Here is a 57,671-nt window from a genome sequence, read left to right on the forward strand (position 1 = left end):
GCAGCACCTCGGCCGGCAGCGTGGCGGACGGCTTGAAGTCCGCGTCGGCGCGCAGCGCAAAGACGCCGCGTTTCGTCGGTTGCGCACACGCTGCCGCGCAGAACATCAGCAGCACCGGCGATTGCGCGGCGATGCGCAGCGCCGTGCCGCAGCCGATGACGGCGCCCTGTCCCGGGCCGACCACGAGCGGCGCGGCCCCGGCCGCTTCGAGCGTCAGCTCGCCCTGGACGACGACGAGGGTTTCGATGTGCGGAAAATTCGCCACGTCCAGTTCGCCCGCGAAGCCGATGCGCCCCGCGGCCATCGCGTCGGGGCCTTCCCACGCGATCTCGCGATGCGACGCGAACGGATCGCTCGCGCCGAACGCCTGCTGGCGGCACGGGGTGGAACAAGGTGCGCCGTCGGCCCGGTGCAACACGAAAACTGCGGTCATTTCTGCTCCTGTGCGGTGCGTGACGGATTCGTTCGAAAGCTGTCACGCGATATCGGAAATCGTCGTTGGCCGGCGCGCCTGCCGGACCTCCTCAGCGGGGCACGTCGTCCATGTCCATGCCCGTGCTCAAGCCGCGTGATACGACGCATCGCGGCGTTCGCTGCGCACGCGCGTCGACGGCGCTCGCACCGGCGCGCCGCCCGTGCGGGCGACCACGTAGTCGCGCGGCGTGATCCCGAGCACGCGCCGGAAATGCCGGCACAGATGGCTCTGATCGAAGAAGCCGACGTCGGTCGCGACGACCGACGGCGCAAGACCGGCGCGCAACAGGTCCTGCGCCCGCCGTACCCGCACGAGACACAGATACCGGTGCGGCGACAGCCCGGTTTCGCTGCGAAAGCGCGCGGTGAAACGCGACACGCTCAACCCGGCGACCGCCGCGAGCGTATCGAGGTTCAGCGGCTGCGCGAACGACGCGTCGATCGTGCGCAGCACGTCGCCGATCGCCGGCGAGACGGGCCGCGCGACACGCGGCGAGCCAACGAATTGCACTGTCATGTCGAATTCTCCCGGCGCTCGCTTCAATGCAGGAAATCCTGCATCCGGTAATACGCGCCGACGAGCGGCAGGAACCACGCGTGCCCGAAATGGCCCGGTATCGCCGGCCATTCGAGCTCGCGCCACGGGTTCGACGCGGCCGCGCCATACAGCACGTCGGCCATCACGCGGCCCATGTGCACCGACATCTGCACGCCGTGGCCGCTGTAGCCCATCGAGTAATAGAGCCCGTCGTGCTGGCCTGCGCGCGGCAGCCGGTCGGCGGTGATGTCGACGAGGCCGCCCCAGCAGTAGTCGAGCCGCACGCCGGCCAGTTCCGGGAAGTAACCGGCCATGCCGGCGCGCAGGACGTCGCCGCTCTTCGCGTCGGAACGCGGGCTCGACATCGCGAAACGCGCGCGGCCCCCGAACAGCAGCCGGTTGTCGGGCGTCACGCGGAAGTAGTTGCCGATCTGGCGCGACGTCACGTACGCGCGGCGATGCGGAAACAGCCGGTTCAACTGCGCGTCGGGCAGCGGCTCGGTCACGACGATGAAGCTGCCGACCGGCGCGATACGCCGCCGGAACCACGCGAACGGCCCGTGCTGCGACGCGCCGGTCGCGACCAGCACGCGATCGGCGACGAGCGTGCCGCGGGTGCAGGTGACCCGGTGGCGCTCGCCGTCGAGCCGGTCGAGCTGCGTGACGGCCGCGTGCTCGTACACGCGTGCGCCGGCACGCACGGCCGCTTGCGCGAGCCCGACGCCGAACTTGCCCATGTGCATCTGCGCGCCGTTGCGCTGCAGGAGCCCGCCGTAAAAACCGTCGGATGCGATTTCATCGCGGATCCGCGACGGCTCGATCAGTTCGATGTCCGGATCGACGTCGCGCCGCAACGCGTCGAAGGTCTTTTCGAGTCCCGCGAAATGCTGCGGCTTCGCGGCGAGCTTCAGCTTGCCGGCGCGCCGGAAATCGCAGTCGATCGCCTGTTCGGTCACGATCGCCTCGACGCTCTTCACCGCGCTTTCGTACGCGAGATAAAACTGCTTGGCCTGTGCGGCGCCGATGCGCGCGGCGAGCGACGCGTAGTCCTGCGCGACGCCCGTGTTGCACTGGCCGCCGTTGCGGCCGGACGCTTCGCCCGCGACCTGCGCGGCTTCGAGCACGACCACCGAGACGCCGCGCTGCGCGAGCGCGAGCGCCGCCGACAAGCCGGTGAAGCCGCCGCCGATCACGACCACGTCGGCGCGCCCTTCGACGGGGCCGACGCTGCCGGCGCGAAACGCGGGGCGAGTATCCAGCCAGTACGATTCCAGTTTCATCGAGTCCTTCTTGTGCATGCCGGCAACGACGATCGGCAACCATTCAATGCGAATCATTTAACCACTGGCAAAAACCGCAGTTGCCGCGTAATCGCGCGCGGCACGCGTACAAATTGCCGTTTTGCGCGACCGCCGCGGCACACTATGCGGCGCGCCGTCCACCGCGCCGCGCGATGAACGGTTCGCGCGCCGCGCACTACAGCTGCACCGGCGTGACGCCGGCGGAAACCGGCTCCGCCTGGAAACGCGCGAGATCTTCCTCGCTGCGATGGCACAGCACCTGCGCGCCGTTGCCGAGCGTGCGCAGCGACGGGGCCGTCCGGTTGCACACGCCGTCCACGCGCATCGCGCAGCGCGCCAGGAACGGACACAGCTCGGCCTCGTTCTCGCGCGCGCCGATCGGCACCAGCGGCCGGTGACAACGCTCGCCCGCATCGTCGAGCCAGCCCGCGCGCAACTCCGGCGCGGACGACACCAGCAAGTGCGAATACGGGTGATAAGGCGGCGCGCACAGCGCGTCGCGGCTGCCCGTCTCCACGCGGCGGCCCGCATACAGCACGACGATGTCGTCGCTGATCGCGCGCACCTTCGCGATATCGTGCGTGATGAACACGTACGACACGCCGAGCTTCGCCTGCAGGTCGCGCAGCAGCTCGATGATCGCGGCGCCGACCACCGTGTCGAGCGCCGACGTGACCTCGTCGCACAGGATCAAGTCGGGCTCGGCCGCGAGCGCGCGCGCGAGGTTCACGCGCTGCTTCTGCCCGCCCGACAGCTCGCCGGTACGCCGCGCGGCCACTGCCGGCGGCAGCCGCACGAGTTCGAGCAGCTCGGCGACGCGCTGGCGTGCCCGCGCGCCCTTGATCCCGTGGTAGAACGCGAGCGGCCGTGCGAGCGTGCGCTCGACGGTATGCACCGGGTTGAGCGCGGTATCGGCGTTCTGGAACACGATCTGCACGCGCCGATGCTGTTCCTTGGTGCGCTTGCCGATATCGCGCGCGAGCGGCACGCCGTCGAGCAGGATCTCGCCGCCGGTCGCCGGCACGAGGCCCGCGATCACTTTCGCGAGCGTCGTCTTGCCGGAGCCCGATTCGCCGATCACGCCGACCGTCTGCCCGCGCCCGATGCGCAGGTCGACTTCATGCAGGATCACCTTCGCGGGCCAGCCGTTCGCGGTGCGGCCGCCGTAGCCCGCGATCGCGCCGCGCACGTCGAGCAGCGGCGCCGGCGCGGCCGGCTCGGGTGCGCGCACCTGCGCGCCGCGTTCGGCATCGTTCGGCGTGACCGCCGCGATCAGGCTCTGCGTGTACGGGTGCGTCGGCGCATGCAGGATCTGTTCGGTGTCGCCCGCCTCGCGGATCACGCCGTCGCTCAGCACGACGATCCGGTCGGCCATCTGCGCGACCACGGCCAGGTCGTGCGACACGTACACCGCACTCATCCCGTAGCGCCGGATCACGCGCCTGAACGCCTGCAGCACGTCGATCTGCGTGGTCACGTCGAGCGCGGTGGTCGGTTCGTCGAGGATCACCAGCTCCGGATCGGTGATCAGCGCCATCGCGGCCATCAGCCGCTGCAGCTGCCCGCCCGATACCTGGTGCGGATAGCGCTTGCCGATCGTCTCCGGCTCCGGCAGCGCGAGCGCGCGAAACAGCTCGATCGCCTTCGCCTGCGCGTCGCGCTTCGTCATCGTCTTGTGGATCAGCGCGCTCTCGATCACCTGGTCGAGAATCGTGCGCGACGGGTTGAACGCGGCAGCCGCGCTCTGCGCGATATACGCGACCTTGCGGCCGCGCAGCGCGGTCAGCGCTTGCGCCGACAGCTTGCACACGTCGGTGCCGTCGAGCTTCACCGAGCCGCCGGCGATCCGGCATCCGGCGCGCGCATGGCCCATCAGCGACAGCGCGATCGTCGTCTTGCCGGAGCCCGATTCGCCGATCAGCGCGAGCACCTCGCCGCGCCCGATCTCGAAGTCGACGCCGTGGACGATCGTCGTTTCGTCGCCGCCCGGCCGGCCGCCGACCACGCGCAGCCCGCGCACCTCGACGAGCGGATTCGATTCGTGTCGCATCAGTGTCCTCCGGCGGCGCCGGCCGCGCCCTTGCGGCGGCCGCGATGCGGCAGACCGTCGATCATCAGGTTGACGCCCACCGTCAGGATCGCGATCGCGACCGCGGGCATGATCGCGACGGCCGAGCCGTCGCCGAGGCTCGCGATGTTTTCGCGCACGAGCGAGCCGAGGTCCGCATACGGCGGCTGCACGCCGAGCCCGAGAAAGCTCAGGCCGCTCAGCAGCAGCACGACGAACGTGAAGCGCAGCCCGGTGTCCGCCAGCATCGGATGGATCATGTTCGGCAGCATCTCGACGCACGCGATGTACAGCGCGCTTTCGCCGCGCGCCCTGGCCACCTGCACGAATTCGAGCGTGCTGATGTTGACGGCCAGCGCGCGCGCGATCCGGTACGAGCCGGGCATGTAGCTGACCGCGGCGGTGAGGACCAGCAGCGGCAGCGACGAGCCGAACGCGGCGACGAACATCAGCGCGAACATCTTCGACGGAATCGACGTGAGCGCGTCGAGCAGCCGGCTCATCGTCTCGTCGACCGCGCGGCCCGACACGGTCGCGAGCAGCCCGAGCGTCGTGCCGGTCACCGCGGCGAGCAGCACCGCGGCCAGCGCGAGCAGCACGGTCAGCCGCGTGCCGTACAGGATCCGGCTCAGCATGTCGCGGCCGAGGAAGTCGGAGCCGAACGGCAGCTTCGCGCTGAACGGCGCGAACACGTCGGGCGTGACGATCGCGCCGACGTCGTGCGGCGCGAGCAGCGGCGCGAACACCGCGACGAACAGCATCAGGCCGGCCATCGACAGGCCGACGCGGCCGCCGGCGGTCAGTCCGAGGCGTGCGCCGCGGCGCTTGCGCGGCTGGTCGGGGGACGGCGCGGCGGGCGGCGTCGCGCCTCCCCACGGCGAGCGCGGCTCGCCTGACGGCGGCAGCGCGCTGCTGCGATGAACGGGTTCGGTCGGGTGCATGGGCGGCATCTCGGAAGGTGGACGGGGGCGCTCAGGTCCGCAGTCGCGGGTTCGACACGATCGAGCACAGGTCGGCGAACAGCACGAGCGTCAGGTAAGCGACGCAGAAGATCAGCGTGCACGCCTGGACCAGCGGGAAATCGCGGTTGCTGACGGCGTCGACCATCAGGCTCGCGAGGCCCGGATAGTTGAAGATCGTCTCGACGACGATCACGCCGCCGAGCAGATACGACAGGCTCAACGCGATCGCGTTGGCGATCGGGCCGATCGCGTTCGGCAGCGCATGGCGCAGCACGACGCGCGCGGGGCTCGCGCCCTTGAGCACGGCCATCTCGACGTACGACGCGCTCAACTGCTCGATCACCGCGGCGCGCGTCATGCGCGCCATCTGCGCGATCACGACCGCGCACAGCGTCAGCACCGGCATCGCATACGCACGCAGGAAATCGTGCAGGCTGTCGATCGGGCCGCCGTACGACAGCGCGGACAACCAGCGCAGCTTCACCGCGAACACGAGCACGGCGACCGTCGCGATCAGGAATTCCGGCGTCGCGACGAGCGACAGCGTGCCGAGGCTGATCACGCGGTCGATCGCCGATTCGCGCTTGACCGCCGCGAGGATCCCGAGCAGCAGCGCGATCGGCACCGACACGGCGGTCGTGATCGCCGCGAGCGCGAGCGACTTCGGCAGGCGCCCGCCGATCAGCTCCGACACCGGCATGTCGCCGGACAGCGACCGGCCGAAATCGCCGTGCAACAGCCCGGCGAGCCAGTGCGCGTAACGCACGTGCGCCGGCATGTCGAGACCGAACTGCTGGCGCAGCGCGGCGACCGTCTCCGGCGTCGCCGACTGGCCGAGCGCGGCCTGCGCGGCGTCGCCCGGCAGCAGGTTCGTGATCGTGAAGATGATCGCGGACACGATCAGCAGCGTCAGCGCGGTGACCGCGATGCGCCGGCCGATCAGGCCGATGAGAATTCGGTTCATGGAGCGGCCCTCCCGAAAAAACCGCGCGTGGCCGGCGCGGTGGCCCGCACCGGCCGCGCGACGGCGGCCAGCGACAACGTCATGCGTTCCACCACACGTTCTCGGCGAACATGAAGCCCATCATCCCGCCGGTCGGAATCGAACCGAGGCCCGCGAGCCGCTTGTCGTATCCGTCGAGGAAGCTGATGAACGCCGGAATGCCGACCCGGCCCTGCTGCGACACGATCACCTGCATGTCGCCGTACATCTGCTTGCGCTTCGCGTCGTCGGTTTCCGAGCGCGCGGCGAGCAGCAGCTGGTCGAACTTCGCGTTCTTCCAGCCCGACTCGTTCCACGGCGCATCCGACTTGAAGAACTGCGTGAACAGCACGTCGGCGCTCGAGCGCGGGTTGATGTTGCCGAACGTGAGCGGGTGCTTCATCCAGTGGTTCGACCAGTAGCCGTCGGGCGACGCGCGGTTGACCTGCAGGTTCAGCCCGATCTTCTGGCCGGCCTGCTGCAGCAGCACGGCCATTTCGATCGACCCGTTCGCGTCGGAGGTCGCATAGAGCGGCGGCAGCGTGGCGCCGAGCGCGCCGGCCTTCTGGAGCAGGAATTTCGCCTTGTCCGGATCGTGCGGCCGCTGCGGCAGCGAGGCGTTGAAGTAGCGATGGCCCGGCGGAATCGGCTGGTCGTTGCCGATCACCGAGTAGCCGCGGAACACCGCCGAGCGGATCTGCTCGCGATCGAACAGGTACTTCATCCCTTCGACGAAATCGGGATTCGCGACGATCGGGTTGTCGGTGCGCGCGATCAGGTCGGTATAGAGGCCCGACTTGGTTTCCTTCAGCGCGTAGCCCGGCGTCGACGAGACCCGCTGCGTCGAACGCGGATCGATCGCGTTGATCAGGTGCACGTCGCCCGACAGCAGCGCGTTCAGGCGCGCGGCGCTGTCGCTGATGCCGATCAGCTCGATCTCGTCGAGATACGGCCTGCCCGGCTTGAAGTAGCTGTCGTTGCGCACGCCGACGGTCGATACGCCCGGCTTGAACGATTTCAGCTTGTACGGGCCGCAACCGATGCCGGTCGAGAAATCGGTCGTGCCGTCCTTGACGATCACGAGCTGCGGCGTCGCGAGGATCACCGGCAGATCGGCGTTCGCGCTCGCGAGCGTCAGCGTGACTTCGTCGGGGCCGGTCGCCTTCGCGTCGGCGAACTGCTCGGCGAGCGGCTTGACCTTCGACGCGGTGGCCGGGTTCTTGTGGCGCATCAGCGAATACACCACGTCGGCCGGGCCGACCGGCTTGCCGTCGTGGAACGTCACGCCCTTGCGCAGCTTGATGATCCAGGTCTTCGCATCGGTCGTCTGCAGCGACTCGGCGAGGTTCATCTGCGGCGTCAGGCTCGCATCGAGCTGCGTGAGGCCGCTGTAGAACATGAAGAAGCGCGTGTAGTCCGCGCCCGTCGAGCCCTTGGCCGGGTCGAGCGTATCGGCCGTCGAGCCGGATTCGTTCGCGACCCGGATCTTGCCGCCGCGCTTCGGCGCGGGCGCGGCGAATGCCGCGTCGGGGGTCATCAGCAGTCCGCCGGCACCGGCAGCCATCATGCCGCCCGCCGCCATGACCTTCATCATGTCGCGGCGCGTGAAGCCGCCCTTGCCGTCATTGTCGATATCGTCGTTCATCCGAACTGCTCCTGACTGTGGGAAGTGGGTCCAAGGGTCCAGCGTGGTTGTTCAAGCGCGCCGCGCCCGCTTGCTGGTGGCGGGCGCGGCGTCGTTCACATGCAATTCATTTAAGCATCGCCAAAATGCCGGTTGTCCCGATTCGAGGCGCCCTCACGATACGAATCGACCGTTTTGGGTAGCCTGCGCAGCATGATTTGCTGCATGCGCCGGGGGACCGCCGGCGCGTGCCGGCCGCATGCCGACGCGCGTGAAAGTTCAGAGGATTGTTCGCCGGCATCGCCTCGCTCATCCTGAGCGCGCGGCGCGAATGCGCGCAGGCCGGCGCGACGTGGCGACGCCGGCAGCCTGCCGCCTGCGCGGAATTTCCCCGGGATCGCGACGGGCGGCGGCATGGTGTGCGCGACACCGCACCGGGGAAACGCGTCCGCTTACAGCCCGAGCTGCGTCGCGAGCTGGCCGATGTCCGACACTTCGTAATAGTTGTAGAACGGCGTACCCGGCTCGTGGCCGCGGTTCACGAACGCCTTGTGCTTGATGCCGAGATCCTCGGCCGTCATCAGGTCGTAGCGCAGGCTCGACGACACGTGCAGCACGTCCTCCGGCTTGCAGCCGAGCTTGTCGAACATGTATTCGAAGCCCTGCATCCGCGGCTTGTACGATTGCGCCTGCTGCGCGGTGAACACGGCGTGGAACGGCGCGCCGAGCTTGTCGACGTTGCTCATGATCTGATCGTCCATCGCGTTCGACAGGATCACCAGCTTGTACTTCGACGCCAGCCGCGACAGCCCGGCCGGCACGTCCGGGTGCGGGCCCCAGGTCGGCACCGCATGATAGAAAAGCTCGGCCTCGGCTTCGTCGAACTTCACGCCGAGCCGCGCGCAGGTGCGACGGACCGCGTTGACCACGACGTCGCGGTACGGCTTCCACGCGCCGAGCACCTCGTCGAGCCGATAGGCGGCGAACGCGGGCACGAATGCCTCCATCGCGGCCGGCGACAGCCGGTCCGCATAGTTTTCCCGCGCCGTCTCGGCCATCCGGAAATGGGTCAGCGTGCCGTAGCAGTCGAAGGTGATGTACTTCGGTTCAAACTGGATCATGGTGACGTCCTGTCGGTGTGAAGCCCCGGCAGGGCCGGGGATGGCTGGGTTCAACGAAATTGAATCAGGGCAAAAAGTCGTTCGCGCATCGTTCGGCGCCGCTCAAAACGCAGAATCGCCGCGTGTTGCCCGCCACATGCAGCACGATCTGCGGCGCGATCGGGCACGGCGCGGCCGGCCGATCGGCGCCTCGCTACCGCAGCGGGCCCGCCTGCCGGTGCGGCGCTTCGGCGGGCAGCGGCAGCGGCGGCGGCGGCGGCGGCGGCGGCGGCGGCGTGCATTCATCGTAGTGGCATTCCACAGCACGCGTGGCCGGATCGACGTGCCCGCGCCGGCACGATCCACGCGTTCGTTCGCGCCGATCGCGCCGGTTTGCATCGATCTCGCGAGCGCGCGCGCCGCCGCCGGAAAACAGGCGAATCGTCCTATCCGTGCCGCGACCGCGCTGGCAGAGTGAACGGATCGTTCCCACCCATCCGGAGTCCGGCGTGTCCGACCTCAATCCTTCCCGCACGCTCATCTATCGCCCGTTCGCCGAAGCCGACCTGCCCGCCGCCCATCGCCTGTCGGAGGCGGTCAAGTGGCCGCACCGGCTCGACGACTGGCGCTTCGCGTTCCAGCTCGGCGGCGGCTTCGTCGCCGAAGACGAAACCGGCGTCGTCGGTACCGCGCTCGGCTGGCGCTTCGGCGAATCGCACGCGTCGCTCGGCATGGTCATCGTGTCGCCCGAACGCCAGGGCTGCGGCATCGGGCGCGAGCTGATGACCCGCGTGGTCGACAGCCTCGGCACGCGCACCATTTTTCTGCATGCGACGCCGGCGGGCGAGCCGCTGTACGCGAAATTCGGCTTCGACGCGATCGATACGATCGATCAGCATCAGGGCGCGGCGTTCCAGCCTCCGCTGATCTCGCTGCCGCCCGGCGAGCGCCTGCGCCCGCTCGGCACCAACGACGGGCCGCGCCTCGCCGCGCTCGCGTCGCGCGCGGCCGGCTACGAACGCGGCGCGGTGATCGACGCGCTGCTCGACGTCGCGAACGGGATCGCGCTCGATCGCGACGGCGAGCTGCTCGGCTTCGCGCTGTTCCGCCGGTTCGGCCGCGGCCACGTGATCGGCCCGGTAATCGCGCCGGATGCGCTGCGCGCGCAAGCGCTGATCAGCCACTGGCTCGCGCTGCACGAAGGCATGTTCGTGCGGCTCGACGTACCGGGCGACAGCGGGCTGTCCGACTGGCTGCAGGGGCTCGGGCTGCCGCGCGTCGACACCGTCGTCGCGATGGCGCGCGGCGCGACGCCCGAACGCGACCCGGCGCTGCGCGCGTTCGCGATCGTGAACCAGGCGCTCGGCTGAGCGGAGCGCACGATGAGCTTTCTCTACAAGGCCGACCCGGTGCGCGGCGCGCAGTGGGCGGCGCGCTTCGCGCAACAGGCGCCGGACCTGCCGTTCCGGATCTGGCCGGACCTCGGCGACGCCGAAGCCGTCCGCTATCTCGCCGCATGGCAGCCGCCGGACGATCCGGTCGCGCTGCTGCCGAATCTCGAAGTCGTGTTCTCGGTCGGCGCCGGCATCGACCAGTTCGACCTGTCGCGCGTGCCTGCGCACATCCCCGTCGTGCGGATGATCGAACCGGGCATCGTCGAAGGGATGGTCGAATACGTGACGCAGGCCGTGCTGACGATCCATCGCGACCTGTTCGACTACGCGGCCCAGCAGCGCGACCAGGTGTGGCGCGAGCATCCGGTGCGCGCGGCCGCGTCGCGGCGCATCGGCGTGCTCGGGCTGGGCACGCTCGGCCAGGCCGTGCTCGACACGCTGCGGCGCTTCGGTTTCCCGTGCGCCGGCTGGAGCCGCACGCCGCGCACGCTCGACGGCGTCGACTGTCATGCATGCGATGCGGCGCTCGACGCGTTCCTCGCCCGCACCGACATCCTGATCTGCCTGCTGCCGCTCACCGACAGCACGCGCGGGCTGCTCGGCGCGCGCGTGTTCGACGCGCTGCCGGCCGGCGCGTCGCTCGTGCAGGTCGGGCGCGGGCCGCAACTGGATTCGGCGGCGCTGCTCGCGGCGCTCGCGAGCGGCCGCCTCGACAGCGCGATCCTCGACGTGACGGATCCCGAACCGCTGCCGGCAGGCCATCCGTTCTGGACGCATCCGCGCATTCGCATCACGCCGCACATCGCCAGCGCGACGCGGCCCGACACCGCGGTCGACGCCGTGCTCGCGAACCTCGCCCGCCATCGCGCGGGCCAGCCGATGATCGGCGTCGTCGATCGCACGCGCGGCTACTGACGGGCACGCCCGGCCCGTCGGGCGCGCAGCAGAAAATGCCGAAGCGCCCCGCCCAAACGCCGCGCGCATACGTTTCGGGCCGCAAATTGAAGACGCAGGCGGATTTCTCGCCCGGTAGCATGAACTCACCGCTGACACCTGACGAGAGTCCCGCCTTCCCATGAACCAAGCCGCGCTGATCGAAGCCGATCGTCAACACCTGATCCATCCCGTCGTCAACTACCGTGCGCACGAGGCGCGCGGCGTCACCGTGCTGGAGTCCGCGGACGGCGTGTTCCTGCGCGACGCCGCGGGCCACACGCTGCTCGACGCGTTCTCGGGCCTGTGGTGCGTGAACGTCGGCTACGGCCGCGACAGCATCGTGAAAGCCGCCGCCGACCAGATGGCGAAGCTGCCGTACGCGACCGGTTATTTCCATTTCGGCTCGCAGCCGGCGATCGAACTCGCCGAACGGCTCGCCGCGCTCGCGCCGCCGTCGCTGAACCGCGTGTACTTCACGCTCGGCGGCTCGGACGCGATCGACTCGGCGGTGCGTTTCATCACGCATTATTTCAACGCGACCGGCCGCCCGTCGAAGAAGCAGATGATCGCGCTGGAACGCGGCTATCACGGCTCGTCATCGATCGGCGCCGGCCTCACCGCGCTGCCGGCGTTCCACCGCCACTTCGACCTGCCGCGCGCGGACCAGCACCATATTCCGTCGCCGTACCCGTACCGCCATCCGCTCGGCGACGACCCGCAGGCGCTGATCGCCGCGTCGGTCGCCGCGCTCGAAGCGAAGGTCGCCGAACTCGGCGCGGACAACGTCGCCGCATTCTTCTGCGAGCCGGTGCAGGGTTCCGGCGGCGTGATCGTGCCGCCGGCCGGCTGGCTGAAGGCGATGCGCGACGCGTGCCGGCGCCTCGGCATCCTGTTCGTCGCCGACGAGGTGATCACCGGCTTCGGCCGCACGGGCCCGCTGTTCGCATGCGAAGCCGAACAGGTCGACCCGGACCTGATGACCGTCGCGAAGGGTCTGACCGCCGGCTATGCGCCGATGGGCGCGGTGCTGATGTCCGACGAAATCTACGAAGGGATCGCAGGCGAGCGCGCCGATTCGCCCGTGGTCGGCCACGGCCATACGTATTCCGCGCATCCGGTCAGCGCGGCGATCGGCCTCGAGGTGCTGAAGCTCTATCACGAAGGCGGGCTGCTCGCGAACGGCCAGGCGATGGTGCCGCGCTTCGCCGCGGGGCTCGACGCGCTGCGCGCGCATCCGCTCGTCGGCGACGCACGCTCGGTCGGCCTGCTCGGCGCACTCGAACTGGTGACCGACAAGGCCCGCAAGACGCGCTTCGACGCGGCGCTGAACGTGCCGGACAAGATCGCGGCCGCCGCGTACGCGAACGGCGTGGTGTTTCGCGCGTTCGGCGACGGCGTGCTCGGCTTCGCGCCGGCACTGAGTTTCACCGCGGGCGAGTTCGATCTGCTGTTCGAGCGCGTGCGCAAGACGCTCGACGACGTGCTGGCCGACGCGGGCGTGCAGCGCGCGCTCGACGCCGCGCACGCGCTGCCGGCCTGACGCGCCAAGGGAAAGCCGGGCTTGTGGCCGCCATCGTTCGACTCTAAAGTAACCGGACATTCCATTTTTGCCCTTTCACGTGAACATGACGGACAGCAAGCTGGATCGCATCGACCTGCGCATCCTCTCCCAGTTGCAGAAGCGCGGCCGCATGACCAACGTCGAGCTGGCCGATGCGGTCGGGCTGTCGCCCAGTCCATGCCTGATCCGCGTGAAGCGGCTCGAGAAGGCCGGCTACATCGGCGGCTACGGCGCGCACATCCAGCTCGAGAAACTCGGCGACGTGCAGGTCGTGTTTACCGAGGTCACGCTGGCCGACCATCGGCGCGAGGATTTCGACCGCTTCGTCGCGGCGATCCGCAACGTCGACGAGATCGTCGAATGCCACCTCGCGAGCGGCGGCTACGACTATCTGCTGAAGTTCATCACGCGCAGCGTGAGCCATTACCAGACGATCGTCGAAGGGCTGCTCGAGCAGAACATCGGCATCGAGAAGTATTTCAGTTACGTGATCATCAAGTCGCCGTTCGTCAAACGGCACTACCCGCTCGAATCGCTGTTCGGCGAACGTCACTGACACTCGGCGTGCGTCGCCCCGTCACGCGGCAGCCGGCTGTCCGCGCGGGCGGAGTCGCGCCCGCCGCGCGCAGCCAGCGTCGCCGAACCGCTTCATTCAAGGATCTGTCATGCCGCTTACGCTGTCCCGAACCGAACTCGTTCGCACCGCCAACCTGATCGACGGCGCCTGGCGCGATGCGCTCGACGGCCGCCGCTTCGCCGTCACCGATCCGGCCACGCTGGAGACCGTTGCCCACGCACCCGACAGCGGCGCCGCCGACGCCCGCGCGGCGACCGACGCCGCGGCGCGCGCGCTGCCCGCGTGGCGCGCGACGCCCGCGCGCGAACGGGCCGCGATCCTGCGCGCCTGGCATGCGGCGATCGTCGCGCACACCGACGATCTCGCGAAGCTGATATCGCGCGAACAGGGCAAGCCGCTTGCCGAAGCGCGCGGCGAAGTCGCGTACGGCGCGTCGTACGTGCTGTGGTTCGCGGAGGAAGCGACGCGCACGTACGGCGACCTGATCCCGCAGCAGCAGCGCGGCAAGCGGCTCAGCGCGGTGAAGGAGCCGATCGGCGTCGTCGCCGCGATCACGCCGTGGAATTTCCCGCTCGCGATGATCGCGCGCAAGATCGCGCCCGCGCTCGCGGCCGGCTGCACGGTCGTCGCGAAGCCGGCGGAGGACACGCCGCTGACCGCGCTCGCCCTCGCGTTTCTCGCGCAGGAAGCCGGCGTGCCGCCCGGCGTGCTGAACCTGATCGCGGCGTCGCGCGAACGCGGCATCGACGCCGCGGCCGACTGGCTCGCCGACGCCCGCGTGCGCAAGATCACGTTCACCGGCTCGACGGCCGTGGGCAAGCTGCTCGCGCGCGAATCCGCGGCGACGTTGAAGAAGCTGTCGCTGGAACTCGGCGGCAATGCGCCGTTCATCGTGTTCGACGACGCCGAGCTCGATGCCGCGGTCGACGGACTGATGGCCGCCAAGTTCCGCAACGGCGGGCAAACGTGCGTGTCGCCGAATCGCGTGTACGTGCAGGCCGGCGTCTACGACGCGTTCGCCGCGAAGCTCGCCGCGCGCGTCGCCGCGCTGAAGGTCGCGCCGGCGACCGATCCGGCCGCGCAGATCGGCCCGATGATCAACGCGCGTGCGGTCGACAAGATCGCGCGTCACGTCGGCGACGCCGTCGAGCGGGGCGCACGCGTGCTGACGGGCGGCCAGCGCCTGAGCGAGCTCGGCGCGAACTATTACACGCCGACGGTGCTCGCCGACGCCACCGCCGACATGCAGCTGACCTGCGAGGAAACCTTCGGCCCGGTCGCCGCGCTGTTTCGCTTCGCGTCCGAGGACGAAGCCGTCGACGCCGCGAACGACACGCCGTTCGGGCTCGCCGCGTATTTCTACACGCAGGACGTGCGGCGCATCGCGCGCGTGTCGGCGCGGCTCGAGACGGGCATCGTCGGGATCAACGAAGGCGCGCTCGCGAGCGAGGCCGCGCCGTTCGGCGGCGTGAAGGAATCGGGCTATGGTCGCGAAGGCTCGCGCTATGGGCTCGACGATTATCTGTCGATCAAGTATCTGTGTCAGGGCGGGCTCGACTGAACCGGCGTCGCCGCGCGTCCGATTTCCCGTTGCGCTTTCCGCACCCGCTGGCCTGTCCTTGCGGGTGCGGGCGCCGCGAAGCGGTCGGCGCGGGCGTCATGTCGAATCATGCGTGCCCGACGCGCCGTCCCGTCGCCCGCGGCGGCCCCGCATTCGCTGCCCCGTGTAAAAACGCATTGCCCACCGGAATTTGTGTGCGCATCGTCGGCGGACGCTTCGTCCATCGCCCCACTCGCCATGCATTCCGCTCCGCTGCCGACAATGTCGCGCCACGGGTCGCCTTCGCCGTGCTTGCGGTCAAGACCATTACATTTTTTCCTTCATACCCGAATTGATCAGCCACCAGTTAACGGGATAGCTGGTGGCGAACCCTGCCAGCATCGCGAGCTGCATCGCGAACCAGAATTCGGGGCTCGCAACTTGCGCGATACCCCCGTACGCCGGCTTGAACCACAGGAACTGGATGATGGCCATCAAGCCGTACATGCCTACCTGCCAGGCAGTAATCGACGCGATATCGGCTCTGACGGCGGCAATCAAACCTGCACCTACCGAAAGCCCGCGCATCGGTTTGATCGTGAAGTACTGAAAAACGATGCCGAACAGAAAGGCGGCGATGAAATCGGGGATCCAGACGGCAAACGTTTTTTCATTGAATACCGTGTGCCACCCGAACCAGACTGCCAAGGCGGGGAAGGCAAAAGCCGACCATTCGACAATGATGTCTCCGAGCGTACAGCCCGCGCCGCAGTGACTCGTACCCTTCATCACCATCGCGACGAACGGCTGTTCGTCGGCGTCGTGTCCCGCGTCCGTAACATTCCGTCCCCACACGTAGTAGGCGGCAACCCATAAGACCGTCCCGAACAACGCCGTCAGGGGCCAGACGACGTTCATGATCCACATCTTCTGAGGATGCCGAACTTCGTCAGCGACGATTGCAACGGCACAGACCGCACCCAAAATGATCCAGGTAACCGATAGCGTATGCAGCCAAGGTGGAAAGGTTCCGTAAATCATCGATATTCCTGCTGGCGAGCCAAATGCCGAACAGCCAGCAAGGCACGTTCCGTTTACAGGGGAAGTTTTCCGTCGTCAGGGCGGCCGATTCATTTGGCCGAGTGTCGTCTCTTGGCCGGCTGCAGTCGCACGTGTTCGGCTGTAGCCGACCCAGAACGGCCCTTCAGATTTATCCAAAGCGGCCAATCGTTGTGACCTGCGGCGGGGTTTTATCGCCACGCTCGATGAGTATCTTGGCCTCGGCGCGACTGCGGAATCATTCCCGATTAAATCGCTTCTCCCGCAGCGTGCCGTTGGAACCTTCAACGGAGTCGTTCTGCCAAGGGCGGCAAGAACGGACACAGCGTGTACGATCTGGTCTTCAAGAAAACCATCCAAGGAGAGAGGAATGAATCCGGAACAGGCCCGAGCCGAAGAAACCCAGGCGATGGAGCGCATCGTGGCCGCCACGCTGCGCGTGCAGAGTACGTTCGCCTCGATGCAGAAGCAATTTCCGCCGCAAGGCAGCGGCGAGCCTTCGCCGTTCGCGCTGCAAACCTTTGATGCCGCCCTGCAGGAACTTGAAGACGCACAGGCCGCGTTCGATGCGCTGCTGAACGATCTGATCGACGGTAACCGCTAAAGGCTACGCCCTTATCCGCACCGATTGTCGACGATCTAAAAAGCTGTGTCGAACGGCCGTTCGTGGCCGCGTGCCGCCCGACGCGTTTAGCTATAACCGTCCCGCAGAAGACGCGCGCCATTCCCGAAACCCGCTTTGAGACCGCTTGACGCCCCCGGGCTCGACCTGCCTCCCTACCGCCTGCACAACGCCTGAGCCAGCGCATCCCCCGCGGCCAGAATATGCGCGGACAGAGCCGCACACGCTGCGTCCACATCCCCATCGCGTATTGCCCGAACGATATCCCGATGCTCGTCGTTCGAGCGATCCTGCCAGTCCAGTTGCTGCCACGTCGCATACAAATGCCGTGCGCTGGCCCGATGCATGTCGCCAATCGCGGCGACGAGCCGCGGCATCCCGCACCGCGCGGTCAATGCGCGATGAAACCTCAGGTTCAGCGTACCCAGCACGGCTATGCCATGCGCCGCCGCCTCCTGATCGAGAATCGCATCGAGTTCCTCCAACGCACGTGCGTCGAGAGCAGGCATCGCCTCGCGCAGCGCCAGCGCCTCGAAAGCGGCACGCATCTTGGCCATTTCAAGCACGTCCGCCGGCTCGAGCGGCGCCGCCCGCACGCCTCGTCGCGGTTCCACCACGGCCAACCCCTGCGCTTCCAGCCGTCTGAACGCCTCGCGCACCGGCACATGGCTCGCGCCAAACTCCGCCGCGATGTGGTCCTGACGCAGCCACTCCCCCGGCGCGATGACACCCGAGATGATGCGGTCCGCCAATGCAACAGCGATCCGATCGGCCAGCGAGCGATCGTCCTTGACTTCAACCTTCATGTCGACCACCATGCATATATTATCTATTAAATTGTAACAAGATCGGAGGCTCGATGCGCCACCACCGTCCTGTGCGTCTGCAGCACATTGCCGGCATCGGCGTCGATCGCATGGGTTCGATCGCCGATCGTGCCGACGTCGACCTCTTGCGACTCGAAAATCTCGATACCGACATCCCACCCACGTCGGAAGCGCTCGCCTTCACCCGAGACGCAATCCAGCGAGACTCGGCCAATTCATATCTGCCCTTCGTCGGTCAGGATCGGCTACGCGCAAGCGCCGCCGCCCACGTATCGGCGCTTTCGGGGCAGCGCTTCACGGCCGACCAGGTGGTGGTGTCGGCCGGCGGACTCTCCGGCATTCTGAATACGCTGCTCGCCACCGTCGAGACCGGCGACGAAGTCATCGTCACCGACCCGACGTACGCGGGTCTGCTGAACCGCGTCCGCCTTGCGGGCGGTGTGCCCCGGCAAGTCCCGTTCGCCTTCACGCCGGGCGGCGAATGGAAGCTGGACCAGGCCGCGCTGCGGGCAGCGATCGGTCCGAAAACGCGGGCCATGCTGCTGATGTCTCCGTCGATGCCGTCGGGCGGCGTCTTCGATGCGTCCGACTGGCAACTGATCGCGAGCCTGTGTGTGCAGAACGATCTGCTGCTGATCCTCGACAGCGCGATGGAGCGGCTGCTCTTCGATGGGCGCACGGTCATCCATCCCGCCGGTCTGCCCGGCATGGCCGAGCGTACGGTCACGGTCGGCGCCGCGTCGAAAGAGTTGCGCATGATTGGCTGGCGGGTCGGCTGGATCGTCGCGCCGGAATGGCTGATTCCCGATCTGGTGGCCGTGTCGCTCGCCAATGTCGTGGTGCCGGTCGGCATCGCTCAGGAGGCGGCGGCGGTCGCGCTCGAACATTCCGCATCCGATCTGCCTGGCTACGTGAGCGAACTCGAGAGGCGGCGGGATACCGTCGCCGCCGAACTGTCGGGACTCCCGTTCGGCATGCCGGCGGGCGGCTGGTCGATGCTGCTGCGCGTGTCCGATTTCGGCCTGACCGGATCGCAGATGTCGGAACGATTGCTACGCCACGGCGTATGCGCGACGGCCATGACCGGATGGGGCGTTGCACACGGCGAGCAGTACGTCCGATTCGTGTTTTCGAACGAACCGGTCGAGCGGTTGCGCACGCTCGGGAACAAGGTGCGCTTCGCACTGGAGGACGCATGACGCCCGCCGACGAGAAAGCGGAGTAGCGCGCCGGGCGTCCCTGGCTCGAGGTAGCCGGAATTCCGCGTGTGTCGGTCGAGCGAATTCACACGAGATCAATCCACGTGGCGCGATGCCTGCGGCGCCGGGCCGGCGCGATGTCCCGGCACGGCCGAACGTCACGTCGCACGAACGCCCTACCGCCCCGCCGGCGGCCGCAGAATATCGCGCGGAATCGACGCGATCAGCACGCAACTGATCAGCAGACAAGCGCCCAGCGCATAGGTCCCGTTGTTGATGTCGCCGGTCATCTGCTTGGCGACGCCGGTGATCATCGAGCCCGTGAAGCCGGACAGGTTGCCCACCGAATTGATCAACGCAATGCCGGCGGCCGCGGCCGTGCCGGACAGGATCTGCCCCGGGAAGGTCCAGTAGATCGGCATCAACGCGAGAATGCCGCACGTGGCAATGGTCAGGAATACGATCGACAGCGCGACGTTCTGCGCAAACGCCGCGCTCAGGATCAGGAAGACGCCGCCGATCAGCGCGGGAATCGCCGCATGCAGGCGGCGTTCGCCGGTCTTGCGCGAGTGCGACGCGTTCCACACCATCGCGAAGATCGCCGTCAAGTACGGAATGGCCGTCAGCACGCCGATGTGCAGCGGACTGTGCACGCCCGACGCACGGATGATCGACGGCAGCCAGAAGGCCAGCCCGTAGAAGCCGGTATTGAACGTCAGCAGGATGAAGGTGAGCAGCCACACGCGCGGGCTGCGCAGCGCGGCGCCGATGCTGTGCGACTTGTGCGCGGCCTCGGATTCGAGGTTGCGCGACAGCACCGCCTTCTCGTCGGCGGACAGCCACTTCGCCGACTGCGGGCCGTCGCCGAGGCAGGCCAGCACGACGAACGCCACCACGATCGACGGCAGCCCTTCGAGCAGCAGCATCCATTGCCAGCCGCTCATGCCCGACAGGCCGTGCGTCTGCTCCATCAGCCAGCCGGACACCACGCTGCCGAGCGTCAGGCTCAGCGGAATCGCGACCAGGAAGCCCGACATCGCCACGCTCTGGCGGCGTGCCGGGAACCAGTAGTTCATGTACAGGATGACGCCCGGGAAAAAACCCGCTTCGCACAGCCCCAGCAGGAAGCGCAGCGTGTAGAACATCGTGGTCGTCTGCACGTGGAAGAACTGCGCGAGCGGCACGATGAACGCCATCGACGACGACACGATGCCCCACGTGATCATGATCCGCGCGATCCAGAAGCGCGCGCCGTAGCGGTGCAGCAGCAGGTTGCTGGGCATCTCGAACAGGAAATAGCCCCAGAAGAAGATGCTGGCGCCGAGCGCATAGACGCCGTCGCTCAGGCTCAGGTCGTCGAGCATCTGCAGCTTCGCGAAGCCCACGTTGACGCGGTCCAGGTAGGCCACGACGTAGCAGAGCAGCAGCAACGGCAGGATGCGCCGCATGACCTTGCGGTAAAGGGCGTCTTCGGACGAGTCGGCCGCGGCCGGTGCGGCAGCGGCCTGCGTAATGGATGGCATCGGTCTGTCTCCTGATTGTGTAGGTCTTCTTCGTACCGTCGCGTGTGCCTTGCGCATCGATGTTACCGATAACATCCGGTGGCAAAAAAAAGCCGACGAGGCGACGGGAGCGATCGGCACGTTGATACCGGTAACAAAACTGAAGGTAGCACGCTGCGATACGCGCGTACAAGTGCCGCCGAACGCGTGGTTTCCCTAGTACGGGCGTGGCTGAAACGGGCGCATCGCGGCCAGCCTGCACGGTACGCCGCCCCGGTATGATGTAGCCTTTCCGGCTTTCTCCCGATCGCGATTCCGATGCCCAGTCCCACCGCCGTCCGGCCCGCCGGGCCGCCCCGCATGTCCGACGTAGCACGCCTCGCCGGCGTATCGAAGATGACGGTGTCGCGCGTGCTCGCCGGTCACAGCGTGGCCGCCGAGACGCGTGCACGGGTCTGCGAGGCCATCGAGCAGCTCGGCTACGTGGCGGATGCCGCCGCCGGTGCGCTGTCGTCGGGGCGATCGGAATTCGTCGCGGTGCTGGTGCCGTCGCTGTCGAGTTCCAACTTCTCGGACACCGTGCGCGGCCTGACCGATGCGCTCGAACCGCATGGCCTCCAGTTGCTGCTCGGCGACACCGACTACGACCTGGAACGCGAAGAACGGCTCGTCCGGTCGATGCTGCGACACCAGCCGCGCTGCATTGCGCTGACGGGGTCGCAGCACACCGATGCGACGCGCAAGGTATTGGAGCGCTCGGCGATTCCGGTGGTCGAGATGTGGGACCTGCCCACGCGCCCGATCGACACCGCCGTCGGCTTCTCGAACGTGCGCGCCGCCCGCGCGATGGTGCGCCACCTGGCCGAGCGCGGCTATCGACGCATCGGCTTTCTGGTCGGCGCGAGCGAACTGGATCGCCGCGGCCTCGACCGGCTCAAGGGCTATCAGGCGGAGATCAAGGCGCTGGGTCTGGGCGAACCGCGCGTCGTGCGGCTCGGCGAATCGCCGATCACGATGAGCCACGGCGGCCCCGCGATGGCAGCGCTACTGGAGCAATGGCCGGATACCGACGCGGTGATGTGCGTGAGCGACATGTCGGCATTCGGCGCGATCATGGAGTGCCACCGGCGCGGGCTCGCCGTGCCCGCCGACATCGCCGTGGCCGGCTTCGGCAACTTCGAAGTCGCGACATGCTGCCACCCGACCATCACGACCGTGTCGGTCGACGCGTACGGTATCGGGCTGCGCACTGGCGAAGCGTTGCTGGCGGCGCTCCACGCGCGTGACGGCGGCGAGCGGACCGACGCGAAAAGCATCCGTATCGACTACACGATCATCCCGCGGGAAAGCGCCTGACGAGCCGACGGCCGCGCGGATCCCGACACGCGATGCGCGCGGCTTCGTACCGACCCCCTGCCCCGCTCCTTCGCCACGCGCGCACGAAATCCCTTCCGCTACGCAAAAAACCCGTGCTAACATCCAGGCGATGTTACCGGTACCATCCGGCACGCAAAACGAGAAAGGCCCCTCAGGAGACAGCCTGCCATGTCACACACCCCTCGCCGCCTGCGCAGCCAGGAATGGTTCGACGATCCCGCGCACGCCGACATGACCGCGCTCTATGTCGAGCGCTTCATGAACTACGGATTGACGCGCGAGGAGCTGCAGTCGGGCCGCCCTGTGATCGGCATCGCGCAGACGGGCAGCGATCTCGCGCCGTGCAACCGCCACCACATCGAGCTGGCCGAGCGCACCAAGGCCGGTATTCGCGATGCGGGCGGCATTCCGATGGAGTTCCCCGTGCACCCGCTGGCCGAGCAGAGCCGCCGGCCCACGGCCGCGCTCGATCGCAATCTCGCCTACCTCGGGCTGGTGGAAGTGCTGCACGGTTTTCCGCTGGACGGTGTGGTGCTGACGACCGGCTGCGACAAGACCACGCCGGCCTGCCTGATGGCGGCCGCGACCGTCGACATGCCCGCGATCGTGCTGTCGGGCGGCCCGATGCTCGACGGCTGGCACGAGGGCAAGCGGGTCGGCTCGGGCACGGTGATCTGGCATGCGCGCAACCTGCTCGCCGCGGGCGAGATCGACTACGAAGGCTTCATGCAGCTGACCACGGCTTCGTCGCCGTCGATCGGCCACTGCAATACCATGGGCACGGCGCTGTCGATGAACAGCCTCGCCGAGGCGCTGGGCATGTCGCTGCCCGGTTGCGCGAGCATTCCCGCCGCCTATCGCGAGCGCGGCCAGATGGCTTACGCCACCGGCAAGCGCGCGGTCGAACTCGTTCGCGAAGACCTGCGCCCGTCGGCGATCATGACGCGCGCGGCGTTCGAGAATGCGATCGTCGTCGCGTCGGCGCTCGGCGCGTCGACCAACTGTCCGCCGCATCTGATCGCCATCGCACGCCACATGGGCGTCGAGCTGAGCCTGGACGACTGGCAGCGCTTCGGTGAAGCCGTGCCGCTGCTCGTGAACTGCATGCCGGCCGGCGAATACCTCGGGGAGAGCTTCCACCGCGCCGGCGGCGTGCCCGCCGTGCTGCGCCAGCTCGATGCGGCCGGCCTGCTGCGGCGCGACTGCCTGACCGTATCGGGCCGCGCGATCGGCGAGATCGCCGACGCCGCGCAGGACGCCGACCGCGACGTGATCCGTACGCCCGACGCGCCGCTCAAGCACGGCGCCGGCTTCATGGTGCTGTCGGGCAACTTCTTCGACAGCGCGATCATGAAGATGTCGGTGGTCGGCGACGCGTTCCGCCGGACCTATCTTTCCGAGCCGGGCGCGGAGAATACGTTCGAGGCGCGCGCGATCGTGTTCGACGGCCCCGAGGACTACCACGCGCGCATCGACGATCCCGCGCTGAACATCGACGAGCGCTGCATCCTCGTGATCCGCGGCTGCGGCACGGTCGGCTACCCGGGCAGTTCGGAAGTCGTGAACATGGCGCCGCCCGCCGAGCTGGTGAAGCGCGGCGTCACGTCGTTGCCGTGCATGGGCGACGGACGCCAGAGCGGCACGTCGGCCAGCCCGTCGATCCTGAACATGTCGCCGGAAGCCGCGGTCGGAGGCGGCCTCGCGCTGCTGCGCACGAACGACCGCGTGCGCGTGGACCTGAATCGCCGCAGCGTCGACGTGCTCGTCGACGCGGACGAACTCGCGCGCCGTCGCGAGACCGCCAGCTTCACCGTGCCGCAGGCGCAAACGCCGTGGCAGGAACTCTATCGCCGGTTCGTCGGCCAGTTGTCCACCGGCGGCTGCCTCGAACCGGCCACGCTGTACCTGAAGGTCATCGAGCAGCGCGGCAACCCGCGCCATTCGCACTGACTCCACCGCCCCCGACTCTTGCCGAGCTGACCATGCGTACTCCTACCGTTTCCGATTGCCTGCCGCACGACCTCGCCCACGCGCTGCTGATCGGCCGCGTCTGGCGGCACGACGCCGCCCCCGCGGGCCCGAGCGTCGTCGCCGTGCGCGGCGGCGAAGTGTTCGACATCACGCGCACCGTGCCGACCACCGCGGACCTGTTCGACCGCCGCGATGCGCTCGCCGTCGCGCGCACCGCTTCGGGCGAATCGCTCGGCCGCGTCGAGCCGCTGCTGCAGGCGGCGCTGGACGGCACGCCCGGCGCCACGCACCTGCTCGCGCCGTGCGACGTGCAGGCCATCAAGGCGTGCGGCGTCACCTTTGCGGTCAGCCTGATCGAGCGCGTGATCGAGGAACAGGCCGGCGGCGATCCGGCCAAGGCGGCGGAGGTGCGCGACATCATCGCCGCGACGATCGGCACCGATCTGTCGAAGATCGTGCCGGGCTCGGAAGCCGCGCTGCGCCTGAAGGCGGAACTCGAGCGCCGCGGCGCGTGGTCGCAATACATGGAGGTGGGCATCGGCCCGGATGCCGAGGTGTTCTCCAAGTCGCAGCCGATGTCCGCGGTCGGCTTCGGCGCGGACGTGGGGCTGCTGCCCGTGTCGGTGTGGAACAACCCGGAGCCGGAAATCGTGCTGGCGGTCGCCAGCGACGGCCGGCCGGTGGGCGCGACGCTCGGCAACGACGTGAACCTGCGCGACGTCGAAGGCCGTTCGGCGCTGCTGCTCGGCAAATGCAAGGACAACAACGGCTCGTGCGCGATCGGCCCGTTCGTGCGGCTGTTCGACGACGGCTTCACGCTCGACAGCGTGCGGGAATGCAGCGTGTCGCTGCGCGTCGAAGGCGCGGACGACGGCTTCGTCCTCGACGGCATCAGCCACATGCGCGAGATCAGCCGCGACCCGGCGGACCTTGTCGCGCAGACCTGCGGCGCGCATCACCAGTATCCGGACGGCTTCATGCTGTTCCTCGGCACGATGTTCTCGCCGATCCAGGATCGCGACGCGCCCGGCGGCGGATTCACGCATCACCTCGGCGATCGCGTCACCATCTCCACGCCCGCGCTCGGCGCACTCGTCAACACCGTGCGGCTTTGCACGGAGATCGCGCCGTGGACCTTCGGCGTGCGCGCGCTGTATGCGAATCTGGCCGCGCGCGGGCTGCTTGCGGAGTGAAAGTGGGACACGCGGCGACATGAAGCCCCTGCGCGAACGACATCGACGGATCGCAGGCGAAGCGGTATGAAGCGGGCGTTCGCGCCGGCACGCACGCAGCCGGCCTTCACTGCGCGACCTGAACACTCGCCGAGCCGGAACGGCCGCCGCGAGCGGGGCCGCCAGCCGATTCCGCAACCCCATAGTCTTTCCGGCGGCGATCCGCGGGTTCGGTGGGCGCGATTCGTCCCACCGGCGCCTCGTCGGCTGCGACAATACCGCGGCTGAGTCAATTCGAGGTGTCGATGGAACTGAGGCAACTGCGCTATTTCGTCTGCGTCGTGGAACACGGCAGCATGGGCAAGGCCGCGCTCGAACTGGGCGTGGTGACGTCCGCACTGAGCCAGCAGATCAGCCGGCTCGAGAGCGAGCTGTCCACGCGCCTGCTGCAACGCACCTCGACGGGCGTCGTTCCGACGGACGCCGGTCTTGCATTCTGGAGACAAGCGCAGCTCGCGTTGCGCCACGTCGACGATGCGGCGCTGGCCGCGCGTCAGGCGCGCCTGTCGGGGCACGTCAGCGTCGGGCTTGCGCCCAGTACGACCGGCGTACTCGGTCTCGCGTTCATGCAGGCGATGCGACAGCGCTATCCGGATGTCCGGCTGCGCATGGTCGAGAGCCTGTCGGGCTATCTCGGCGCGATGCTGAGTGCGCGGCAAATCGACCTGGCGATCCTGTTTCGTGAAGAACCCGCGCAGCGCTGGAGCGTGATGCCGTTGCTCGACGAGCATCTGTTCGTGATCGGCGCGCCCGGCCTGCCGGGCATGCCCGGCGGGCCGCACGTGCACCTGGCGAACCTCGGCGCCGTGCCGCTGATCCTGCCGAGCGGTCCGCACGGCCTGCGCGCGTTGCTGGATGTCGCCTTCGCCCGCACCGGCTTCACCCCGCGCATCGCCGCCGAAGTCGACGGCCTCGCGATGTTGATGGATGCGGTGCGCGGCGGGCTCGGTGCGACCATTCAACCGGGCGCGGCGCTCGCGCGGTTCGAGAACGCGGCGCTCGCGAGCGTCCCGGTCGCGGACGCCCAGGCGACGCGGCCGAACCTGATCGCAAGCGTCTCCGACGACGAGTTGTCGCCCGCCGGGCTCGCGGCGCGGGTCGTCCTCGCCGACGTGGCGCGCGAGATCGTCGCGGCAGGCGGGTGGCCCGGCGCCACGCTGCGCGAGCCGCCTCTTCACAAAAACTGAAGACGTGTTGCCGCCGCCCTGATGGCGGCAGGCGAGGCCGATCCGTAGAGTGCGTCTCAAAGGAGACAACTCAGATGGTTGATGTTCTCGTAATCGGCGGCGGCAACGCGGCGCTGTGCGCCGCCTTGATGGCGCGCGAAGCCGGCGCGTCGGTGCTGCTGCTCGAAGCGGCACCGCGGGCGTGGCGCGGCGGAAACTCCCAGCACACCCGCAACCTGCGTTGCATGCACGACGGCCCGCAGGACGTGCTGGTCGGCGCCTATCCGGAAGAAGAGTACTGGCAGGACCTGCTGAAGGTCACGGGCGGCATCACGAACGAGGCGTTGGCCCGGCTCGCGATCCGCGCGTCGGCGCACTGTCGCCCGTGGATGCGCGCACATGGCGTGCGGTTTCAGCCGCCGTTGTCCGGCGCACTGCACGTGGCGCGCACCAATGCATTCTTCATGGGCGGCGGCAAAGCGCTGGTGAACGCGTATTACCGCAGCGCCGAAGCGCTGGGCGTACAGATTCGCTACGACACGCCCGTCGACGCCATCGAACTCGACGGCGAACGCTTCGTCGCCGCGCGTAGCGGAAACCGGCGCTTCGAGGCACGCAGTTGCGTGCTCGCGGCGGGCGGCTTCGAATCGAACCGCGCATGGCTGCGCGAGGCGTGGGGACAAAACGAGCGCGGCGAGTGGCCCGCCGACAATTTCCTCATCCGCGGCACGCGGTTCAACCAGGGCGTCCTGCTCAAGGCGATGCTCGCCGCCGGCGCGGATGCGATCGGCGACCCGTCGCAGTCGCATTGCGTCGCGATCGACGCGCGCGCGCCGCTCTACGACGGCGGCATCTGCACACGGATCGATTGCGTATCGCTCGGCATCGTCGTCAACCGCGACGCGCAGCGCTTCTACGACGAAGGCGAGGACTTCTGGCCGAAGCGTTATGCGATCTGGGGCCGCCTCGTCGCGCAGCAGCCGGAGCAGACGGCCTACTCGATCATCGATGCCAAGGCCGTCGGACGCTTCATGCCGCCGGTATTTCCGGGTGTCCGCGCCGATTCGTTGCCGGAACTCGCGCGCCTGCTGAACCTACCAGAACGCGCATTCGTGGAGACCCTGCGCGCGTACAACGCCGCATGCCGGGCAGGCACGTTCGATCACACCGTGCTCGACGACTGTCGCACCGAAGGCATCGGCCCCGCGAAAACTCACTGGGCACGACCGATCGATACGCCGCCCTTCTTCGGCTACGCGTTGCGTCCGGGCATCACGTTTACGTATCTCGGGCTCAAGGTCAACGAGCGCGCACAAGTCCACTTCGGCGGACGGCCGAGCGACAACCTGTTCGTTGCCGGCGAGATGATGGCCGGCAACGTGCTGGGCAAGGGCTACACGGCGGGCGTCGGAATGTCGATCGGCACCGCGTTCGGCCGTATCGCGGGCACCGAGGCGGCGAAGGCCGCGCAAACGACTGGAGTTCAACGTGCACGATATTGAAGAACACGTTCGCGACGCGCAGGCGCCCGCGCCCGCCGGCCGGCCGTCGACACGCGCGAGCGGCGCCGCCGTGATTCGCATCGTGCCCGTCACCGACAGCGAAGCGGAAGTCGCGCGCCAGATGCAGATCTGCAATGCGTGCCGCTACTGCGAAGGATTTTGCGCGGTCTTTCCGGCGATGACGCGCCGGCTCGAATTCGCGAAGGCGGACGTCAACTACCTGGCCAACCTGTGCCACAACTGCGGCGCGTGCTACCACGCATGCCAATATGCGCCGCCGCACGAATTCGCGGTGAACGTGCCGAAGGCGATGGCGCAGGTCCGGGTCGATACGTATGTCGAATATGCGTGGCCCGCTGCGATGGGACAGCTTTACAGGCGCAACGGCCTGACCGTCGCGCTCGCCCTCGCGATCGGGCTGGCGCTTTTCCTGATGCTCGGCATCGCAATGCACGGCTCGCTGCTGAATGGCCCGTCGGGCGGCCGTTTCTATGCGATCTTTCCGCACAACCTGCTCGCCGCGATGTTCGGCTCGGTGTTCGGCCTCGCCGTGCTGGCGCTCGGGGTGGGCGTGACGCGCTTCTGGCGCGACGTGTCGTCGGGTACCGCAAGCATGCCCGCCGTCGCCGAAGCGGCGAAACACGCGCTCGCGCTCACCTATCTCGACGGCGGCCACGGTGACGGCTGCAACGAATCGGACGATGCGTTCACGCTCGCGCGGCGCCGGTTTCACCACTTCACGTTCTACGGCTTCATGCTGTGTTTTGCCGCCACGCTCGTCGCGACCTTCTATCACTACGCGCTGGACCTGCACGCACCGTACGCGTTCCTGAGCCTGCCCGTGCTGCTCGGCACCGCCGGCGGAATCGGTCTGCTGATCGGGCCTGCCGGCCTCTTGTGGCTCAACCTGCGTCGCGACCCCGCGCGGACCGATCCGGCACAACGCCCGATGGACCGCGGCTTCATTGCGCTGCTGATGCTCGTGAGCATGTCGGGACTGGCTTTGCTGGCGTCGCGCGACACCCGCGCGATGGCGACGCTGCTCGCGGTTCATCTCGGCATCGTGATGGCGCTTTTCGCAACGTTGCCGTACGGGAAATTCGCGCACGGCATCTTTCGCTGCGCGGCGCTGCTCAAGTCGTCGATAGACAAGCGCCAGGCCGGCCGCCTGCAACTCGGCTCGGACTGAACCGGGCCCATCGAAGCGGTCCGGCGTTCGGGCCGCTTCGCACAATACATTCAACGGAGACACCCCATGCATCCCTCACCGTCAACCGCGCCGGACGGCGCGGCCGCAGGCACGTCGAAGCTCGGCGCGGTCCTGCGCGTGACCAGCGGCAATTTTCTCGAGCAGTTCGATTTTTTCCTGTTCGGCTTCTATGCGACCAGCATCTCGCGAGTCTTCTTTCCGGCGGCAAGCGAGTTCGCGTCGCTGCTCCTCACGTTTGCCGTGTTCGGCGCCGGCTTCCTGATGCGCCCGCTCGGCGCGATCGTGCTCGGCGCCTACATCGACGAAGTGGGGAGACGCAAAGGCCTGATCGTGACGCTCTCGATCATGGCGAGCGGCACGATCCTGATCGCGTGCGTGCCGGGGTACGCGACGATCGGGCTCGCCGCACCGGCGCTGGTGTTGCTTGGGCGCCTGCTTCAAGGCTTCTCGGCCGGTGCCGAGCTGGGCGGCGTGTCGGTCTATCTCGCGGAAATGGCCACGCCCGGGCACAAGGGCTTCTATACGAGCTGGCAGTCGGCAAGCCAGCAGGTGGCGATCGTCATCGCGGCGGCCCTGGGCTATCTGCTGAATCATTTGCTGACGAGCCAGGAAATCGGCGCGTGGGGCTGGCGCATCCCGTTCTTCATCGGTTGCGCAATCGTGCCGGTCATTTTCCTGCTTCGCCGAACGCTGCAGGAAACGGACGAATTCAAGGCGCGCACCCATCGTCCGCGTGCACGCGAGGTGTTCGCGACGATGCTGGGGAACTGGCGCATCGTGTTTGCCGGCATGCTGCTCGTCGCGATGACCACGACGACGTTCTACCTCATTACGGTCTATACGCCGACGTTCGGCAGGGCCGTACTGAAACTGTCCACGGCGGACAGCCTGGTCGTTACGCTGTGCGTGGGGGTGTCGAATTTCTTCTGGCTGCCTGTCGGCGGTGCGCTGTCGGACCGCGTCGGACGCAAGCCGATCCTCGTGGCCATCGCCGTGGCGGCCATCGTGACGTCGTATCCCGCGCTCGCGTGGCTTTCATCCGCGCCCAGCTTCGGGCACATGCTCGCCGTGCTGTTGTGGCTCTCCTTCTTCTTCGGCATGTACAACGGCGCGATGGTCGCGGCGCTGACCGAAATCATGCCCGCCAGTGTTCGCGTGGCCGGTTTCTCGCTCGCGTTCAGCCTCGCGACCGCGGTTTTCGGCGGCTTCACGCCCGCGGTGTCGACCTATCTGATCGAGGTGACGGGCGACAAGGCCGCGCCCGGCTACTGGCTCAGCTTCGCCGCGTGCTGCGGGCTGCTCGCGACGCTGTCGCTGTATCGCAAAGGCGGGACGGTGCGGCGTTCGGCGTCGCCTGCGTGAGTCGCGGTACTCGCCTGAACGGACCGGCTTCGCGGCGCCGCCATCCCGCGCCAGTGCGTCCTATCAAACCGGGGCCTGCCGACCCCGTCAGGCCGCCACCGGCCGCTCCGCGAGCTTGAACTCGCCGACCGTCTGCGCGAGCCGGGCCGCCTGCTCGCGCAGCGACGTCGCGGCAGCCGCCGATTGCTCGACGAGCGCCGCGTTCTGCTGCGTCGTATCGTCGAGCTGCGACACCGCCTGATTCACCTGCTCGAGCCCCGTGCTCTGCTCCTTCGCGGCGACGCTGATTTCGGCGATCACGCTCGTGATGTTGCGCACGCCGTCGACGATTTCGTCCATCGTCGCGCCGGCCGTCTGGACGAGCCCGGAGCCGCCCTCGATCTTCTCGACCGACGCGTGGATCAGTTGCTTGATTTCCCGCGCGGCCTGCGCGCTGCGCTGCGCGAGCGCACGCACCTCGCCGGCGACGACCGCGAAGCCGCGGCCATGCTCGTTCGCGCGCGCCGCCTCGACGGCGGCATTCAACGCGAGAATGTTGGTCTGGAACGCGATGCCGTCGATCACGCCGACGATGTTGGCGATCTCTCCCGATGCCTGCGTGATGTCGTTCATCGTCGAGACGACCTCGCGCACGACCGTGCCGCCGCGCAGCGCGACATCCGACGCCGATTCCGCCAGACGGTTCACCTGGCTCGCCGCATCGGCCGAATTGCGGGCCGTGCCCGCGATCTCCTCGAGCGCGGCGGCCGTTTCCTGCAAGCTCGACGCCGCGTGTTCGGTGCGGGCCGACAGATCCTGGTTGCCCTGCGCGATCTCGGCGCTTGCGAGGTTGACGGACGTGCTGAACTCGCGGATCTGCAGCAGAATCGCACTGATCTTCTCCGCGAAGGCGTTGAACGCTCGCGCGATCTGCGCGGCTTCGTCGGCGCCGTCGGCGGGCAGGCGCTTCGTCAGGTCGCCGCTGCCGCTCGATACGTCCGTGAGCGCATCGCGCACCATCAGGATGCGCTTGAAGGCCGCGTTCGTCATCGCGCCGACGAGCGCGGCCGCGACGACGGCGACGATCGCGATCGCCAGCAGCGTCGTCGTCGCGACCGCTCGCATGCCGGCCGTGACGTCGCCCTTGTCGAGCGCGAGCACCAGCGACCAGTCGGTGCCGACGATCGGTTGCGCGCGCATCAGCTTGGCGGCGCCGTCGATGTCGACCGCGACGGGCGCGGCCGCCGTCTGCAGGGCACCGAGGCGATCGGCATCGAGTTCCGGCGAGAGACCCGTGGCCGGCTTCATGATCAGGTCGGTCCTGGCCGACGCGATCACGCGCGCACTCTTGTCGACCAGAAACGCGAAGCTCGCCGGGGTCGGGTGAACGGAAGTCACGATCGAGCTCACGTTCTCCATGAACAGGCTGGCTGCCAGCACACCCTTCACCGCGCCGTCGCGCACCACGGGCACCGCGAACGCCACGGCCGGCTTGCCGCTCGTCGCATCGCGGTAAAGCGCCGTCACGACCAGGCGGCCCGCGCCGACGGCCTGCTTGTACCAAGGCCGCGCGGTCGGATCATAGCCGGGTGCGAGCGGCACATTCGAGAACGCCGTCTTGTCCGGCAGGCCGAGCGTCAGCACCGCGAAACCGCCCGACTTGCCGAGCAGCTTCAACGCCGGCACCGGGTCGCCGTCGCCGATCGCGATCGTGTCCGCGAGCGCCTGGGTTTCGCGCGCCCGGCTCGCCACCCATTCGTCGATCGCGAGTGCGTGGCCGGCGAGGATCGACTTGTGATTCTGGTCGATGGCCTCGTCGTTGTGGGTCTTGACGACGTAATAGACGAGCCCCCCGGTTACGGCCAGCGCCGTCACGACGATGGCGACGCACGTCGCCAGTATCCGGGCGCGAATTGATGACAGCATGATGACTTGGGTCTCCGTTACCGCGTGATGATTGAACTGGATCGGTGAACAGGCCGATCCTGATCCATTTAACGGCACCGGGGGCGGGAAGTTGAGCAATGTCGAAACGACGGCGTGATGCGTGCGGCGCGCGGGCCGAATTTTTTTCGATGGCCGGGCACGCGCAAACGATTGCCGCGGGCGGCGGTCCTAAATTGTTCATTCACCATTCCGATAATAAGGAAAGCTATTTGATACTCACGACTGGAAATTCCCCATGAACGATCGACGGTTAACGGTTCGCACGAAGCTGACCATCGCTTTCGGACTGCTGACGTGCACGGTTGTGCTCGTCTCCCTCCTCGGCATCGTGTCGCTCGCCAACGCGAACGCGGCATTCGAGCATTACGTCAACGGCACCAACGCCCGCGCAATGCTGGCGGACAAGGTTCGCGTCGCGGTCGACCGGCGCGCGATCGCCGCCCGCAACCAGGTCCTGGCGACCGGGCCGCGCGATGCGGACGTCGAGAAGGAAGCGGCACTGCAGGCCGACCGCGACGTCAGTGCGCTGCTGGGCGAGCTGACGAACGCGGTCCGCGAAGGAAGCGGCGCGTCCGACAAATCGCGCGAACTGGTTCGGCAAATCGCGGCGGTCGAGGCGCAGTACGGCCCCGTGGCGCGCGCCATCGTCGATGCGGCGGCCAACAACCGGCGCGATCAGGCGATCGCGATGATCAACGAACAGTGCCGCCCGCTGCTGGCCCAACTCGTCGCGGCCACCGACGCGTATGCGACGTACACGCGCTCGCGGGCCGCCCAACTGGTGACGGAATCGAACGACCGCTATACCTCGCGACGACTGATGCTGATCGCCCTCTGCATCGCGGCGGCGGCGGCGGCGGCAATCTCGGGCGTCTTCATCACCCGCGGCCTGCTGCGCGCGCTGGGCACGGAGCCTGCCGCGCTCAGCGAGATCGCCGGCCATATCGCCGCCGGCAACCTCGGCGCCGAATCCACGACCGGCGCCGCGCCGCCCGGCAGCGTCCTGGCGTCCATGCGCGACATGCAGGCGAACCTGATCCGCCTGATCTCGGAAGTCCGTACCGCATCGGGCAACGTCGCGACAGGCGCCGGCGAAATCGCGTCCGGCAACCAGGACCTGTCCTCCCGCACCGAGCAGCAGGCCGCATCGTTGCAGGAAACCGCGTCGAGCATGGAGCAACTGACATCCACCGTGCGCCTGAACGCCGACAATGCGCAGCAGGCGAGCGGCCTGGCCAACAACGCATCGGAAGTCGCCCAGCGCGGCAGCGCGGCGGTCGGCCTGATGGTCGACACGATGACGGACATCAGCACGAGTTCCACCAGGATCGCCGAGATCACCGGCATCATCGAAGGCATCGCGTTCCAGACCAACATTCTCGCGCTCAACGCAGCCGTGGAGGCCGCCCGCGCCGGCGAACAGGGTCGCGGCTTCGCGGTGGTGGCCAGCGAAGTCAGGAGTCTCGCGCAGCGTTCGTCGAGCGCCGCGAAGGAAATTCGCGAGCTGATCTCGCAATCGGTCCGAAAAATCCAGGACGGCTCGCATATCGCGAACAATGCGGGCGAGACGATGAGCGAGGTCACGCATGCGATCTCGCGCGTGACCGACATCATGGGCGAGATCGCCGCGGCGTCGAGCGAGCAGAGCCGCGGCATCGAGCAGGTCAATCTGGCCATCACGCAAATGGACGAAGTCACGCAGCAGAATGCGGCGCTCGTCGAGCAGGCCGCCGCCGCATCGAAGTCGCTCGAGGAACAGGGCAGCCGGCTTGCCGAGGCCGTATCGCTGTTCCGGCTCGACGCGCGTACGGCCAACGCGTAGGCCGGCGTCCGCCGCCCTGTATCGGTGACGGGCGCACGCGTTCGCGCACCCGTCATGTTCAGTATCGGAAATTAACCAGATAGTGGGAATGATCGCGTATCGACGACGACGCGAAACAATTCCGTAACGGCCGCGTAACGATCGCTCACCACAATCCTCCATCTTCGACCATCAGGATGGAGTCTTGCATGTTTGCGTCACGAAGCCGTTTCCCGCTGCACGTCGCGGCATTGTCGAGTGCGATCGTACTGGCTGCCTGCGGCGGCGGCGACGACGTCGCGTCGACCGGCACGATCGCCGCGGCCGTGCCCGCGCCGCCCGCCGACCCCGGCTTCGTCGACAGTGCGCCGATCCCGAGCGCGCCCGCTTTCGTCGACAACGTCGCGACCAACCAGCGCAACGATGCGCGCTATGCGACGCTGTCGACCAACGCGGCGGTACGCGTGTTGAGCCGTTTCCTCGATCTCTGGCAACCGTCGACGATGCTGGTCGACGCGGGCGCGTCCGCGCCGGCGAACGGCGGGTTCCCGGCCGTCTCGCCGTCGACCTGCTCCGGGCTGCCGAACAGCGGCGTGCCGTGCGGCACGATCCTGAACGATGCGGTGCTGTCGGCCAACGTGCAGTACGTGATCGACGCGACGACCGCGCGCACGCCGCAACAGGCCGATGCCGCGTACTACGACGACCGGCGCGGCAAGGGCTATAGCGTGACCGACGGCATGGGCCCGCTCACCGCCGCGTGGCGCGCCGCGGCCCAGCAGACGACCAGCATCACCAGCGTGCCTGCCGATGCGACGACCGTGCTGTACAACGACGCCGGCAACAACGTCGGCGTCGGCAGCAGCGGCGGCAACGCCAGCTTCGGCAAGGTCGTCGACCTGCTCAACGAAATGGGCAACAACGCGTCGACCGAACCGTCCAAGCGCTTCTTCAAATACGCGCGTCCGTACCGCTGGAGCACGAGCGTGATCGTCGCGCCGACGCTCGTGCCGGCCGAAAGCGCGACGCCCGCGACCGACGGCGGCTTCATCAGCGGCCACACGGCCGAGGCGGTGCGCGATGCGACGACGATGGCGTGGCTCGTGCCGGAACGCTTCCAGGAAATGATCAGCCGCGGCCTCGAGCTCGGCGAGAACCGGATTCTGGCCGGCATGCATTCGCCGCTCGACGTGATCGGCGGCCGCATGCTCGCGCTGGCCGTCAGCGCGGCGAACCTGACCGCGTACGCCGGCGACGCGCAGGCCGCCTACACGCAAGCCCATCAGACGCTGCAGCAACTGACGGGAACGAACGCCACGACGTTCTCCGCCTTCGCGCATTCCGGCACGCCGGCCACCGACCGGTTCGCCGACTACACGGCGAACCGCGCCGCGTTCCTGCGCCGCATGACGTTCGGCTTCGGCGCGCTCGAATCGACGAACGCACCGCCGGTCGTGCCGAAGGGCGCGGAGATTCTGCTGCAGACGCGCTTTCCGTATCTGAGCGCCGACCAGCGGCGCGTCGTGCTGAAAACGACCGAGCTGCCGTCCGGCTATCCGGTCATGGACGACGCGGAAGGCTGGGGCCGCCTGAACCTGTTCGCGGCGGCCGACGGCTACGGCGCGTTCAACGGCAACGTGATCGTGTCGATGGATGCGTCGCAGGGCGGCTTCAATGCCGCCGACCTGTGGCGCAACGACGTCGCGGGCGCCGGCAAGCTGACGCTGCAGGGCAGCGGCACGCTGACGCTGGCGGGCAACAACGGCTACACGGGCGGCACGCAAGTGAACGGCGGCACGCTGGCAGCCGCGTCGACGACGGCGTTCGGCAAAGGGGACGTGTACGTCGGCCCGGGCGGCAGCGTGCGCATCGCGGCCGCCGCGCCGGTGACGATCGCCGCCCGCTACACGCAGCTCGACAACGCGACGCTCGAACTCGACATCGACGGCAACGGCGGCGGGCGGCTGCGCGTGGGCGGCCCGCTCACCATCGCGGGCGGCACGCTGCACGTGAAATTCGTGAACGGCTACGCGCCGAAGGCCGGCGACACCATCGCGCTGATCGACGGCGCGGCGGCGGCCGCGAAGTTCGCGACGGTGACGGTCGACGGGTTCAAGGCCACGCCGGTCTACACCGCGACGGGCGTGTCGATCACGCTGTCGGCGGCGTAGCCGGCGACGAAGATCGCGCCTGCAACGGCGCCGCCCACGGGCAAGACCGCGTACCGAAGCGCCGTTGCAGTTCGATGATCGTCGGCAGGTTGAAATCGTGAACATCCGGCGCGGCGGCGCCCTGCCGCCGGCTGACCTCGACACAGAGTTCCAGCGCCCGCGCACGCGTCTCGGCGAGCAGCCGCAGCGCCTCATCGAGCAACCCCTTCTCCAGTTCCGACAGCGAGCCGCCGTGGCCGGTTTCGCCGATCGCCGGCTCGCTCATGCGGGTTTCCATCGCGGCTTCTCCTTCGCTGTCCGATTGCGCACGCGCTCGCCCATCGCCGTTCGCGTCACATGACCGCGCCGCGCAGCCACGGCACGAACTCGCGTTCGCCGATGCCGTTGTCCTCGCTGCGGGAGCGTCGTCCGGAGGCGACGTCGAGCATCAGCCGAAACAGCCGCGCGCCCGCTTCGTCGACCGTGAGCGAACCGGCGACGATCCCGCCGCTGTCGAAATCCATGTCCGATCGCATCCGCTCGAACAGGCCGGTCGTCGTCGCGATCTTGATCGTCGGCACCGGCTTCGACCCGAACACCGAACCGCGGCCCGTCGTGAAGCACACGAGATTCGCGCCGCCGGCGATCTGCCCGGTCGCCGACACCGGGTCGTAACCGGGCGTATCCATGAACACGAGCCCGGCTTGCAGCACCGGCTCCGCGTAATCGTAGACCGCGCGCAGCGGCGAGCGCCCGCCCTTCGACACCGCGCCCAGCGACTTCTCGAGAATCGTCGTGATGCCGCCGGCGAGGTTGCCGGGCGACGGGTTGTTGTTCATTTCGCCGCCGTGATCGGCGACGTAGCGCTCCCACCACTGCAACCTGCCGCGCAGACGCTCGGCCACGTCGCGCGAGGCCGCCCGCGCGATCAGCAGATGCTCGGCGCCGTAGATCTCGGGCGTCTCGGACAGAATCGCGGTGCCGCCGTTGCGGACCAGCAGATCGACGGCCGCGCCGAGCGCCGGGTTCGCCGTGATGCCCGAGTAGCCGTCGGACCCGCCGCATTGCAGGCCGACCGTCAGCCAAGAGGCCGGCACCGCGCTGCGACGCGCGCCGTCGGCCGCCTCCACCAATTCGCGCACGATCGACACGCCGCGGGCCACGGTGTCGCGCACGCCGCCCTCGTCCTGGATGACCAGCGTGCGCACGGTGCCCGGCGCGGCCGCATCGAGCCGTTGCGCGAGCGCGCCGACCTGGTTGACCTCGCACCCGAGGCCGACGAGCAGCACGCCGGCGAAGTTCGGGTTCCGTGCATAGCCGACGAGCGTGCGTCGCAGCAGTTCGATGCCGTCCCCGGTTGCCGACATGCCGCAGCCGCTCTGATGGGTGATCGCGACGACGCCGTCGACGTGACCGAACGCATCGAGCGCGCCGTGCCGGTATGCATCGGCGATCGCATGACAGACGCTCGCCGAACAGTTGACGCTCGCGATCACGCCGACGTAGTTGCGGGTGCCCACGCTGCCGTCGGGCCGCACGAATCCGTCGAAGGTATCGGCGCGATCCGCCGGAACCTCGTGCACGTCGCCGGCACGCGTGTCGTCATGCGCATGCCGCTCGGGCATCCCGACGTTGTGCACGTGCACGTGCTCGCCCGCGGCGATGTCGCGCAGCGCGATGCCGATCGGCTGCCCGCATTTGACGATCGCGTCGCCGCGCGCGATCGGCGCCGTGGCGATCTTGTGGCCGGCCGGGACCGCGGCCGCCGGCCGCAACGGCGCGCCGCGCACGTCGATCGGCACGTCCGGCGTCAGTGCGTCGAGTGCGACGGCGACGTTGTCGTCGCCGTGAAGAATCACGATTGCCGGTTGCTTCACGATGCATGTCTCCCTGTCGTTGCGCCGGCCGCCGGGTCATGGCGGGCGACGAGTTGCCGCAACCGGGGTTGTTCGGCCGGCAGCGCCAGCGAATCCGCGAGCGCGAGCAACGGCTCGATCCGCCGCGCCACCTTCTCGCGATGATTGACCGCGATATCGGCGATGCGATGCGCGAGAAACGGATTGAGAAAGCGCTCGCGCACGCTGTCGACGTACCGTTCCGCTGTGTCGCGCAAGCCCAGCGCAACGAATACCGGCGCGACTTCATCGCGCCACACCGCCTCGAGGCCGTCGCGCAGCCGCGCGTCGTGCATCGCGTCCAGCACCGTTTCCGATGCGTCGCGCCCTGCCGCGAGCCACTGCTCCGCGAGCCAGCTGTGCCCGAGATTGAGGAAGAACAGCTTCAGGCGCTCGTGGCTGCGCAAATCGTCGGTGACGACGATCTGCGCGTGCCGGCACGGCAGCGCCATGCCGGCACGCCGTTCGATCGCCCACAGCGCATAGGGCTCCGCGATCGCGCCGACCGGATGCAGCGGCTCGGACACGATGCGGTCGACGAGCGAGTTGACCCACACGCAGCGGTTGCACAGATAGTCGGCGAACGCGTCGGGCAGCCGCCACCGGCGCGCGAGGTCCAGCACGATGTCGCGCAGCGTGTCGCCGTTGTTCGTCACCAGTTCGCAAGGCAGGACGGAGATGCCGTCGTCGGGCCGCACCCGCCAGCGCGCATGCAGCAGCGCGAGCAGCTTCGCCGGAAAGCCGCGCGGGGCCTGCTCCGGCCGGTCGAGCACGTCCGCGGCGTCGCGCGGATCGGCGCGATAGCCTGCGTCGCCGGTGTTCGACACGATCGCGCGCACCGTCTCGATCGCGGCACGGCGGATCTCCGCCCAGTCGCGCTCGGCGTCCCACGCGCGCTGCACGGCGCGGCATTCGACGACTTCGTCGACGATGCCGCCGCGATCGCGCCCGCGAATCCGCACCGGATAACGACCGGTGGCGCGCAGCGCGTCGATGCGGGCGCGGCTGGCCGGATTGCCGGTCGTCTGCACGATGCCGATGCCGCCCATCGCGTTGCCGTCGTCCAGCGCCTGGGAGACGAACAGGTCGACGTGCGCCAGCAGGAAGCGGCTCGTGCCGAACTGCAGGATCGGCGGCGTCATCGCGTGCGCTCCGCGTGGCGGATTCGATGAATCAGCATTCGACGAGCGCCTTCACGACGGTCTGCCCCGCTTCCAGCAGACGCGGAAACGCGTCCGGCACCTCTTCGAGCCGCATCCGGTGCGTGTTCAGCGCGCGGTCCGGAATGCGCCCCGCCCGCATCGCGTCGAGCACCGTCGCGAAATCCTCGGCCGTCGCATTGCGGCTCGCGAGCAGCGTGGTTTCCCGCTTGTGGAATTCGGGATCCGAAAACGCGACGTGCCCGCGCACGATCGAGATCAACGTGTATTTGCCGCCGTGCGCGACGAATTCGAAACCGCGATTCATCGCATCGAGGTTGCCCGTCGCGTCGAACACCGCATCGAAATACTCGCCGTTCGTCAACGACGCGAGACGCGCCGCGTCGTCCGCCCCCACCTCCACCGCCGCATCGACCGCCAGGTGCTGGCGGCAAAACGCCAGCCGGTCGGCCCGCGTGTCGAGGCACGTGACGTCGGCGCCGCGCAGCTTCGCGAACATCATCGCGGCCATGCCGATCGGCCCGGCGCCGACGACCAGCGCCCGCTGCCCGGCCCGGACGTCGGCCCGCCGCACCGCATGCGCGCCGATCGCGAGAAATTCCAGCATCGCCGCCTGGTCGAGCGAAATGCCGTCGGCCTTGTGAACGAACTGCGCGGGCACGCTGAGGTATTCGGCCAGCGCGCCGTCGCGATGCACGCCGAGCACCTTGATGTTCACGCAGCAGTTCGTATTGCCGTGACGGCATGCGACGCAGTGTCCGCACGACAGATACGGCATCACGTACACCGCGTCGCCGGCGCCGAGCCCCGACTCGGGTTCCGCCTCCACGACGACCGCGGAAAGCTCGTGCCCCATCACGCGCGGATAGTCGAGGTACGGCTGGTTGCCGGTGAAGATGTGCAGATCGGTGCCGCAGATGCCGACGCGCTGCACGCGCAACAGCACTTCGCCGCTGCCGCGCACGGGCAGCTCGCGCTGCTGTACGCGCAGCACGCCGGGGGATTCGCAAATCACGCTGAGCATGTCGGGTTCCTTTCGTGATGGTTCATTCTTCGTGGCGTGCGGTGTCGATCCGGTAAAAGCGGCGCGCGTTGCCGCCGAAGAGGTCGGCCAGTGCGGCAGCGCCGAGCAGCCGCGCGCAGTCGTCCTCGCACGCGGCCAGCCATTCGCCGTAGCCGCCGCACGCCGACGCCAGCCGCAACACCGGCCAGTCGCTGCCCCACATCAGGCGCGTCGGCCCGAACAGCTCGGCCAGCGCATCGACGTACGGCCGCGTGCGCGCACGCACGACATCCGGGCCGGCCGACGGCCCGGCCTCCGTCCACAGGCCGGACAGCTTGCAATGCAGGTTCGGCAGGCTCGCGAGCCTGCGCATCGACGACAACCACGGCTGCAGCACGCCGCGCTCGACGAACGGCTTCGCGCCATGGTCGATCACGATCGGCAGATCCGGATGGCGCCGCGCGAATGCATGCAGCGCATCGAGATGGCGCGGCATCACCAGCGCATCGAAAGCGAGCCGATGCTCGAGCATCGCGGCGACCGCGCGATCCAGTTGCGGATCGTCGATCCACGCGTCGTCGGGCAGATCCTGCAGCATCGGCCGCAAGCCACGCGCCTTCGGCGCGGAGGCGAACGCCGCGATCCGCACCGGCGCGTCGTCGGCCTTCATGTCGACCCAGCCGACCACGGCGCCGACGCTCGGCGTGGCGGCCGCCAGATCGAGCAGATAGCGCGTGTCGGCTTCGCTCGGCAGCGATTGCACGAGGACGGTGGTGTCAATGCGCGCGGCATCGAGCAGCGGCGCCAGATCGGCGGGGCCGAAATCCCGGTGAATCGCGTCGAGTTCGGCCGGCGGCCAGCAGCCGACCCGCGCGCCGATTCGCCAGTAGTGCTGATGAGCGTCGATGCGCGCGGTCATGCGCGTGCTCCCGGAACCGGCGCGTGCGCGTCGATCAGACCTTCGTCGCGCAGTGCATCCCATAGTTCGGCCGGCGCAGGGCGCTCGAACCATGCGATGTTCTGCTTCAACTGAGCGACGCTGCGCGCGCCGACCACGCACGACACGACGGCCGGATGGCCGAACGGAAACTGCAACGCAGCGGCGGGAAGCGGCACGTCGAAGCGGTTGCACAGCGCGCCGAGCCGCGTGGCCTTGTCGATCACGTCGGCGCTCGCGTCCGCATAGTTGAACTTGCCGTTGCCGGCGAGCAGGCCCGAGTTGAATACGCCGCCGATCACGATGCCCGTCCCTTCACGAGCGCATGCGTCGAGCAGCGGTTCGAGCGCCGTCTGTTCGAGCAGCGTGTAGCGGCCGGCCAGCAGCACGGCGTCGAGCGCCGCTTCGTTCAGCGCATCGGCCGCGACTTCCCATTCGTTCACGCCGAGACCGAACCCGCCGATCTCGCCGCCCGAGCGCAGCGCGTCGAGCGCGCGAAACCCGCCGCCGCGAGTCAACTGTTCCCAGTAGTGCGCGTGACGATCGCCGTGCGTCATCGCGCCGATGTCGTGCACGTACAGCATGTCGATTCGCGCGAGCCCGAGCCGTTGCCGGCTGTCGTCGTGCGAGCCCATGATCCCGTCGTAGCTGTAGTCGTAGACCGGCCGGAACGGCAAAGGCTCGGCCCAGCCGTCGTCGCCCGGCCGCACGCTCGCGTCGGCGCGCATCAACCGCCCGACCTTCGTGCTGAGCGTGAACGCGCCGCGCTCGCGCGAGGCGAGCGCCGCCCCCACGCGCCGCTCGGACAGCGTGTAGCCGTAATAGGGCGCGGTGTCGAAGTAGCGCAGGTCGGCCGCCCACGCGGCGTCGACGAGCGCGGCGGCATCGACGGCCGACATCGGACGATAAAGGCCACCCAGTTGCGAGCAGCCGAGACCGAGGGCCGACATCGTCATCCCGCTGCGCGGCAAGCTGCGCGTGTCGTTTGCGTTCATGAGTCGCGACTCGATACGGGAAAGCGGCACGGCCGGTCAGTACAGGACATTCTTCGCCGCCTGCGAATCGAGGTTCTGCTTGTCGACCATCACGACGCCGGTATCGATCAGCTTCGGCGCGGGCTTGCGCGCGATGACGTCGAGCGCCGTGCGCACGCCCTGGTTCCCCATCTGCCAGGAGCCCTGCACGGCGATCGCCTGCACGGTGCCGTCGCGCACAAAGCCCTGCAGGTCCTCGTTGCCGTCGAACCCGATCGCCACCACCTTGCCCGCCTTGCCCGACTGCTTCAGTGCGCGGCCCATCCCGACGGCGGTCGGCTCGTTCGCGCCGAAGATGCCCTTCAGGTCCGGGTTCGCCGACAGCACGTCGGTCGTCTGGTTCAGCGCGGTCGCCATTTGCGATTGCGAGTAGTACGGACCGACGATCTGCAGCTTCGAATGGCTCTCGATATATTTGCGGAACCCGCCGACGCGGCTGACCTCGGAGCCCGCGCCCGGCACGTACGACATGATCGCGATCTTGCCGGATTGCCCGACGCGGTCGATCAACGCTTTCGCGCACAGCGCACCCGCCTTCTCGTTGTCGGTCGACAGGAACGCCTGGTAATACGGCTTGCCGGCGTCCGCGATGGCCGAGTCGATCAGCACGACGGGAATGTGCGCTTCCCACGCCTTCTTGATCGCGGGAACGAGTGCATCGGGATCGGACGGCGCGAGCACGATGCCCGCCACATGGCGCGTGACCGCGTTGTCGACCATGTTGACCTGTCCGCTGATGTCCGACTCGGCCGCCGGCCCCTGGAACGTCATCGTGTAGCCCTTGGCCCCGTCGAGCGCCGCCTTCGCACCTTTCTGCACGTTCTGCCAATAATTCGAATTGACCGTCTTGACGATCACGGCGATCTCGCCGCCCGCCGCCTGCGCGCCGCCGCTGCACACCGCGAACACGCATGCCGATGCCGCCAGCAGGATGAATTTGTTCATGTCTCGCTCCGCTTCTCGTTGGTAGGGACTGCTTGCTGCCGGTCAGGGCCGGCGATTGCGCAACTGGTCGATCCACACCGTGCCCAGAATCACGACGCCGATGATGATCTGCTGGATGAAGCTCGACACGCCGTTCATGTTCAGGCCGTTGCGCAGCACGCCGATCACGAACGCGCCGATCGCCGTGCCGGAAATCGTGCCGACGCCGCCCATCAGCGACGTGCCGCCGATCACCGAGCTGGCGATCGCGTCGAGCTCGTACATCACGCCCTCGTTCGGCTGCCCGGTGACGAGCCGCGACATCAGCACGCAGCCGGTCACGCCGGCGAGCGCGCCGGACAGCACGTAGGTGAACAGCTTCACGCCCTGCACGTTCACGCCCGACAGCCGGGCCGCCTCCGCGTTCGACCCGACCGCGTAGATATGACGGCCGAGCGACGTTCTCGACAGCAGGACGGACACCACGACGAACAGCACGACCATGATCACGACCGGATACGGAATGCCGGGAAAGGTCGTGTCGGGGAACCCGTCCGCGCCGATGCGCGAGATCCGCAACAGCGCGCCGTTGCCGAGCGCGCCGAACGCGTCGCCGAGATCCGATACCGGCCGCGCGCCGGTGATCTGCAGCGCGATGCCGCGCGCGACCAGCATCATGCCGAGCGTCGCGATGAACGGCGGCAGGCCCATCTGCGTCACGCAGATGCCGTTGACGAGCCCGCACAGCGCGCCGACCAGGATGCCGGCCGCCATCGCGGCGGGCACCGGCACGCCGGCCTTGACCAGCAACGCCGCGCACACGCCGGCCAGCGCGAGCACCGAGCCGACCGACAGGTCGATGCCGCCCGTGATGATCACGCAGGTGGCGGCCACGCCCAGATAGGCGATCGACGTGACCTGCAGGCCGACCGTCATCAGGTTGTCGACCGAGAAGAACGCCGCGCTCGAGATCGAGAACGCGAACACGAGCACGACGAGACTGCCCAGCGCCGCGAACTTCTGGATCAGGTCGCGCCGCCGCTGTCGCGCCGCCCGCTCGTCGGCCTGGCTTCGATCGGATGTCATTTCAAGCATGGGAACGCCCCGACGCGTAGTGCATGATCTCCTCCTGACTGGTGTGTTTCGTCTCGAGCAACGCGGTCAATCGACCTTCGTGAAAAACGGCGATCCGGTCGGTCACGCCGAGCAGCTCCGGCAGCTCCGAACTGATCAGCACCACGCCGACGCCGTCGGCGGCAAGCCGGTCCATCAGCCCGTAGATCGCGAATTTCGCGCCGACGTCGATGCCGCGCGTCGGCTCGTCGAAGAACAGGATCTTCGAACCGCGGTACAGCCATTTGCCGATGACGACCTTCTGCTGGTTGCCGCCGGACAGGTTGCGCACGCGCTGGTGCACCGACGGCGTGCGAATCGCGAGGTCCTGCACGTAGCGGCGCGCCACGTCCAGTTCGTCGTCGAAGCGCAGGAACCCGAGACGCGACGCGATGCCGCGCACGTTCGCGAGCGTGAGATTCGCCGCGACGGGCATCGACAGCGCGAGCCCCTCCTTCTTGCGGTCCTCCGACAGATACGCGATGCCGTGCCGGATCGCCTCGCGCGGCGAGCGAATCGTCACGGGCCGGCCGTGCAGTGCGATCGTGCCGCCGTCGGGACGGTCCGCCCCGAAGATCGCGCGCGCGATCTCGGTGCGCCCTGCGCCCATCAATCCCGCGAACCCCAGGATCTCGCCGCGGCGCAATGCGAACGACACCGGCCCGAACACGCCGTCGCGGCGCAGGTCCCGCACGTCGAGCAGCACGTCGTCCGTCGGCGCCGACTGCCGCGACGGATAGGCGTCGTCGAGCGAGCGTCCGACCATGCGCGCGACGATGTCGTCGATGCTCACGTCGGCGAAATCGTCCGTCGAGATATGGCGCCCGTCGCGCAACACCGTCACGCGATCGACGATCTGCGCCATTTCGTCGAGCCGGTGCGAGATATACAGAATCGCCACGCCGTCGGCGCGCAGTTCCTCGATGATGCGAAAGAGCTGCACCGTTTCCGCTTCCGTCAGCGACGACGTCGGCTCGTCCATGATCAGCACGCGCGCATCGAGCGACAGCGCCTTCGCGATCTCGACCATTTGCTGCTGCGCGATCGACAGCACGCCGACCTTCGTCGTCGGCGCGACGTTCAGGCCGATTCGCGCGATGCAGCGCGCCGCATCCGCATTCATGCGCCGCGTATCGACGAACGGCCCGCGCCGCGGCTCGCGTGCGAGGAACAGGTTCTCCGCCACGCTCAGGTGCGGGACGAGATTGAGCTCCTGGTGAATGATCGCGATGCCGGCCGCCTGCGCTTCGGATGCCGAATGAAATCGCACCGGCGCGCCGCGATAGCGAACGACGCCCTCGTCGGGGAGGTACTGACCGCTGATGATCTTCATCAGCGTGGATTTGCCCGCACCGTTTTCGCCGCACACCGCATGCACTTCGCCGCGGCGCAGGTCGAGGCGAATCCCGTCGAGCGCGAGGACGCCCGGAAAGCGCTTGCGAATCCCTTCCAGGCACAGGATCTCCCGGTCCGTTTCGTCCGGAGCGGCCTGACCGGGCAGATTGCGGGGCAATGCCATTGCGTCTCCTTGGAGTGGATCGACCTCGGCACCGCTTGGTCAGTCCAATTTAGACGAATTACAGCAATCAAACCAATTTTGGTCAAGCCAATTTAGCTATTCCAATCTGATCTTACCAATGGTGAAAACCCGCACATCCGGATGAACGGGCCGCCACGACGGGCGAAACGACGCGCGTGATAGACTCCGCGACACGCGCTTGCGCCGAAAGCGCATTGATCCCACTGCATCGGATGAAATCGACAGAACCCAAGCGGCTTTACCAATCGGTCGCGGCCCAGATCGTCGCGTTGATTCGCCAGGGCGAATTCGCGGTCGGCGAGCGGCTGCCGCCGGAACGCGAGCTGGCGCTGACGCTCGGCGTCTCGCGCCCGTCGCTTCGCGAGGCGCTGATCGCACTGGAAATCGGCGGTCAGATCGAGATCCGGATGGGCTCCGGCGTGTATGTGCGCGACACGGCGGCCGATGCCGTCGGCCCGATGGCCACGCTCGGCGACAGCCCGTCGGAATTGATGCAGGCCCGCGCGGCCGTCGAAGGCAGCGTGGCCGCATTGGCCGCCGCGCGGATGACGGCCGCGATGCTCGAGCGCCTGCGCCGCACCGTTCAGCGCATGAAGCGGCTCGCGGAGGCCGGCAAATCGCCGGTCGAAGCCGACCGGCAGTTCCACATGCTGATCGCGGAAGCCGCCGGCAACTCGGTGCTCACCCGCTTCGTCGGCGAGCTGTTCGACAGCCGCCACGACCCGATCGCGACGGCCATGCGCGGCCACGCGGAGAATCCTCAGACCTGGACCGCCGCCGTGCGCGAGCACGAGGACGTGCTCCTCGCGCTGCAAGCCGGCGACCCGATCGCCGCGCAAACGGCGATCCGCGCGCATCTTCGTGCGTCGGAAGCGCGGTGGATCGAGGGTGGGCTCAAAGCCGATCCGGATTGAACACACGCGCTCGCCGGCACGCGTCGGCGAGCGCGTCGTCACGCGAGGCCGGTCCGGCTTCCGTCCCGGCCTTCCCCTCATTGAACGGCTGGTAACACGCCGCTTCCCTTCCCCCGCCCAATCTCAAAATTACGATTGCAAATGCCTCTCATTTGCATTAAATTGCCGCGCAAATGTACTGTTTGGAACACAGAAGTCGGCGCGAGGCCGCCCGCCGTGCCCGAACGCGAAACACACTAAAAAGGGAGGAGTATGAGCAGGAGGAACTGGGCGGCCGCACCGATGGCCATCGTCGTCGGCACTGCCGGCATGGGCGCCGCCGACGCGCAGGAAGCGGCGCTGCCGACCATCGAGGTATCCGCGCAACGCGCGACGGCGCCGTTTCGCACGCGCGAATCGACGAGCGCGACGCGTAGCGAGGCGGACGTGATGGAGATTCCGTTCGCGGTCAGCAGCGTCGACACGAAGCTGATCCAGACCGTGGCCGCCACGCGCGGCGACGATCTTTACGACTGGGTCGCGGGCGTCTCGCGCCAGAACAACTTCGGCGGCCTATGGGACAACTACGCGGTGCGCGGCTTCGCCGGCGACGGCAACACGTCCGGCACCGACTATCTGGTCAACGGCTTCTCGTGGAATCGCGGGATGAGCGTGCCGCGCGACACCGTCAACCTCGAGCGCATGGAAGTGCTCAAGGGGCCGGCGTCCGCGCTGTATGGCCGCGGCGATCCGGGCGGGATCATCAGCTACACGACGAAGCAGCCGCAGTTCGCACGCGCGAACACCATCGGCGTGTCGGCCGGCAGCTACGGCGCATTGCGCCAGACGCTCGATTCGACCGGCCCCGTCACGAAATCGCTGGCGTACCGCTTCGTCGCGATGAACGAGAACAACGGCAGCTTTCGCGACACGGTGTCGAGCAAACGCTACCTGTTCTCGCCGTCGTTCACCTGGGACATCGGCGCCGACACGACGCTCCACTACGAGTTCGAGAGTGCACGTCAGCGCGCGCCGCTCGATCGCGGCGTGCTCGCGGTCAACGGGCAGCTCGGCGCGATCCCCGCGTCGCGCTTCCTCGGCGAGCCGCGCGACGGCGACTACGACGTGCGCAACACGGGGCACCAGTTCACGCTCGAGCATCGCATCGATTCCAGCTGGTCGATCAATGCCGGCGTCGCGCAACGCAATACCGACCTGACGGGGCGCTCGTCCGAGGCGTTCGCATTGCAACCGGACGGCCGCACGCTGTGGCGCCGCTACCGGCAAGTTGCGTTTCACTCGAACGACCTGCAAGGCCGCCTCGAGACGGCCGGCACGTTCCGCACGGGCGGCATCGGCCATACGCTCGTGATGGGCGTCGATGCGTACCGCTTCAACTACGACCAGTTCGTCACGCGCTCCACGCCGACCGCCGCCGCGCCGTATGCGATCGACATCTTCGATCCGGTCTACGGCCAGCCCGCACCGACGCCGCGCACCGCGACCAACCTGCTCGAGCGCGACGACGGGCAAGGCGTCTACGCGCAGGACACGCTCGCGTTCGGGCCGCACTGGAAGATCCTGGCCGGGCTGCGCTGGGATCGCTTCCACCAGTCGATCGACAACCGCCTGAAGAGCGTGACGACGAGCCAGTTGCAAACCGCGCTGAGCCCGCGTCTCGGCGTCGTGTATGAAATGAGCCCGGCGTTGTCGCTGTATGCGAACACCGCGTATTCGTTCCGGCCGAACAACGGTGCCGACATCAATGGCCGCGCGTTCGATCCCGAAAAGGGCCACGGCTACGAAGCCGGCGCGAAATGGGCGGGCACGCGCTGGCTCACGACCGTCTCGGCGTTCTACGTCACCAAGCGCAACGTGCTCACCGCCGATCCGGCCAATGCCGGCTTCTCGCGCGCGGCCGGCGAAGTGCGCAGCCGCGGCGTCGAATTCGAATGGAGCGGCGACCTCGGTCACGGCTTGCGCGGCATCGCCAACTTCGCGTACGTCGACGCCGAGGTCACGCGCGATACCGTGCTGGCGCCCGGCTCGCGCCTCGTCGACGTACCGCGGTTGAGCGGCAGCGCGCTGCTCATGTACGAGACGACCCTGCCGTTCGCGGACAAGGCCGGCGCCGGTGCCGGCGTGATCTACGTCGGGCGCCGAGCGGGCAACACCGCCAACACGCAGGACGGCTTCGAGCTGCCGGCCTATGCGACCGTGCAACTCAACGGCTATCTTCAGGTCAACAAGCACCTGCGTGCGTCGGTCGTGCTGAACAACCTGTTCAATCGCACGACCTACGTCAGCTCGTACAACAGCCTGTGGGTCACGCCGGGCGCGCCGCGCAGCCTGTTCGCGTCGCTCGCCTACTCGTTCTGAGTCGGCCGGGGCGGCTGACGCGACGCGCATCGCGCGTCAGCCGCCGACCGCGAACCGCGCGCCCAGCGCGACCGCGACCAGCGTCGCATACAACGCCGCGACGAGTACCCAGAGCATGACGAGTTGGGTGGAGAACGCCGGACGCTTCATCGGTGGTCTTCCTCTTTGTCGACCCGCACCCGACACGGCTTCGTCACCGCCGGTTCGACCGCGACACCACGTCGATCCACACCGCCAGCACGAGCACCGCGCCCTTGACGATCATCTGCCAGTACGCGTCGACGTCCAGCATCGACATCCCGTTGTCGAGGCTCGCCATCACGAGCGCGCCGATCAGCGCGCCGTAGACCGTGCCCGACCCGCCGCGCATCGACGTGCCGCCGATGAAGCACGCGGCGATCGCGTCGAGTTCGCCCATCGAGCCGGCGGACGGCGACCCGGCCGCGAGCCGCGCCGTGTTGACGAGGCCGGCAAACGCGCACATCAGCCCCATCAGCGCGAAGATCGCGAGCTTCACGCGATCGGTGTCGACGCCCGACAGCCGCGTCGCCTCCAGGTTCGAACCCACCGCATAGATACGCCGGCCGAACACGGTCTGCGTCGCGATCCACGAGAACACGCCGAGCAGCACGAGCAGCAGCAGCACGGGCACCGGAATGCCGCCGTAACGGTCGAGCGTCGCGACGAAAGCGAACAGCACCGCCCCGGCGCCGACGATCTTCGCGACGTCCTGCCACAACGGGGCGACCGCGAGCCGGTAGCGCCGCCGCGTGCCGCGTTGCCGCACCACCAGCAGCGTCGCGACCGCGAACAGCAGGACCGCGAGGCCGTCCCCGGCCACGCGCGGCAGATAGCCCTGCCCGATGAACACAAAGCCGTCCGACACGGGCGCGATCGTCGAGCCGCCCGTCACGCCGAGCAGGATGCCGCGAAACGCGAGCATCCCGCCGAGCCCGACGATGAACGACGGCACGCGCCGATAGGTCGACCACCAGCCGTTGAAGAGCCCGATCAGCACGCCGAGCGCGAGCACGGCCGGAACCGTCGCCGCGACCGGCCAGTGGCGGTTGACGTCGAGGATCGCGGCGACGCCGCCGAGCAGCCCGAGCAGCGAGCCGACCGACAGGTCGATCTCGCCCGCGATGATGACGAACACCATGCCGCACGCGAGCATGCCGGTGATCGACATCTGCCGCAGCAGGTTCGATACGTTGCGCGGCGTGACGAACGCGCCGTCCGTCAGCACCGAGAAGAACGCCCAGATCGCGACGACCGCGAACAGCAGCGCGAGCACCTTGTAGCGCGTGAAGACGTGACGCAACGGCAGCCGCGGCGCGCGGCCGTCCGGACGCCGCGCGTCCGCATCCGGCGTCGCCGGGGTCGAGGAAGAAAGTTCGGAATTCATGTCGCACTCGCTGCGGTGGGTTCGGCGGGCAGCCGCGCGGGCTTCAGCGCGGCGCCGAGAATCTGTTCCTGCGTGAGGCCCTGGTTGACGAAATCGCCGCGCAGCTCGCCTTCGCCGATCACCAGCACGCGATCGGCCAGGCCGAGCACCTCCGGCAATTCCGACGACACGACGATCAGCGCGACGCCGCGCTTGGCCAGCGCGAAGATCAGCCGGTAGATCTCGGCCTTCGCGCCCACGTCGACGCCGCGCGTCGGTTCGTCGAGGATCAGCACCTGCGGCTCGGTCAGCAGCATCTTCGCGAGCACCGCCTTCTGCTGATTGCCGCCCGACAGGCTCGCGATCGACAGGAACGGATGCGCGGCGCGCACCGACAGCCGCTGCATCTCGGTGCGGATCGCGTCGAGCTCGGCGGCCGCGTCGATCCGCCCGCGCGCCGCGAAGCGCCGCAGCACCGCCAGCGTGATGTTGTGCCCCACGCCGAGCTGCGGCACGATGCCGTGGCGCTTGCGGTCCTCCGGCACCATCGCGATGCCGGCGCGGATCGCGTCGGCCGGCGAGCGGATCGACAGCGGCCGGCCGTTCATCGTCACGCTCGCCGTGCACGCGCCCGGATACGCGCCGAAGATCGCCTGCATCAACTCGGTGCGGCCCGCGCCGACGAGCCCGGCCACGCCGACGATCTCGCCGCGCCGCACGCTGAACGACACGTCGTCGACGCGCTTGCGGCGCGCGTTCGTCACGTCGCGGCACGTCACGTGGCGCACGTCGAGCACGACGTCGCCGATCTCGTGCGGCTCGCGCGGATACAGGTCGCGGATCTCGCGGCCGACCATCATCGCGATGATCCGGTCGGTGGTCAGCGCATTCATCGGCTCGGTCGCGACATGGCGGCCGTCGCGGATCACGGTGACCGTGTCGCATACGGCCGCCACCTCGTCGAGCTTGTGCGAGATGTAGACGCAGGCGACGCCACGGCGCTTCAGGTCGCGCACGATGTCGAGCAGGATGCGCGTCTCCGACGCGCTCAGCGACGACGACGGTTCGTCGAGGATGAGCAGCTTCGCGTGCTTGTTCAGCGCCTTCGCGATCTCGATCAACTGCTGGTGGCCGCCGCCGTAGTTCATCACCGGCTGCGCGACGTTGATCGTGTCGATCCGCAATTCGTGCAGCAGCTCCTCGGCGCGCCGGACCATCGCCGCGAAGTTCATGCGCCCGCCCGGCAGCGTGATCTCGTTGCCGAGGAAGATGTTCTCGGCCACCGACAGCTCGGGCACGAGCATCAGCTCCTGGTGGATGATCGCGATGCCCGCGCGTTCGGTGTCGCGCACGCCGGACGCCACGAGCGGCGCGCCTTCCCAGCGGATCTCGCCGTCCCACGTGCCGTGCGGGTATACGCCCGACAGCACCTTCATCAGCGTCGACTTGCCCGCGCCGTTCTCGCCGCACAGCCCGACGCATTCGCCGGGCCGCACGGTCAGGTCGATGCCGTCGAGCGCCTTCACGCCGTCGAAGGCCTTGACGATGCCGCGCATCGTCAGCAAGGGTTCCGTCATTCGTTCATGCCTCGCAGTAAGCGCGGCCGCCGTCGCGGCGACCGCGCGTCGCGCCCGTCGTACGCTTACTGGCTCGCCAGCTGGGCCTGGGTATAGAAGCCGTCCTTCACGACGACGTCGACGTTGCGCTTGGTCAACAGCGTCGGCTGCAGCAGCACCGTATCGACCTTCTTCTTGCCGTTGTCGTATTGCGCGTTGAACGCGGGCTTCGTGCCCTTCGCGAGATCGACCGCGAGCTTCGCGGCTTCGCTCGCGATCAGCTTCAACGGCTTGTAGACGGTCATCGTCTGCGTGCCGGCGATCACGCGCTTGACCGCGGCCAGATCCGCATCCTGCCCGGACACCGGCACCTTGCCGGCCAGATGCTGCGCGGCGAGCGCCTGGATCGCGCCGCCGGCCGTGCCGTCGTTCGATGCGACGATCGCGTCGATCTTGTTGTTGTTCGCGGTCAGTGCGTCCTCGACGATCCGCAGCGCAGTCGACGCGCTCCATTCGGGCACCCACTGCTGGCCGACGACCTTGATGTCGCCGCGGTCGATCGCGGGCTTGAGCACCTTCAGTTGTCCTTCGCGCAACATCTTCGCGTTGTTGTCGGTCGGCGCGCCGCCCAGCAGGAAATAATTGCCCTTCGGCTTCGCGTCGAACACGCCCTGCGCCTGCAGCTCGCCGACCTTCTCGTTGTCGAACGAGATATAGGCGTCGACGTCCGCGTCGAGGATCAGGCGATCGTACGATACGACCTTGATGCCGGCCTTGCGCGCTTCGGCGACGACGTTGCCGAGCGTCTTCGAGTTGAACGGCACGATCACGATCACGTCGACGCCGCGCGAGATCAGGTTCTCGATCTGCGAAATCTGCCGCTCCTCGCTCGCATCGGCCGACTGCACCGACACCTTCGCGCCGAGCTTCGTCGCGGCCGCGACGAAATAGTCGCGATCGCGCGACCAGCGCTCGACGCGCAGGTCGTCGATGCAGAAGCCGATCTCGGGCTTGTCCTTGCTCGCGTGCGCGAGCGGCGTGCCCAGCGCGAGGATCGCCAGCGCGGCGGCGCCGGCAAGCGAACTCAATACGGTACGACGCGTCACGGATTTCATGTCTCCACTCCTTGTTATGGAACCACCTCACGAACCGCGGGCGGCCGCCGGATGGCACCGCCCGCATCCAGTCACGGCGACGTGCGTCACGCGCCCGTCGCAAACACCGGTTCGAGCGCCCGATACAGCGCGCGAAACGTCGGCCGCCGCACGTCGCGATACCACGCGTGCCGCGCGGAGTCGGGCTCGCGCACCGCGACGACCGGCGGTTGTGGACACACGTCGGCGAGCGCCGCATCGGGTTCGAGCGCGAGATGTGCGAGACGCGCGGCGCCGAGCGCCGGCCCCACCTCGCCGCCCGCGCGCAGCGTCAGCGCACGGCCGCTCAGGTCCGCGAGCATCTGCGTCCAGTACGCGCTGCGCGAGCCGCCGCCGATCACGGTGATGTTGTCGGGCGCGAGCCCGGCCGCATGCAGCGCGTCGATACCGTCGAGCAGCGCGAAGCCGACGCCTTCGAGCGTCGCGTTCGCGAGATCCGCGCGCCGCGTGTCGGGCGTGAGCCCGTAGAACACGCCCTTCGCGTTCACGTCGTTGTGCGGCGTGCGCTCGCCGCTCAGGTACGGCAGGAACCACGGGCGGCTCGCGCGTGCGTTCGTTTCCGCATCGTCGAGCAGCGCCGCGACGCCGTCGTAACCGGTCAGTTGCGCGGTGAAGTCGACGCAGCCGGCCGCGTTCAGCATCACGGACATCAGGTGCCACGTATCCGGCAGCGCATGGCAGAAGCTGTGCACCGCGGATTCGGGATTCGCGCGGAACCCGTCCGACACCGCGAAATACACGCCCGACGTGCCGAGCGACAGCAGCGCGTCGCCGGGCCGCACGATGCCGACACCCACCGCGCCGGCCGCGTTGTCGCCGCCGCCGGCCACCACCGGGATCTCGCGCAGGCCGAGCGCCCGCGCGACGGCCGGCAGCAGCGTGCCGGTGATGCGATTGCCCTCGAAGACGGCCGGCATCTGCGCGCGCGACAGCCCGCAGGCGGCGAGCAACGTGTCGTCGTAGTCGCGCTTCGCGACGTCGAGCCACAGCGTGCCGGCGGCGTCCGACGCATCGGTCGCGAACGCGCCGGTCAGCCGGTAGCGCAGATAATCCTTCGGCAGCAGCACGTAGGCGATGCGCGCGAACACGTCGGGCTCGTGACGGCGCACCCACAGCAGCTTGGGCGCCGTGAAGCCCGGCATCGCGATGTTGCCGGCCACCGTGCGCAGCGCGGGCGCGAGCCGTTCGAGCTCCTCGCACTCGGCATCCGCGCGGCCGTCGTTCCACAAGATCGCGGGGCGCAGCACGTCGCCGTGGGCGTCGAGCAGCGTCGCGCCGTGCATCTGTCCGGTCAGGCCGAGCGCATCGATGTCGCGCGGGTCGATGCCGGCCGTGCGCGCGTCCGACACGAGTGCGGCGAGCGCGCCGCATGCGGCGTCCCACCAGTCGCGCGGCGCCTGCTCGGACCAGCGCGGCTGCGGCCGGCTCGCCGCGAGCGGGCGGCTCGCGCTTGCGCGCACCGCGCCGTCGCGGTCGAGCAGCACCGCCTTCACGCCCGACGTGCCGAGATCGAGTCCGATGTACATGGCGTCAGCGCAGCCCGTAGATCGCCTGGTTCACGATGTTCTCGAGCCGCTCCTGCGCGCCGCTCGCATGCCGCGGGTCCACGCCCCGCGCGAGCGCGTCGGCCGCCAGCGACTCCAGCGTATAGCCGCCCGACAGGATCTTGCGGCCGAACTCGCTGTCCCACTGCGCGTAGCGCTGCCGGCGCAGTGCGTCGAGCCGGTCGTTCTCGACCAGCACCGCCGCGCGTTCGAGCGCGAGCGCGAGCACGTCGATCGCGCCGACGTGACCGTAGAACAGGTCTTCCGGATCGATGCTCTGGCGCCGCACCTTCGCGTCGAAGTTCATCCCGCCGGTCGTGAAGCCGCCGTGGCGCAGGATCTCGTAGAACGCGAGCGTCAGTTCCTCGACGCTGTTCGGGAACTGGTCGGTGTCCCAGCCGTTCTGCGGATCGCCGCGGTTCGCGTCGACGCTGCCGAACACGCCGAGCGCGAATGCGTTCGCGATCTCGTGATGGAACGAATGGCCCGCGAGCGTCGCGTGATTGGCCTCGATGTTCACGCGGATCTCGTTCTGCAGTCCGTACTGCACGAGGAAGCCGTGCACCGTCGCCACGTCGTAGTCGTACTGATGCTTGGTCGGCTCCTGCGGCTTCGGCTCGATCAGCAGCGCACCCTTGAAGCCGATCCGGTGCTTGTGCTCGACGACCATCGACAGGAAGCGGGCGAACTGGTCGCGCTCGCGCTTCAGGTCGGTGTTGAGCAGCGTCTCGTAGCCTTCCCGGCCGCCCCACAGCACGTAGTTCTCGCCGCCGAGCCGATGGGTCGCGTCGAGCGCATGGCGCACCTGGGTCGCGGCCCACGCGAACACGTCGGGGTTCGGGTTCGTCGCGGCGCCGGCCGCGAAGCGCGGGTGCGAAAACAGGTTCGCGGTGCCCCACAACAGCCGCACGCCGGTTGCCTGCTGACGCTCGGCGAGATAGTCGACCATCCGCGCGAAATTCGCCGCGTATTCGCGCAGGCTGTCGCCTTCCGGCGCGACGTCGGTGTCATGGAACGTATAGAACGGCGTGCCGAGTTTCGTGAAGAACTCGAATGCGGCGTCGGCCTTCATCCGAGCGCGTTCGAGCGCGTCGCCGGGCTGCTGCCACGGCCGCTGAAACGCGCCCTGCCCGAAGATGTCGTGGCCCGGCCACACGAACGTGTGCCAGTAGCAGACCGCGATCCGCAGATGCTCGGCGAGCGTCTTGCCCAGCACGCGCCGCTCGGGGTCGTAATGGTGATAGGCGAGCGGGTTGTCCGACTGCGGACCTTCGTAGCGAATCGCGGGAATGTGTTCGAAATACGACATGGCGTCTCCGTGCAGGTTCTTGTTGCAGCGCAACGCACGTCGGGATGACGCACGCGGCCGAATTCGTTGGCTGGATCGTGCCCGCGCGCCTGCCGGCCGGCAATTGCGAAATTGCGCAGCACGCTTGATGTTTCTTGCCAGCCGCGTTCGCGCGGCGCAGGTTCCGTCCTACAATCGCCGTACACCGCGCGCCGCCTCCATGAGCGCGCCCCGGAGACAACGGCGCCCGACGCGCTCACCCGACACCGAGATGACACGCGCCCCATCCGCCCAGACACCGCACCGCATCGCGCTGCTGTTCAACGCGAACAAGGTCTACGACCGCGAGATCATCAGCGGCATCGGCCAATATCTGCACACGACGCGCGTCGTGTGGGACCTGTTCCTCGAAGACGATTTCCGCTGCCGGCTCACCGGGATCGAGCGTTTCGACGGCGACGGCATCATCGCGGACTTCGACGACCCCGCCGTCGCCGACGCGCTCGCCGGTTCGCCGCTGCCGATCGTCGCGATCGGATCGTCGTACGAGGACCCGGCGCAATACCCGGACGGCGTCCCATATATTGCGACGGACAACCCGAAACTCGTGTCGCTCGCCTATACGCACCTGATCGGGGCGGGACTCGCGCATTTCGCGATGTACAGCCTGCCGGTCGCGCAGGAGAACCGCTGGGCGCAGCAGCGCGAACTGGCGTTCGACCGGCTCGCGCGCGCGGACGGGCTCGACGCGCCGATCTACCGCGGGCTGTCGACGAGTGCGTCGGGCTGGAATCACGCGATCGAACAACTGATCGACTGGCTGCACGCGCTGCCGAAGCCGGTCGGCGTGATCGCGGTGACCGATGCCCGCGCGCGGCACCTGCTGCAGGCGTGCCTGATCGCCGGCATCGCCGTGCCGGAACAGGTCGCGATCATCGGTATCGACAACGATCCGCTCACGCGCACGCTGACGCGCATTCCGTTGTCGTCGGTGATCCAGGGCACCGAGGAAATGGGCCGCACCGCCGCGCACCTGCTGCACCGGATGCTGCGCGGCGCGCGCTTTCCGGGGCAGCGCATTCTCGTGCCGCCGGTCGGCATCAACGTGCTCGAATCGACGCGCCACCAGCCGCTCGCGAGCCCGCACGTGATGCGTGCCCGGCATTTCATCCGCCAGTACGCGTGCCAGGGGATCAAGACCGAACAGGTCGCCGACTATGTCGGCGTATCGCGCTCGCTGCTCGAGGAGCACTTCCGGCGCGAACTGCAGCGCACCGTGCATCAGGAGATCCTGCGCCACAAGCTCGAAGCCGCGCAGGCGCTGCTCGCCGGCCGGCAGGCGTCGAGCGCCGAAGTCGCGATCCGTTGCGGGTTCACGTCGCTTCAGTACATGTACGCGGTGTTCAGGCGCGAACTCGGCTGCACGCCGCGCGAATATCAGGAACGCGCGGCCGCGACGAACTGACGCCCGCCGCCCATCCGACATCCACTCATGCATATCGATACCGATTCCTCATACCTGACGCCCGGCGTGGCCCGCGTGCATGCCGAGCCGTGGGGCGCGTTGCCCGACGGCGAGCCCGTGCGGCGCTATACGCTGCGCAACGCGCACGGAATGCGCGTCGTCGTCAGCGACCTCGGCGCGACCGTCGTGTCGTGGCTCGCGCCCGACCGCACGGGGCGCTTTGCCGATATCGTGCTCGCGCACGACACGCCGGCCGAGTACCTCGAATCCGGCGTCTATCTCGGCGCGACGATCGGCCGATGGGCGAACCGGATCGCCGGCGCGCGCTTCACGCTCGACGGCGTCGACTACCTGCTCGACCGCAACGAGAACGGCAACCTGCTGCACGGCGGCGCGAACGGGTTTCATCGTGCGCGGTGGGACGTGCTCGACGATAACG

General features: G+C 68.3%; 47 protein-coding genes (2 of these 47 running past the window's edge). 21 read left to right on the top strand and 26 right to left on the bottom strand.

Going from position 1 to position 57,671, the window contains the following annotated elements:
• The 8 genes from WS96_RS15620 to WS96_RS15655 all read right to left on the bottom strand — a co-directional run.
• Nucleotides 1–433: the 5' portion of a cupin domain-containing protein gene (locus WS96_RS15620; protein ID WP_059833592.1), read on the bottom strand. It extends 302 nt beyond the left edge of the window; the window shows 433 of its 735 coding nt (coding positions 1–433); the start codon lies at nt 431–433; the stop codon falls past the left edge of the window.
• Nucleotides 434–559: 126 nt separating this feature from the next.
• Nucleotides 560–991: a helix-turn-helix domain-containing protein gene (locus WS96_RS15625; protein ID WP_034209122.1), complete on the bottom strand. Its 432-nt coding sequence runs from the start codon at nt 989–991 to the stop codon at nt 560–562.
• A gap of 23 nt (nt 992–1,014) precedes the next feature.
• Nucleotides 1,015–2,292, bottom strand: coding sequence for an NAD(P)/FAD-dependent oxidoreductase (locus WS96_RS15630; protein ID WP_059779844.1), 1,278 nt, complete (start codon nt 2,290–2,292; stop codon nt 1,015–1,017).
• Between the two features lie 196 nt (nt 2,293–2,488).
• Complete coding sequence (locus tag WS96_RS15635; protein ID WP_059833594.1) at nt 2,489–4,363, bottom strand: ABC transporter ATP-binding protein; 1,875 nt, start codon at nt 4,361–4,363, stop codon at nt 2,489–2,491.
• On the bottom strand, nt 4,363–5,322 hold the full coding sequence (locus WS96_RS15640) for an ABC transporter permease (RefSeq protein ID WP_059833596.1): 960 nt from the start codon (nt 5,320–5,322) through the stop codon (nt 4,363–4,365). Before WS96_RS15640 ends, WS96_RS15635 begins: the two co-directional genes overlap by 1 nt.
• A 31-nt stretch (nt 5,323–5,353) precedes the next feature.
• Nucleotides 5,354–6,307 (bottom strand): ABC transporter permease, encoded by a 954-nt coding sequence (locus WS96_RS15645; protein WP_059833598.1) that lies wholly within the window; start codon nt 6,305–6,307, stop codon nt 5,354–5,356.
• Nucleotides 6,308–6,386: 79 nt separating this feature from the next.
• Nucleotides 6,387–7,970 (bottom strand): ABC transporter substrate-binding protein, encoded by a 1,584-nt coding sequence (locus tag WS96_RS15650; protein ID WP_059833600.1) that lies wholly within the window; start codon nt 7,968–7,970, stop codon nt 6,387–6,389.
• 431 nt (nt 7,971–8,401) lie between these two features.
• Nucleotides 8,402–9,070 carry a haloacid dehalogenase type II gene (locus WS96_RS15655; RefSeq protein WP_059833602.1) on the bottom strand — a complete coding sequence of 223 codons (669 nt, stop codon included), beginning with the start codon at nt 9,068–9,070 and terminating at the stop codon, nt 8,402–8,404.
• A gap of 40 nt (nt 9,071–9,110) precedes the next feature.
• Between WS96_RS15655 and WS96_RS32450 the strand changes: the two genes are divergently transcribed.
• The 6 genes from WS96_RS32450 (at nt 9,111) to WS96_RS15685 (ending at nt 15,078) form a co-directional block, all read left to right on the top strand.
• Nucleotides 9,111–9,527, top strand: coding sequence for a hypothetical protein (locus WS96_RS32450; protein ID WP_257127991.1), 417 nt, complete (start codon nt 9,111–9,113; stop codon nt 9,525–9,527).
• A 31-nt stretch (nt 9,528–9,558) separates the two neighbouring features.
• On the top strand, nt 9,559–10,419 hold the full coding sequence (locus WS96_RS15665) for a GNAT family N-acetyltransferase (protein ID WP_059779832.1): 861 nt from the start codon (nt 9,559–9,561) through the stop codon (nt 10,417–10,419).
• A gap of 12 nt (nt 10,420–10,431) precedes the next feature.
• On the top strand, nt 10,432–11,358 hold the full coding sequence (locus WS96_RS15670) for a 2-hydroxyacid dehydrogenase (protein ID WP_059833606.1): 927 nt from the start codon (nt 10,432–10,434) through the stop codon (nt 11,356–11,358).
• Nucleotides 11,359–11,518: 160 nt separating this feature from the next.
• Nucleotides 11,519–12,919, top strand: a complete 1,401-nt coding sequence (locus tag WS96_RS15675; protein WP_059833608.1) for an aspartate aminotransferase family protein — start codon at nt 11,519–11,521, stop codon at nt 12,917–12,919.
• An 85-nt stretch (nt 12,920–13,004) separates the two neighbouring features.
• Nucleotides 13,005–13,496, top strand: a complete 492-nt coding sequence (locus WS96_RS15680) for an Lrp/AsnC family transcriptional regulator (RefSeq protein ID WP_006749694.1) — start codon at nt 13,005–13,007, stop codon at nt 13,494–13,496.
• A 109-nt stretch (nt 13,497–13,605) separates the two neighbouring features.
• Nucleotides 13,606–15,078, top strand: a complete 1,473-nt coding sequence (locus tag WS96_RS15685; protein WP_059833609.1) for an NAD-dependent succinate-semialdehyde dehydrogenase — start codon at nt 13,606–13,608, stop codon at nt 15,076–15,078.
• A gap of 306 nt (nt 15,079–15,384) precedes the next feature.
• On the opposite strand, the gene WS96_RS15690 is transcribed toward WS96_RS15685, so the two are convergent.
• Nucleotides 15,385–16,098: a DUF4396 domain-containing protein gene (locus WS96_RS15690; RefSeq protein WP_059833612.1), complete on the bottom strand. Its 714-nt coding sequence runs from the start codon at nt 16,096–16,098 to the stop codon at nt 15,385–15,387.
• A 388-nt stretch (nt 16,099–16,486) separates the two neighbouring features.
• Between WS96_RS15690 and WS96_RS15695 the strand changes: the two genes are divergently transcribed.
• Nucleotides 16,487–16,720 (top strand): hypothetical protein, encoded by a 234-nt coding sequence (locus tag WS96_RS15695; protein ID WP_059833614.1) that lies wholly within the window; start codon nt 16,487–16,489, stop codon nt 16,718–16,720.
• Between the two features lie 173 nt (nt 16,721–16,893).
• Here WS96_RS15695 and WS96_RS15700 read toward each other — a convergent pair whose 3' ends face one another.
• Entirely contained in the window at nt 16,894–17,556 is a 663-nt protein-coding gene (locus tag WS96_RS15700; protein ID WP_059833616.1) for a GntR family transcriptional regulator, read from the bottom strand.
• Nucleotides 17,557–17,597: 41 nt separating this feature from the next.
• Between WS96_RS15700 and WS96_RS15705 the strand changes: the two genes are divergently transcribed.
• Nucleotides 17,598–18,764, top strand: a complete 1,167-nt coding sequence (locus WS96_RS15705) for a pyridoxal phosphate-dependent aminotransferase (protein WP_059833619.1) — start codon at nt 17,598–17,600, stop codon at nt 18,762–18,764.
• A 176-nt stretch (nt 18,765–18,940) separates the two neighbouring features.
• Here WS96_RS15705 and WS96_RS15710 read toward each other — a convergent pair whose 3' ends face one another.
• A complete protein-coding gene (locus WS96_RS15710; RefSeq protein ID WP_059833621.1) occupies nt 18,941–20,287 on the bottom strand; it encodes an MFS transporter in 1,347 nt (448 codons plus the stop codon).
• Between the two features lie 297 nt (nt 20,288–20,584).
• On the opposite strand from WS96_RS15710, the gene WS96_RS15715 reads away from it, so the two are divergent.
• From WS96_RS15715 to WS96_RS15745, 7 genes are all read left to right on the top strand, one after another.
• Nucleotides 20,585–21,622: a LacI family DNA-binding transcriptional regulator gene (locus tag WS96_RS15715; protein WP_082720269.1), complete on the top strand. Its 1,038-nt coding sequence runs from the start codon at nt 20,585–20,587 to the stop codon at nt 21,620–21,622.
• A 189-nt stretch (nt 21,623–21,811) separates the two neighbouring features.
• Nucleotides 21,812–23,593, top strand: coding sequence for an IlvD/Edd family dehydratase (locus tag WS96_RS15720; RefSeq protein WP_059833625.1), 1,782 nt, complete (start codon nt 21,812–21,814; stop codon nt 23,591–23,593).
• Nucleotides 23,594–23,625: 32 nt separating this feature from the next.
• Nucleotides 23,626–24,807, top strand: a complete 1,182-nt coding sequence (locus WS96_RS15725; protein WP_059833627.1) for a fumarylacetoacetate hydrolase family protein — start codon at nt 23,626–23,628, stop codon at nt 24,805–24,807.
• Between the two features lie 284 nt (nt 24,808–25,091).
• Entirely contained in the window at nt 25,092–26,033 is a 942-nt protein-coding gene (locus tag WS96_RS15730; RefSeq protein WP_059833630.1) for a LysR family transcriptional regulator, read from the top strand.
• 74 nt (nt 26,034–26,107) lie between these two features.
• A complete protein-coding gene (gene tcuA, locus WS96_RS15735; protein ID WP_059833632.1) occupies nt 26,108–27,514 on the top strand; it encodes an FAD-dependent tricarballylate dehydrogenase TcuA in 1,407 nt (468 codons plus the stop codon).
• A complete protein-coding gene (gene tcuB, locus WS96_RS15740) occupies nt 27,501–28,703 on the top strand; it encodes a tricarballylate utilization 4Fe-4S protein TcuB (protein ID WP_156443642.1) in 1,203 nt (400 codons plus the stop codon). The genes tcuA and tcuB overlap by 14 nt, the downstream gene beginning before the upstream one ends.
• A gap of 66 nt (nt 28,704–28,769) precedes the next feature.
• On the top strand, nt 28,770–30,086 hold the full coding sequence (locus WS96_RS15745) for an MFS transporter (RefSeq protein WP_059833634.1): 1,317 nt from the start codon (nt 28,770–28,772) through the stop codon (nt 30,084–30,086).
• A gap of 87 nt (nt 30,087–30,173) precedes the next feature.
• Here the strand turns inward: WS96_RS15745 and WS96_RS15750 are convergent, their stop codons facing one another.
• Nucleotides 30,174–31,991 (bottom strand): methyl-accepting chemotaxis protein, encoded by a 1,818-nt coding sequence (locus tag WS96_RS15750; protein ID WP_059833635.1) that lies wholly within the window; start codon nt 31,989–31,991, stop codon nt 30,174–30,176.
• 256 nt (nt 31,992–32,247) lie between these two features.
• On the opposite strand from WS96_RS15750, the gene WS96_RS15755 reads away from it, so the two are divergent.
• Nucleotides 32,248–33,834: a methyl-accepting chemotaxis protein gene (locus WS96_RS15755; protein WP_059833637.1), complete on the top strand. Its 1,587-nt coding sequence runs from the start codon at nt 32,248–32,250 to the stop codon at nt 33,832–33,834.
• Between the two features lie 188 nt (nt 33,835–34,022).
• Nucleotides 34,023–35,984, top strand: a complete 1,962-nt coding sequence (locus WS96_RS15760; protein WP_059833638.1) for a phosphatase PAP2 family protein — start codon at nt 34,023–34,025, stop codon at nt 35,982–35,984.
• Here WS96_RS15760 and WS96_RS15765 read toward each other — a convergent pair.
• Genes WS96_RS15765 through WS96_RS15805 form a run of 9 tightly spaced genes read right to left on the bottom strand, consistent with a single transcriptional unit; the run spans nt 35,965 to nt 45,548 of the window.
• Entirely contained in the window at nt 35,965–36,261 is a 297-nt protein-coding gene (locus tag WS96_RS15765; protein WP_059833640.1) for a hypothetical protein, read from the bottom strand. The two genes, WS96_RS15760 and WS96_RS15765, sit on opposite strands and share 20 nt — an antisense overlap.
• Nucleotides 36,262–36,316: 55 nt before the next feature.
• Nucleotides 36,317–37,840, bottom strand: a complete 1,524-nt coding sequence (locus WS96_RS15770; protein ID WP_059833642.1) for a UxaA family hydrolase — start codon at nt 37,838–37,840, stop codon at nt 36,317–36,319.
• Nucleotides 37,837–39,000: a D-mannonate oxidoreductase gene (locus WS96_RS15775; protein WP_059833644.1), complete on the bottom strand. Its 1,164-nt coding sequence runs from the start codon at nt 38,998–39,000 to the stop codon at nt 37,837–37,839. Before WS96_RS15775 ends, WS96_RS15770 begins: the two co-directional genes overlap by 4 nt.
• A 31-nt stretch (nt 39,001–39,031) precedes the next feature.
• Nucleotides 39,032–40,042, bottom strand: coding sequence for a zinc-binding alcohol dehydrogenase family protein (locus WS96_RS15780; protein WP_034209098.1), 1,011 nt, complete (start codon nt 40,040–40,042; stop codon nt 39,032–39,034).
• Between the two features lie 22 nt (nt 40,043–40,064).
• A complete protein-coding gene (locus WS96_RS15785) occupies nt 40,065–40,940 on the bottom strand; it encodes an amidohydrolase family protein (protein ID WP_059833646.1) in 876 nt (291 codons plus the stop codon).
• Entirely contained in the window at nt 40,937–41,953 is a 1,017-nt protein-coding gene (locus tag WS96_RS15790) for an aldo/keto reductase (RefSeq protein WP_059833649.1), read from the bottom strand. Before WS96_RS15790 ends, WS96_RS15785 begins: the two co-directional genes overlap by 4 nt.
• A 36-nt stretch (nt 41,954–41,989) precedes the next feature.
• Nucleotides 41,990–42,937 (bottom strand): ABC transporter substrate-binding protein, encoded by a 948-nt coding sequence (locus WS96_RS15795; RefSeq protein ID WP_034209095.1) that lies wholly within the window; start codon nt 42,935–42,937, stop codon nt 41,990–41,992.
• A gap of 42 nt (nt 42,938–42,979) precedes the next feature.
• Nucleotides 42,980–44,011 (bottom strand): ABC transporter permease, encoded by a 1,032-nt coding sequence (locus WS96_RS15800; protein WP_011549867.1) that lies wholly within the window; start codon nt 44,009–44,011, stop codon nt 42,980–42,982.
• On the bottom strand, nt 44,004–45,548 hold the full coding sequence (locus tag WS96_RS15805) for a sugar ABC transporter ATP-binding protein (protein ID WP_059833651.1): 1,545 nt from the start codon (nt 45,546–45,548) through the stop codon (nt 44,004–44,006). The genes WS96_RS15800 and WS96_RS15805 overlap by 8 nt, the downstream gene beginning before the upstream one ends.
• A gap of 233 nt (nt 45,549–45,781) precedes the next feature.
• Here WS96_RS15805 and WS96_RS15810 point away from each other — a divergent pair, with 233 nt between their 5' ends.
• Nucleotides 45,782–46,483: a FadR/GntR family transcriptional regulator gene (locus WS96_RS15810; RefSeq protein ID WP_059833653.1), complete on the top strand. Its 702-nt coding sequence runs from the start codon at nt 45,782–45,784 to the stop codon at nt 46,481–46,483.
• A 252-nt stretch (nt 46,484–46,735) separates the two neighbouring features.
• Nucleotides 46,736–48,841, top strand: coding sequence for a TonB-dependent siderophore receptor (locus WS96_RS15815; protein ID WP_059833655.1), 2,106 nt, complete (start codon nt 46,736–46,738; stop codon nt 48,839–48,841).
• Nucleotides 48,842–49,034: 193 nt separating this feature from the next.
• On the opposite strand, the gene WS96_RS15820 is transcribed toward WS96_RS15815, so the two are convergent.
• From WS96_RS15820 to xylA, 5 genes are all read right to left on the bottom strand, one after another.
• On the bottom strand, nt 49,035–50,246 hold the full coding sequence (locus WS96_RS15820) for a sugar ABC transporter permease (RefSeq protein WP_059833657.1): 1,212 nt from the start codon (nt 50,244–50,246) through the stop codon (nt 49,035–49,037).
• Nucleotides 50,243–51,802: a D-xylose ABC transporter ATP-binding protein gene (gene xylG / locus WS96_RS15825; protein WP_059833658.1), complete on the bottom strand. Its 1,560-nt coding sequence runs from the start codon at nt 51,800–51,802 to the stop codon at nt 50,243–50,245. The genes WS96_RS15820 and xylG overlap by 4 nt, the downstream gene beginning before the upstream one ends.
• Before the next feature lie 65 nt (nt 51,803–51,867).
• Nucleotides 51,868–52,896 (bottom strand): D-xylose ABC transporter substrate-binding protein, encoded by a 1,029-nt coding sequence (gene xylF, locus WS96_RS15830; protein ID WP_027786572.1) that lies wholly within the window; start codon nt 52,894–52,896, stop codon nt 51,868–51,870.
• Between the two features lie 86 nt (nt 52,897–52,982).
• Complete coding sequence (xylB, locus tag WS96_RS15835) at nt 52,983–54,461, bottom strand: xylulokinase (RefSeq protein WP_059833660.1); 1,479 nt, start codon at nt 54,459–54,461, stop codon at nt 52,983–52,985.
• 4 nt (nt 54,462–54,465) lie between these two features.
• A complete protein-coding gene (gene xylA / locus WS96_RS15840; RefSeq protein WP_059506318.1) occupies nt 54,466–55,788 on the bottom strand; it encodes a xylose isomerase in 1,323 nt (440 codons plus the stop codon).
• A 250-nt stretch (nt 55,789–56,038) separates the two neighbouring features.
• On the opposite strand from xylA, the gene WS96_RS15845 reads away from it, so the two are divergent.
• On the top strand, nt 56,039–57,232 hold the full coding sequence (locus tag WS96_RS15845; RefSeq protein ID WP_059827393.1) for a XylR family transcriptional regulator: 1,194 nt from the start codon (nt 56,039–56,041) through the stop codon (nt 57,230–57,232).
• A 27-nt stretch (nt 57,233–57,259) separates the two neighbouring features.
• Nucleotides 57,260–57,671, top strand: partial view of an aldose epimerase family protein gene (locus WS96_RS15850; RefSeq protein ID WP_059781755.1) — the 5' end (the start) only. 677 nt of this gene lie beyond the right edge of the window; only the first 412 of its 1,089 coding nucleotides appear in the window; it begins with the start codon at nt 57,260–57,262; its stop codon lies off the right edge, out of view.

Source organism: Burkholderia sp. MSMB1835 (assembly GCF_001526365.1).
GTDB lineage: Bacteria > Pseudomonadota > Gammaproteobacteria > Burkholderiales > Burkholderiaceae > Burkholderia.

Excerpts from the sequence above, each read along its gene's own strand:
- WS96_RS15625 (WP_034209122.1), bottom strand. The coding sequence starts at position 991 with ATGACAGTGCAATTCGTTGGCTCGCCGCGTGTCGCGCGGCCCGTCTCG.
- WS96_RS15630 (WP_059779844.1), bottom strand. The coding sequence starts at position 2,292 with ATGAAACTGGAATCGTACTGGCTGGATACTCGCCCCGCGTTTCGCGCC.
- WS96_RS15635 (WP_059833594.1), bottom strand. The coding sequence starts at position 4,363 with ATGCGACACGAATCGAATCCGCTCGTCGAGGTGCGCGGGCTGCGCGTG.
- WS96_RS15640 (WP_059833596.1), bottom strand. The coding sequence starts at position 5,322 with ATGCACCCGACCGAACCCGTTCATCGCAGCAGCGCGCTGCCGCCGTCA.
- WS96_RS15645 (WP_059833598.1), bottom strand. The coding sequence starts at position 6,307 with ATGAACCGAATTCTCATCGGCCTGATCGGCCGGCGCATCGCGGTCACC.
- WS96_RS15650 (WP_059833600.1), bottom strand. The coding sequence starts at position 7,970 with ATGAACGACGATATCGACAATGACGGCAAGGGCGGCTTCACGCGCCGC.
- WS96_RS15655 (WP_059833602.1), bottom strand. The coding sequence starts at position 9,070 with ATGATCCAGTTTGAACCGAAGTACATCACCTTCGACTGCTACGGCACG.
- WS96_RS32450 (WP_257127991.1), top strand. The coding sequence starts at position 9,111 with ATGGCTGGGTTCAACGAAATTGAATCAGGGCAAAAAGTCGTTCGCGCA.
- WS96_RS15670 (WP_059833606.1), top strand. The coding sequence starts at position 10,432 with ATGAGCTTTCTCTACAAGGCCGACCCGGTGCGCGGCGCGCAGTGGGCG.
- WS96_RS15675 (WP_059833608.1), top strand. The coding sequence starts at position 11,519 with ATGAACCAAGCCGCGCTGATCGAAGCCGATCGTCAACACCTGATCCAT.
- WS96_RS15680 (WP_006749694.1), top strand. The coding sequence starts at position 13,005 with ATGACGGACAGCAAGCTGGATCGCATCGACCTGCGCATCCTCTCCCAG.
- WS96_RS15685 (WP_059833609.1), top strand. The coding sequence starts at position 13,606 with ATGCCGCTTACGCTGTCCCGAACCGAACTCGTTCGCACCGCCAACCTG.
- WS96_RS15690 (WP_059833612.1), bottom strand. The coding sequence starts at position 16,098 with ATGATTTACGGAACCTTTCCACCTTGGCTGCATACGCTATCGGTTACC.
- WS96_RS15695 (WP_059833614.1), top strand. The coding sequence starts at position 16,487 with ATGAATCCGGAACAGGCCCGAGCCGAAGAAACCCAGGCGATGGAGCGC.
- WS96_RS15700 (WP_059833616.1), bottom strand. The coding sequence starts at position 17,556 with ATGGTGGTCGACATGAAGGTTGAAGTCAAGGACGATCGCTCGCTGGCC.
- WS96_RS15705 (WP_059833619.1), top strand. The coding sequence starts at position 17,598 with ATGCGCCACCACCGTCCTGTGCGTCTGCAGCACATTGCCGGCATCGGC.
- WS96_RS15710 (WP_059833621.1), bottom strand. The coding sequence starts at position 20,287 with ATGCCATCCATTACGCAGGCCGCTGCCGCACCGGCCGCGGCCGACTCG.
- WS96_RS15715 (WP_082720269.1), top strand. The coding sequence starts at position 20,585 with ATGCCCAGTCCCACCGCCGTCCGGCCCGCCGGGCCGCCCCGCATGTCC.
- WS96_RS15720 (WP_059833625.1), top strand. The coding sequence starts at position 21,812 with ATGTCACACACCCCTCGCCGCCTGCGCAGCCAGGAATGGTTCGACGAT.
- WS96_RS15725 (WP_059833627.1), top strand. The coding sequence starts at position 23,626 with ATGCGTACTCCTACCGTTTCCGATTGCCTGCCGCACGACCTCGCCCAC.
- WS96_RS15730 (WP_059833630.1), top strand. The coding sequence starts at position 25,092 with ATGGAACTGAGGCAACTGCGCTATTTCGTCTGCGTCGTGGAACACGGC.
- tcuA (WP_059833632.1), top strand. The coding sequence starts at position 26,108 with ATGGTTGATGTTCTCGTAATCGGCGGCGGCAACGCGGCGCTGTGCGCC.
- WS96_RS15745 (WP_059833634.1), top strand. The coding sequence starts at position 28,770 with ATGCATCCCTCACCGTCAACCGCGCCGGACGGCGCGGCCGCAGGCACG.
- WS96_RS15750 (WP_059833635.1), bottom strand. The coding sequence starts at position 31,991 with ATGCTGTCATCAATTCGCGCCCGGATACTGGCGACGTGCGTCGCCATC.
- WS96_RS15755 (WP_059833637.1), top strand. The coding sequence starts at position 32,248 with ATGAACGATCGACGGTTAACGGTTCGCACGAAGCTGACCATCGCTTTC.
- WS96_RS15760 (WP_059833638.1), top strand. The coding sequence starts at position 34,023 with ATGTTTGCGTCACGAAGCCGTTTCCCGCTGCACGTCGCGGCATTGTCG.
- WS96_RS15765 (WP_059833640.1), bottom strand. The coding sequence starts at position 36,261 with ATGGAAACCCGCATGAGCGAGCCGGCGATCGGCGAAACCGGCCACGGC.
- WS96_RS15775 (WP_059833644.1), bottom strand. The coding sequence starts at position 39,000 with ATGACGCCGCCGATCCTGCAGTTCGGCACGAGCCGCTTCCTGCTGGCG.
- WS96_RS15780 (WP_034209098.1), bottom strand. The coding sequence starts at position 40,042 with ATGCTCAGCGTGATTTGCGAATCCCCCGGCGTGCTGCGCGTACAGCAG.
- WS96_RS15785 (WP_059833646.1), bottom strand. The coding sequence starts at position 40,940 with ATGACCGCGCGCATCGACGCTCATCAGCACTACTGGCGAATCGGCGCG.
- WS96_RS15790 (WP_059833649.1), bottom strand. The coding sequence starts at position 41,953 with ATGAACGCAAACGACACGCGCAGCTTGCCGCGCAGCGGGATGACGATG.
- WS96_RS15795 (WP_034209095.1), bottom strand. The coding sequence starts at position 42,937 with ATGAACAAATTCATCCTGCTGGCGGCATCGGCATGCGTGTTCGCGGTG.
- WS96_RS15800 (WP_011549867.1), bottom strand. The coding sequence starts at position 44,011 with ATGCTTGAAATGACATCCGATCGAAGCCAGGCCGACGAGCGGGCGGCG.
- WS96_RS15805 (WP_059833651.1), bottom strand. The coding sequence starts at position 45,548 with ATGGCATTGCCCCGCAATCTGCCCGGTCAGGCCGCTCCGGACGAAACG.
- WS96_RS15810 (WP_059833653.1), top strand. The coding sequence starts at position 45,782 with ATGAAATCGACAGAACCCAAGCGGCTTTACCAATCGGTCGCGGCCCAG.
- WS96_RS15815 (WP_059833655.1), top strand. The coding sequence starts at position 46,736 with ATGAGCAGGAGGAACTGGGCGGCCGCACCGATGGCCATCGTCGTCGGC.
- WS96_RS15820 (WP_059833657.1), bottom strand. The coding sequence starts at position 50,246 with ATGAATTCCGAACTTTCTTCCTCGACCCCGGCGACGCCGGATGCGGAC.
- xylG (WP_059833658.1), bottom strand. The coding sequence starts at position 51,802 with ATGACGGAACCCTTGCTGACGATGCGCGGCATCGTCAAGGCCTTCGAC.
- xylF (WP_027786572.1), bottom strand. The coding sequence starts at position 52,896 with ATGAAATCCGTGACGCGTCGTACCGTATTGAGTTCGCTTGCCGGCGCC.
- xylB (WP_059833660.1), bottom strand. The coding sequence starts at position 54,461 with ATGTACATCGGACTCGATCTCGGCACGTCGGGCGTGAAGGCGGTGCTG.
- xylA (WP_059506318.1), bottom strand. The coding sequence starts at position 55,788 with ATGTCGTATTTCGAACACATTCCCGCGATTCGCTACGAAGGTCCGCAG.
- WS96_RS15845 (WP_059827393.1), top strand. The coding sequence starts at position 56,039 with ATGACACGCGCCCCATCCGCCCAGACACCGCACCGCATCGCGCTGCTG.